57 protein-coding genes and 1 pseudogene (2 of these 58 cut by a window edge) are annotated in these 55,398 nt (G+C 61.7%); 31 read left to right on the top strand and 27 right to left on the bottom strand.

Annotation, left to right across the window (positions count from 1 at the left end; translation table 11 throughout):
- Positions 1-1,212: the 5' portion of a pyoverdine-tailoring dipeptidase-like protein PvdM gene (gene pvdM, locus EXW71_RS22340; RefSeq protein ID WP_134659602.1), read on the bottom strand. 138 nt of this gene lie to the left of the window's left edge; only the first 1,212 of its 1,350 coding nucleotides appear in the window; its start codon is at positions 1,210-1,212; its stop codon lies beyond the left edge, outside the window.
- Positions 1,213-1,354: 142 nt separating this feature from the next.
- On the opposite strand from pvdM, the gene EXW71_RS22335 reads away from it, so the two are divergent.
- Entirely contained in the window at positions 1,355-2,983 is a 1,629-nt protein-coding gene (locus tag EXW71_RS22335) for a PvdJ/PvdD/PvdP-like protein (protein WP_134659604.1), read from the top strand.
- A gap of 17 nt (positions 2,984-3,000) precedes the next feature.
- Here the strand turns inward: EXW71_RS22335 and EXW71_RS22330 are convergent, their stop codons facing one another.
- Complete coding sequence (locus EXW71_RS22330; protein ID WP_123718076.1) at positions 3,001-3,543, bottom strand: thioesterase family protein; 543 nt, start codon at positions 3,541-3,543, stop codon at positions 3,001-3,003.
- Positions 3,544-3,650: 107 nt separating this feature from the next.
- Here EXW71_RS22330 and EXW71_RS22325 point away from each other — a divergent pair, with 107 nt between their 5' ends.
- Positions 3,651-4,610, top strand: a complete 960-nt coding sequence (locus EXW71_RS22325) for a GlxA family transcriptional regulator (protein ID WP_134659606.1) — start codon at positions 3,651-3,653, stop codon at positions 4,608-4,610.
- Position 4,611: 1 nt separating this feature from the next.
- On the opposite strand, the gene EXW71_RS22320 is transcribed toward EXW71_RS22325, so the two are convergent.
- The gene (locus EXW71_RS22320) at positions 4,612-5,475 is read right to left on the bottom strand and encodes a LysR family transcriptional regulator (protein WP_134659608.1); all 864 of its coding nucleotides are present in this window, start codon (positions 5,473-5,475) and stop codon (positions 4,612-4,614) included.
- Positions 5,476-5,576: 101 nt separating this feature from the next.
- Between EXW71_RS22320 and EXW71_RS22315 the strand changes: the two genes are divergently transcribed.
- Positions 5,577-6,575: a quinone oxidoreductase gene (locus EXW71_RS22315; RefSeq protein ID WP_134659610.1), complete on the top strand. Its 999-nt coding sequence runs from the start codon at positions 5,577-5,579 to the stop codon at positions 6,573-6,575.
- A 62-nt stretch (positions 6,576-6,637) separates the two neighbouring features.
- Here EXW71_RS22315 and EXW71_RS22310 read toward each other — a convergent pair whose 3' ends face one another.
- From EXW71_RS22310 to EXW71_RS22300, 3 genes are all read right to left on the bottom strand, one after another.
- Entirely contained in the window at positions 6,638-7,024 is a 387-nt protein-coding gene (locus EXW71_RS22310; RefSeq protein WP_134659612.1) for a hypothetical protein, read from the bottom strand.
- Between the two features lie 144 nt (positions 7,025-7,168).
- Positions 7,169-7,891: a pirin family protein gene (locus EXW71_RS22305; RefSeq protein WP_123718079.1), complete on the bottom strand. Its 723-nt coding sequence runs from the start codon at positions 7,889-7,891 to the stop codon at positions 7,169-7,171.
- 82 nt (positions 7,892-7,973) lie between these two features.
- Positions 7,974-8,405 carry a helix-turn-helix domain-containing protein gene (locus EXW71_RS22300; protein ID WP_134659614.1) on the bottom strand — a complete coding sequence of 144 codons (432 nt, stop codon included), beginning with the start codon at positions 8,403-8,405 and terminating at the stop codon, positions 7,974-7,976.
- A gap of 169 nt (positions 8,406-8,574) precedes the next feature.
- Between EXW71_RS22300 and EXW71_RS22295 the strand changes: the two genes are divergently transcribed.
- The 3 genes from EXW71_RS22295 to ycaC are packed head-to-tail and all read left to right on the top strand — an operon-like array spanning position 8,575 to position 11,648.
- A complete protein-coding gene (locus EXW71_RS22295) occupies positions 8,575-9,165 on the top strand; it encodes an antibiotic biosynthesis monooxygenase (RefSeq protein WP_123718081.1) in 591 nt (196 codons plus the stop codon).
- The gene (locus EXW71_RS22290) at positions 9,162-11,000 is read left to right on the top strand and encodes an amidohydrolase (protein ID WP_134659616.1); all 1,839 of its coding nucleotides are present in this window, start codon (positions 9,162-9,164) and stop codon (positions 10,998-11,000) included. Before EXW71_RS22295 ends, EXW71_RS22290 begins: the two co-directional genes overlap by 4 nt.
- 30 nt (positions 11,001-11,030) lie before the next feature.
- Positions 11,031-11,648 (top strand): isochorismate family cysteine hydrolase YcaC, encoded by a 618-nt coding sequence (ycaC, locus tag EXW71_RS22285; protein WP_134659618.1) that lies wholly within the window; start codon positions 11,031-11,033, stop codon positions 11,646-11,648.
- Between the two features lie 343 nt (positions 11,649-11,991).
- Here the strand turns inward: ycaC and EXW71_RS29465 are convergent.
- Positions 11,992-12,117 (bottom strand): annotated as a pseudogene (locus EXW71_RS29465) (hypothetical protein); the annotation flags it as partial.
- 279 nt (positions 12,118-12,396) lie between these two features.
- Between EXW71_RS29465 and EXW71_RS22280 the strand changes: the two are divergent.
- Positions 12,397-13,284: a LysR family transcriptional regulator gene (locus EXW71_RS22280; RefSeq protein ID WP_134660911.1), complete on the top strand. Its 888-nt coding sequence runs from the start codon at positions 12,397-12,399 to the stop codon at positions 13,282-13,284.
- Here the strand turns inward: EXW71_RS22280 and EXW71_RS22275 are convergent.
- The 4 genes from EXW71_RS22275 to EXW71_RS22260 are packed head-to-tail and all read right to left on the bottom strand — an operon-like array spanning position 13,281 to position 17,799.
- Positions 13,281-14,225: a D-isomer specific 2-hydroxyacid dehydrogenase family protein gene (locus EXW71_RS22275; RefSeq protein ID WP_134660910.1), complete on the bottom strand. Its 945-nt coding sequence runs from the start codon at positions 14,223-14,225 to the stop codon at positions 13,281-13,283. The two genes, EXW71_RS22280 and EXW71_RS22275, sit on opposite strands and share 4 nt — an antisense overlap.
- On the bottom strand, positions 14,222-15,400 hold the full coding sequence (locus EXW71_RS22270) for an acyl-CoA dehydrogenase family protein (protein ID WP_134660909.1): 1,179 nt from the start codon (positions 15,398-15,400) through the stop codon (positions 14,222-14,224). Before EXW71_RS22270 ends, EXW71_RS22275 begins: the two co-directional genes overlap by 4 nt.
- Before the next feature lie 54 nt (positions 15,401-15,454).
- Complete coding sequence (locus EXW71_RS22265; RefSeq protein WP_134660908.1) at positions 15,455-16,810, bottom strand: LLM class flavin-dependent oxidoreductase; 1,356 nt, start codon at positions 16,808-16,810, stop codon at positions 15,455-15,457.
- A gap of 14 nt (positions 16,811-16,824) precedes the next feature.
- Positions 16,825-17,799 carry an ABC transporter substrate-binding protein gene (locus tag EXW71_RS22260; RefSeq protein ID WP_134660907.1) on the bottom strand — a complete coding sequence of 325 codons (975 nt, stop codon included), beginning with the start codon at positions 17,797-17,799 and terminating at the stop codon, positions 16,825-16,827.
- 274 nt (positions 17,800-18,073) lie between these two features.
- On the opposite strand from EXW71_RS22260, the gene EXW71_RS22255 reads away from it, so the two are divergent.
- Entirely contained in the window at positions 18,074-18,451 is a 378-nt protein-coding gene (locus EXW71_RS22255) for a cytochrome c (RefSeq protein ID WP_256657121.1), read from the top strand.
- Between the two features lie 8 nt (positions 18,452-18,459).
- On the opposite strand, the gene EXW71_RS22250 is transcribed toward EXW71_RS22255, so the two are convergent.
- Positions 18,460-20,043: a rhodanese-related sulfurtransferase gene (locus EXW71_RS22250; RefSeq protein ID WP_134660906.1), complete on the bottom strand. Its 1,584-nt coding sequence runs from the start codon at positions 20,041-20,043 to the stop codon at positions 18,460-18,462.
- A complete protein-coding gene (locus EXW71_RS22245) occupies positions 20,040-20,651 on the bottom strand; it encodes a cysteine dioxygenase (protein WP_134660905.1) in 612 nt (203 codons plus the stop codon). The genes EXW71_RS22250 and EXW71_RS22245 overlap by 4 nt, the downstream gene beginning before the upstream one ends.
- Before the next feature lie 227 nt (positions 20,652-20,878).
- Here EXW71_RS22245 and EXW71_RS22240 point away from each other — a divergent pair, with 227 nt between their 5' ends.
- Together EXW71_RS22240 and EXW71_RS22235 are read left to right on the top strand one after the other, a co-directional pair.
- Entirely contained in the window at positions 20,879-21,784 is a 906-nt protein-coding gene (locus EXW71_RS22240; protein ID WP_123718091.1) for a LysR family transcriptional regulator, read from the top strand.
- Positions 21,785-21,890: 106 nt separating this feature from the next.
- Positions 21,891-22,685: a class II aldolase/adducin family protein gene (locus EXW71_RS22235; RefSeq protein WP_123718092.1), complete on the top strand. Its 795-nt coding sequence runs from the start codon at positions 21,891-21,893 to the stop codon at positions 22,683-22,685.
- A 63-nt stretch (positions 22,686-22,748) separates the two neighbouring features.
- Here EXW71_RS22235 and EXW71_RS22230 read toward each other — a convergent pair whose 3' ends face one another.
- Positions 22,749-23,825 (bottom strand): LLM class flavin-dependent oxidoreductase, encoded by a 1,077-nt coding sequence (locus tag EXW71_RS22230; RefSeq protein ID WP_134660904.1) that lies wholly within the window; start codon positions 23,823-23,825, stop codon positions 22,749-22,751.
- A gap of 166 nt (positions 23,826-23,991) precedes the next feature.
- Complete coding sequence (locus EXW71_RS22225; RefSeq protein ID WP_134660903.1) at positions 23,992-24,855, bottom strand: helix-turn-helix domain-containing protein; 864 nt, start codon at positions 24,853-24,855, stop codon at positions 23,992-23,994.
- 123 nt (positions 24,856-24,978) lie between these two features.
- On the opposite strand from EXW71_RS22225, the gene EXW71_RS22220 reads away from it, so the two are divergent.
- Complete coding sequence (locus tag EXW71_RS22220; RefSeq protein ID WP_134660902.1) at positions 24,979-25,389, top strand: hypothetical protein; 411 nt, start codon at positions 24,979-24,981, stop codon at positions 25,387-25,389.
- A 110-nt stretch (positions 25,390-25,499) separates the two neighbouring features.
- Positions 25,500-26,408 carry a glutaminase B gene (gene glsB / locus EXW71_RS22215; RefSeq protein ID WP_123718095.1) on the top strand — a complete coding sequence of 303 codons (909 nt, stop codon included), beginning with the start codon at positions 25,500-25,502 and terminating at the stop codon, positions 26,406-26,408.
- A 33-nt stretch (positions 26,409-26,441) separates the two neighbouring features.
- On the opposite strand, the gene EXW71_RS22210 is transcribed toward glsB, so the two are convergent.
- The 6 genes from EXW71_RS22210 to EXW71_RS22185 all read right to left on the bottom strand — a co-directional run bounded on the left by EXW71_RS22210 (position 26,442) and on the right by EXW71_RS22185 (position 31,168).
- Positions 26,442-26,942 (bottom strand): signal peptidase II, encoded by a 501-nt coding sequence (locus tag EXW71_RS22210; RefSeq protein WP_134660901.1) that lies wholly within the window; start codon positions 26,940-26,942, stop codon positions 26,442-26,444.
- A gap of 70 nt (positions 26,943-27,012) precedes the next feature.
- Complete coding sequence (locus EXW71_RS22205) at positions 27,013-27,348, bottom strand: DUF6124 family protein (protein ID WP_167659679.1); 336 nt, start codon at positions 27,346-27,348, stop codon at positions 27,013-27,015.
- A 358-nt stretch (positions 27,349-27,706) separates the two neighbouring features.
- On the bottom strand, positions 27,707-28,975 hold the full coding sequence (locus EXW71_RS22200) for an FAD-binding oxidoreductase (protein ID WP_134660900.1): 1,269 nt from the start codon (positions 28,973-28,975) through the stop codon (positions 27,707-27,709).
- A complete protein-coding gene (locus tag EXW71_RS22195) occupies positions 28,972-29,724 on the bottom strand; it encodes an amino acid ABC transporter ATP-binding protein (protein WP_123718098.1) in 753 nt (250 codons plus the stop codon). The genes EXW71_RS22200 and EXW71_RS22195 overlap by 4 nt, the downstream gene beginning before the upstream one ends.
- Positions 29,721-30,389, bottom strand: a complete 669-nt coding sequence (locus EXW71_RS22190) for an amino acid ABC transporter permease (protein ID WP_034106261.1) — start codon at positions 30,387-30,389, stop codon at positions 29,721-29,723. The genes EXW71_RS22195 and EXW71_RS22190 overlap by 4 nt, the downstream gene beginning before the upstream one ends.
- Positions 30,386-31,168 carry an ABC transporter substrate-binding protein gene (locus EXW71_RS22185; RefSeq protein ID WP_134660899.1) on the bottom strand — a complete coding sequence of 261 codons (783 nt, stop codon included), beginning with the start codon at positions 31,166-31,168 and terminating at the stop codon, positions 30,386-30,388. Before EXW71_RS22185 ends, EXW71_RS22190 begins: the two co-directional genes overlap by 4 nt.
- A 215-nt stretch (positions 31,169-31,383) precedes the next feature.
- Between EXW71_RS22185 and EXW71_RS22180 the strand changes: the two genes are divergently transcribed.
- A complete protein-coding gene (locus EXW71_RS22180) occupies positions 31,384-32,163 on the top strand; it encodes an IclR family transcriptional regulator (protein ID WP_134660917.1) in 780 nt (259 codons plus the stop codon).
- Positions 32,164-32,538: 375 nt separating this feature from the next.
- On the opposite strand, the gene EXW71_RS22175 is transcribed toward EXW71_RS22180, so the two are convergent.
- Both EXW71_RS22175 and EXW71_RS22170 read right to left on the bottom strand, forming a co-directional pair.
- A complete protein-coding gene (locus EXW71_RS22175; RefSeq protein ID WP_134660898.1) occupies positions 32,539-33,783 on the bottom strand; it encodes a saccharopine dehydrogenase family protein in 1,245 nt (414 codons plus the stop codon).
- A 28-nt stretch (positions 33,784-33,811) separates the two neighbouring features.
- Positions 33,812-34,909 carry a carboxynorspermidine decarboxylase gene (locus EXW71_RS22170; RefSeq protein WP_123718101.1) on the bottom strand — a complete coding sequence of 366 codons (1,098 nt, stop codon included), beginning with the start codon at positions 34,907-34,909 and terminating at the stop codon, positions 33,812-33,814.
- Positions 34,910-35,095: 186 nt separating this feature from the next.
- Between EXW71_RS22170 and EXW71_RS22165 the strand changes: the two genes are divergently transcribed.
- The 15 genes from EXW71_RS22165 (at position 35,096) to EXW71_RS22095 (ending at position 50,434) form a co-directional block, all read left to right on the top strand.
- Positions 35,096-35,779, top strand: coding sequence for a DUF2268 domain-containing putative Zn-dependent protease (locus EXW71_RS22165; RefSeq protein ID WP_134660897.1), 684 nt, complete (start codon positions 35,096-35,098; stop codon positions 35,777-35,779).
- Positions 35,780-35,860: 81 nt separating this feature from the next.
- The gene (locus EXW71_RS22160) at positions 35,861-36,880 is read left to right on the top strand and encodes a LacI family DNA-binding transcriptional regulator (RefSeq protein WP_134660896.1); all 1,020 of its coding nucleotides are present in this window, start codon (positions 35,861-35,863) and stop codon (positions 36,878-36,880) included.
- The gene (locus tag EXW71_RS22155; protein WP_134660895.1) at positions 36,864-37,868 is read left to right on the top strand and encodes an ABC transporter substrate-binding protein; all 1,005 of its coding nucleotides are present in this window, start codon (positions 36,864-36,866) and stop codon (positions 37,866-37,868) included. The genes EXW71_RS22160 and EXW71_RS22155 overlap by 17 nt, the downstream gene beginning before the upstream one ends.
- Positions 37,869-38,681 carry an iron ABC transporter permease gene (locus tag EXW71_RS22150; RefSeq protein ID WP_123718104.1) on the top strand — a complete coding sequence of 271 codons (813 nt, stop codon included), beginning with the start codon at positions 37,869-37,871 and terminating at the stop codon, positions 38,679-38,681. It begins immediately after the preceding gene.
- Complete coding sequence (locus tag EXW71_RS22145; protein ID WP_134660894.1) at positions 38,678-39,472, top strand: ABC transporter permease; 795 nt, start codon at positions 38,678-38,680, stop codon at positions 39,470-39,472. Before EXW71_RS22150 ends, EXW71_RS22145 begins: the two co-directional genes overlap by 4 nt.
- Positions 39,469-40,500, top strand: coding sequence for an ABC transporter ATP-binding protein (locus EXW71_RS22140; protein WP_134660893.1), 1,032 nt, complete (start codon positions 39,469-39,471; stop codon positions 40,498-40,500). Before EXW71_RS22145 ends, EXW71_RS22140 begins: the two co-directional genes overlap by 4 nt.
- 9 nt (positions 40,501-40,509) lie before the next feature.
- Entirely contained in the window at positions 40,510-41,343 is an 834-nt protein-coding gene (locus tag EXW71_RS22135; protein WP_134660892.1) for a phosphodiesterase, read from the top strand.
- Between the two features lie 137 nt (positions 41,344-41,480).
- Positions 41,481-42,800: an OprD family porin gene (locus tag EXW71_RS22130; protein WP_134660891.1), complete on the top strand. Its 1,320-nt coding sequence runs from the start codon at positions 41,481-41,483 to the stop codon at positions 42,798-42,800.
- A gap of 150 nt (positions 42,801-42,950) precedes the next feature.
- Positions 42,951-43,559, top strand: a complete 609-nt coding sequence (locus tag EXW71_RS22125; RefSeq protein WP_134660890.1) for a LysE family translocator — start codon at positions 42,951-42,953, stop codon at positions 43,557-43,559.
- A 97-nt stretch (positions 43,560-43,656) separates the two neighbouring features.
- Positions 43,657-45,945 carry a 5-methyltetrahydropteroyltriglutamate--homocysteine S-methyltransferase gene (metE, locus tag EXW71_RS22120; protein WP_134660889.1) on the top strand — a complete coding sequence of 763 codons (2,289 nt, stop codon included), beginning with the start codon at positions 43,657-43,659 and terminating at the stop codon, positions 45,943-45,945.
- Positions 45,946-46,075: 130 nt separating this feature from the next.
- A complete protein-coding gene (locus EXW71_RS22115; protein WP_134660888.1) occupies positions 46,076-46,624 on the top strand; it encodes a DUF924 family protein in 549 nt (182 codons plus the stop codon).
- Between the two features lie 95 nt (positions 46,625-46,719).
- Positions 46,720-47,352 (top strand): glutathione transferase, encoded by a 633-nt coding sequence (yfcF, locus tag EXW71_RS22110; protein ID WP_134660887.1) that lies wholly within the window; start codon positions 46,720-46,722, stop codon positions 47,350-47,352.
- Positions 47,353-47,462: 110 nt separating this feature from the next.
- Positions 47,463-48,194, top strand: coding sequence for a GntR family transcriptional regulator (locus tag EXW71_RS22105; RefSeq protein WP_123718113.1), 732 nt, complete (start codon positions 47,463-47,465; stop codon positions 48,192-48,194).
- A 98-nt stretch (positions 48,195-48,292) separates the two neighbouring features.
- On the top strand, positions 48,293-49,573 hold the full coding sequence (locus EXW71_RS22100) for an MFS transporter (RefSeq protein WP_123718114.1): 1,281 nt from the start codon (positions 48,293-48,295) through the stop codon (positions 49,571-49,573).
- 27 nt (positions 49,574-49,600) lie between these two features.
- Positions 49,601-50,434, top strand: coding sequence for an amidohydrolase (locus EXW71_RS22095; RefSeq protein WP_134660886.1), 834 nt, complete (start codon positions 49,601-49,603; stop codon positions 50,432-50,434).
- On the opposite strand, the gene EXW71_RS22090 is transcribed toward EXW71_RS22095, so the two are convergent.
- The gene (locus EXW71_RS22090) at positions 50,411-50,674 is read right to left on the bottom strand and encodes a hypothetical protein (RefSeq protein WP_123718116.1); all 264 of its coding nucleotides are present in this window, start codon (positions 50,672-50,674) and stop codon (positions 50,411-50,413) included. The genes EXW71_RS22095 and EXW71_RS22090 overlap by 24 nt on opposite strands.
- A gap of 144 nt (positions 50,675-50,818) precedes the next feature.
- On the opposite strand from EXW71_RS22090, the gene EXW71_RS22085 reads away from it, so the two are divergent.
- Together EXW71_RS22085 and EXW71_RS22080 are read left to right on the top strand one after the other, a co-directional pair.
- A complete protein-coding gene (locus tag EXW71_RS22085; RefSeq protein ID WP_123718117.1) occupies positions 50,819-51,463 on the top strand; it encodes an ATPase in 645 nt (214 codons plus the stop codon).
- 34 nt (positions 51,464-51,497) lie between these two features.
- A complete protein-coding gene (locus EXW71_RS22080; protein ID WP_123718118.1) occupies positions 51,498-51,839 on the top strand; it encodes a hypothetical protein in 342 nt (113 codons plus the stop codon).
- Positions 51,840-51,953: 114 nt separating this feature from the next.
- Here EXW71_RS22080 and EXW71_RS22075 read toward each other — a convergent pair whose 3' ends face one another.
- Together EXW71_RS22075 and EXW71_RS22070 are read right to left on the bottom strand one after the other, a co-directional pair.
- The gene (locus tag EXW71_RS22075) at positions 51,954-52,709 is read right to left on the bottom strand and encodes a creatininase family protein (RefSeq protein ID WP_134660885.1); all 756 of its coding nucleotides are present in this window, start codon (positions 52,707-52,709) and stop codon (positions 51,954-51,956) included.
- A gap of 30 nt (positions 52,710-52,739) precedes the next feature.
- Positions 52,740-53,453 carry a murein L,D-transpeptidase catalytic domain family protein gene (locus EXW71_RS22070; RefSeq protein ID WP_134660884.1) on the bottom strand — a complete coding sequence of 238 codons (714 nt, stop codon included), beginning with the start codon at positions 53,451-53,453 and terminating at the stop codon, positions 52,740-52,742.
- A gap of 41 nt (positions 53,454-53,494) precedes the next feature.
- Here EXW71_RS22070 and EXW71_RS22065 point away from each other — a divergent pair, with 41 nt between their 5' ends.
- Complete coding sequence (locus tag EXW71_RS22065) at positions 53,495-55,081, top strand: murein L,D-transpeptidase (protein WP_134660883.1); 1,587 nt, start codon at positions 53,495-53,497, stop codon at positions 55,079-55,081.
- 24 nt (positions 55,082-55,105) lie between these two features.
- Here the strand turns inward: EXW71_RS22065 and EXW71_RS22060 are convergent, their stop codons facing one another.
- Positions 55,106-55,398, bottom strand: partial view of a HAMP domain-containing sensor histidine kinase gene (locus tag EXW71_RS22060; RefSeq protein ID WP_123718122.1) — the final stretch only. It continues 1,099 nt past the right edge of the window; 293 of the gene's 1,392 nt are visible here — the last part of the coding sequence; the start codon falls outside the window, past its right edge; the stop codon is at positions 55,106-55,108.

The following is a 55,398-nucleotide window of genomic DNA, read 5'->3' as shown; positions in this document are numbered from 1 at the left end:
GACGTTCTCCCAGCCCTGAATGCCGCCGCCGTCGTTGAAGTCCGAAGCGATGCCGACGTGATCGATACCGATCTTGCGCACGGTGTAGTCGATGGCATCGCCCAGGTCCTTGAGGGTGGCCTTGGGCTCTTCGTCGAGGATGGCGTACAGCGCGCTGGCGTATTGGCCGAAGCGCTGCTCCGGCCAGGCGGCAATGATCGCGTCGCCGGGCATCAAGGCCATGGCCAGGTTGGGCAGGGGGGGCAGGTCGAAGCGTGCGCGCAGGGCGTTGAGCTTGTCCTGGGTCGGCTGGCTCAGCGGGCGCAGATAGGCGGAAAACCCTACGATCTGCACCACGCCGCCGCTGTTCTTGATCAGTTGCAGCTCTTTGTCGCTGAGGTTGCGCGGGATATCCACGAACGCGCGCGGTGCCGAGTGGGAGGCCACCATCGGCGTACGGCTCAACTGCGCTACTTGCTCCAGGGCCTTGGTCGACATCTGCGACACATCAATGATCACGCCGAGGTCATTCAGGCGATGCACGGCTTGCTGGCCGATTGCCGACAGCCCATCGAGTGCGTCCACCGAGTCATTGAAGAACGGCAATGGGCGCGATGAGTCGGACCAGTCGTTGTTGCCCACGTAGCTGAAGCCAAACATGCGCATGCCGCGTGCGACCCACAGGTCCAGCTGGTTCAGATCGTTACCCAGCGGATAGGCGTTGAGCATGCTGATGAAAATCGCGAACTTGCCTTCGCCATGCAGGCGACGGAAATCGTCCGGGGTATAGGCGATGCCGACCTGGTTGGGGAAATCGCGCACCATGCCGGAGATGATCTTGTAACGCACCTCCTGCTCGTGGCGGGCTTCCTCGACAAAGCCTTCAGTCGGTTTATGCGGCGCGTTCGGGCCGTTCCAGATCTCCGGCCAGCCGAAGACCGTCAGTGCCGCCCCGGACAAACGCCCGCGTGCCGCCTTGGCCAGGTCGAACTGGCCTGCGCCGTCCTTGTCGGCCTCGTTGCCGGCGGTGCCGAAATCCAGGGGCAGGGTGATGTGGCTGTCGAATGACAACAGGCGGTCCTGCATCTCATTGGCCTGCTTGATCACCTCCAGCGGGTAACCGGCATTGCCCTTGAACCAGTGATCCCAGGCCAGGAAACCGGCCCCGGCGCCGATGGCCAGTGCCAACGGCAGGCCGATGTACAGCGCCTTTTTCGAACGTGGTTTTGTCATTGCCATCTCAGTCAGTTGAGGCCTTTGCTATCAGGGAGGAACGAGCGATGACGAGAGAAATTTAGGTGGCGGCGACACGGCGGTAAATTTACCCGGGCTGCAAACGTTCTAGCTCTGATTAAGCCGTTTCCTAAGGTAGACAATGACGATCTCTCGACGTGGGTTCATCGCAGGCCTGGCGCTGACCGGCGCGGCCGTGCCGGCGGCCTTTTATGCCCATCGTGAGTTGACGCGGGAAGAAGAATTCCCCATCACCCCCGGCGAAGCCACGGTCGACCTGGCCGACACCCAGGGCCAGCACCTGGCGAACACGTTGCGCGGCGTATGGAACCTGCACCTGGAAGGGCAGGACGCCGGCCTCAAGGGCCTGCCTGTGCAAGGTTTGGCATTGCTGCTGGACATCGCTCCCCGTGGCCGTGGCCTGCGCGGTTACCTCGATACCCTTGATAACCTGCGCGCCGAGGGCGAGCCGCGCTACCGCGTGCTGGGTGATTTAGTGACGGGCGAGGGCGCCTTGCTCTACTGGCGCCTGATCGACCGTGACTCACCCTCGGGCGTGCCCGCCTATGAATTCAAGATGACCCTCGATGAAGTCTGGGCCGACTTCGGCAACGCCGGCAGCGGCACCTTGTCCGGGCAGATCCTCGACCTCAATCGCCCGTTGGCGTTGACCGAACGCGACAACCGTTTTGTCGCCCACAAACAGCTGTTCCCCGAAGCCCGCCAGCGCATCGGCCTCAACCCCACTCTGCTGGCCTGGCTGATCTCGCCCGAGCACCGCCTGTTTCACCAGCTGTGGCACGCCACCCGTGACCAGTGGCACAAACTTTCCGAAGAGAAGCGTGACGCCCTGCGTGGCATCGGCTGGCAGCCCGGCCCGCGTGGTCAGGAGCGTGATGCGCGAGGCAAGCGCAAGGACCGCAACGGCTCGGGCATCGACTTCTTCTTCATGCACCGCCATATGCTCGGCACTGCACGCTCCATGCAGGACCTGCCATCCTGGCCGCAATTCCCCGAACCGCAACCGGCGCTGGAGCGTGATCGCCTAGGCTTTGTGCGTTACTTCGACAACCACGACGGCTTCGCGCTGCCACCGGCCTGGTCGGCCCCGGACGATGCCGACTACACCCAGTGGGTCGGCGATATCAAGGCGGCCGAGACTTACCACAGCAACTTCCAGGTGTGGGAATCCCAATACCGCGACCCACGCTACCTGGCTAAGTTGACCCTGGGCCAGTTGGGCTCGGAAATGGAACTGGGCCTGCATGACTGGCTGCACATGCGCTGGGCCTCGGTGCCGCGTGACCCGTCCAACGGCGCCCCGGTGCCATTCGCCCGCGATCCCTCGGACTTTGCCGCCCGCTGGTATGCGCCCGAAAACGACTTCCTCGGCGACCCGTTCTCCTCCCACGTCAACCCGGTGTTCTGGCATTTTCACGGCTGGATCGACGACCGCATCGAAGACTGGTTCCGCGCCCACGAGCGCTTCCACCCAGGCGAGGTCAGCCGCCTGGAAGTCAACGGTGTGGCCTGGTTTGCAGCGGGTCGTTGGGTCGAAGTCGACGACCCATGGCTGGGCCCCGATACCCATGGGTGCAGCACCACGCCGGGCCTGCAGATGGGCCGCTCAATGGAGATGGACCCGGAAACCATGAAACTGGCCCTGCGCATCACCTTCGGCGCCGATGAAGAGCTGCTCAAGGGCTTGTTCAAGCGCGTGCCGCAGCGGCCATGGTATGCGCGGCATTTGAAGGTCAAAAAGGGGGCGTGACTCGGTGGGCCGATAACTCAAACCTGCTCTTCCCCCCGCAACTGCACACTCATGGCGTCACAACTGGCTGCCCAGTCGCTCAGCCACTGCGGCATCGGTGGTGAGGTCTCGTCCAGGCCCAGTTCGCGCAGGAAATCCGCCGGGGGCAGGGTGCCCTTGGCGCTGCGGAACAGCCCGCGCATCACCACCACGCCGATTACCCGGCCCTTGCTGACGAAGCGGTGCTCCATCAGGCTCCACTTGTGGTCCCAGCCGAGCATGCGGGTGTGCACCTCGAACACTTCGAACAGCTTCAACTCGCGGCGGAACTTGCCCCAGGTATCGCCTACGATCGGCAAGGCTTTTTTGCGCAGGGCCACGCGAAAGGCGCCGGTGCGCAGTACAAAATCCATGCGCGCCACGTCGGCCAGGGAAAAATACCGGCCATTGGTGACATGGCGGTTGATGTCCAGGTCCAGCGGCCACACCCGCATGCGCACCACCGTGGTGTCCAGGCCGTGGGCGGGGTTGCGCCATGGGCGGCGGCACAACATGCGGAACAAGCGAAACCAGAGATTCATAAAAACGCCAGACAGTTGATCGGAGCGCGCACTGTAAAGGCGTCGAATCGGCTAAGGTAGGTGCGCAAATGACTTTTTACATGCGAAAAGCGCAAGAAGACTCCTAAATGCACATCACCTTGCTCCTGGCCGAGCAGTGCTCCGCCGCCAGCGCCACCCTGGTCCTGGAAATGCTCAATGCCGCCAACCTGTTTGCCGAGGCGCCACCCTTTGAGATCGTGGTCGCGTCGCTCGACGGCCAGCCTGTGGATGCCTGGGGCGGGCAGCGTTTGCAGGTGGACCGTTCGCTGGCGCAAGTGGCCCAAACCGACCTGGTATTGATCCCGGGGTTTCTCTTTACCTTGAAAGACGCTTTGCCGGCGTTTCCCAGCTACAGCCCCTGGCTACGTGAACAGCATGCCCGTGGTGCGGTGCTCGCTTCGATGTGCACGGCCGCCTTTCTGCTGGCCGAAACCGGCCTGTTGCACGACGTGCGCGCCACCACCCACTGGGCGTTCGCCGAGCTGTTCCGGCGCCGCTACGCCACGGTGCGCCTGGATGATGCGCAGATCCTGTGCGAAGAAAACCGCATCATCACCTGTGGCGGCGCCAGTGCGGCCATGGACCTGGTGCTGCACCTGATCCGCCGTTTCGGTTCGCCGGAGCTGGCCCATACGTGCAGCCGATACCTGCTGATCGACACGGTGCGCACCGAACAATCGGTGTATGCCATGTGGTCGCTGCCCAAGAACCATGGCGACGGTGAGATTCTGCGGGTACAGCACTGGTTGGAACAGCACTTTGCCCAACCGCTGGTGATCGACGAGGTGGCGCGACGCTTTGGTTTTGGCGTGCGTAATTTCAAGCGGCGCTTCAAGGAGGCTACCGCTCATACACCGATTGCCTATGTGCAGGCCCTGCGCCTGGAGCGGGCCAAGCAGATGCTCGAATCGACGCGCATGACCCTGGAAAGCATCACCTACGCGGTGGGGTATGAAGACAGCAATTCATTTCGCCGCCTGTTCCAGCAACGGGTCGGAATGTTGCCGGCGGCGTATCGCAAGAAATTCCTCGGCGTTACGAGCTGATTCAACGGCGCAATTGCGGCTCGTCTTCGATGCACGCTACCAGAAACTCCATCACCACTTTCACCGACGGTGAGCGGCGCATATCCGGGTACACCGTGAGCCAGATATCGCGCACCGGGCCTTCGCTGGCAGTGGGCAGCCTGACCAGTAACGGGTCGTGGTCGCCCACCAGGGTCGGCAATACCACGGCGCCGACCTGGGCGCGGGCTGCCATTTGCTGGGTAATCAGCTCACTGGCGGCAAACACCACTGGGCGCTGGCCGCGCATTTGATGCATCCACGCCTGTTGGGGCAGGTGGTCGCGGCTACTGTCATAGGCGACGAAACCCCACTGCGAGGCCGGCAATTGTTGGAGTTCGGGCGAGCCATACAGCCCGAAGCGCACCACGCCGACCTTGCGCCGCACCAGCGCGTTCTCGTCGGGACGCACGGTGCGCAGGGCGATATCGGCCTCGCCCTTGTGCAGTGCCGCCACCTGGGTAGACGGCATCAGCACCAGATTCAACTGGGGGTACTGGGCACGCAAACGGGCTATGTGGGGGGCGATGCAGTGGTTGGCGATGGACGGCGGGCAACTGACCCGTACCGTGCCGGCCATTTCGATGGAGGCGACCCGCGACAGGCGCATGACGTCAGTGGCCATTTCGCCCATGCCGGCCGCCAGGTTCGCCAAGGCCAAGCCCTGCGCAGTCAGCGGCCGGCTGCGCGGCAAGCGGTCTACCAGCTTGACGCCCAGGGCTTTTTCAAGCGCATCGACGCGACGCCCGACGGTGGCATGTTCCACCTGCAACTCCCGCGCGGCGGCCGACAGCGACTGGGTGCGTGCCAATACGGTGAAGTAATACAGATCCTGCCAGTCAAACATCGGGTTATTTCCGCGCGGAGGTTGTGAATGGATGGGGAATTTTCAGGCTGATAGCGTCCTTTTACCATGGGCACTTCCTACTGCAAATGGAGTTGTTCCCCATGAAAGCCATCACCCTGCACACCTACGGCGGCCCTGAAGTGGCCCAACTGCGCGATGACGTACCCAAACCTCAGGTCAAGGCGGGGCATGTGTTGGTGCAGGTCGCCTGCGCGGGCATCAACTTCATGGATATCCATACCCGACAGGGCAAATACGCCCGGTCAGTGACCTACCCGGTGCGCCTGCCATGCACACTGGGCATGGAAGGGGCGGGTGTGGTGGTGGAAGTGGGGGCCGACGTCAGCCATTTGCACGTGGGCGACCGCGTGGCGTGGTGTATTGCCTGGGGGGCCTATGCCGAGTACGCCTGTGTGCCTGCCGAAAAAGTCGCGCAGATTCCCACCGCGATCCCTTTCGATCAGGCGGCTGCAGCGATGTTTCAGGGCTGCACCGCCCATTACCTGATTGAGGATGTGGCGCGGCTGAAAGCCGGTGATACCTGCCTGATCCACGCGGCATCAGGCAGCATCGGTCAGTTGCTGGTGCAGATGGCGCGTCGACTCGGCGCGACCGTGTTCACGACCGGTAGCACCGCTGAAAAATCTGCGATTGCCCTGGAGCGGGGGGCCCACCACGCCTTTACCTATGACGGGTTTGCCGAACGTGTCCTGGAGGCCACCGATGGGCGAGGGGTGGACGTGGTGTTTGATTCGCTGGGTAAAACCACCTTGCGCGACAGTTTCAGGGCATGCCGAACGCGCGGGTTGATCGTCAACTACGGCAATGTCTCGGGCTCGCTGACGGATCTTGATCCGATTGAGCTAGGGGAAGCCGGTTCATTGTTTTTGACACGACCGCGGCTGGCCGACCATATGGCCGATGGTCCCACCGTGCAACGACGGGCGAACGCGGTGTTTGCGGCGATGCTGGAGGGCTCGCTGACGGTAGGGATCGAAGGGCATTACACGTTGGAAACGGTCAAGCACGTGCATGAACGCATCGAAGCACGGCAGCAGATCGGAAAGGCAGTGCTGTGGCTGGAGCGCAACCTGCATTAATCGGGGGCGAAAAAAAAACCGGCTGATCAGGCCGGTTTGGGGTTCCCGCCAACAGTGCGGGGCTATGCATTGTTGCTATGCAGACGGTCGGCACCACCTTCTGCCAGGCCACGTTCCTGCAGACGATCCGCGCCACCTTCAGCCAGGCCACGTTCCTGCAGACGATCCGCACCGCCTTCAGCCAGGCCACGTTGTTGCAGACGATCCGCACCACCTTCGGCCAGGCCACGTTGTTGCAGACGATCTGCACCACCTTCGGCCAGGCCACGTTGTTGCAGGCGATCCGCGCCGCCTTCGGCTACACGGCGTTCCAGCAGGCGATCAGAACCGCTTTCAGCTACGCGGCTGTCCATCAGGCGATCTGCACCGCCTTCAGCGACAACAGGGTGAGCGAAAGCATTGGCAGCGAGTACCGAGAAAGCGAGGCTAAGCAAGGTTTGGCGTTTCATGAGTGTGTGCTCCGATAGTGTGTTTGGGTGTTGCCTGGTATGGGTTTGATGTTACGCGTTGGGTTTTTTAAGAGAACTTCATTGAGCTGATGGTGACTATCGATGCCAACGATGGCCCGTTCCAACGGGCCATCGCAGGGCCGGTCATGGCATCTGCGGCAGTTCCTGAGGGCGCAGGTCAAACACCAGCACCTCGGCTTCATTGCCCTGGCTCAGGCGAATCTGGCGCTCATCGCGAATGCGTGCGCCGTCACCTTCCTGCAAGCGCTGCCCGTTGATCTCGACGCTGCCACGTGCCACATGGATGTACACATAGCGGTCCGGTGCCAGATCCAGAGTCGCGCTTTCATCGCCGTTGAACAGGCCGGCATAGACCCGTGCATCCTGGCGCACGTTGAGCGAGCCATTGGCGCCATCCGGCGAGATGATCAACTGCAGGCGCCCACGTTTCTGCGCCTCGCTGAAGTGCTCTTGCTGATAGCGCGGCTTGGCACCGACCACATCCGGCACGATCCAGATTTGCAGGAAGTGCACACCACGGGTCTGGCTATGGTTGAACTCGCTGTGGGCCACGCCGCTGCCGGCGCTCATCAGTTGCACGTCGCCAGGGCGGATCACCGAACCGGTGCCCAGGGTGTCCTTGTGTTCCAGGGCGCCTTCGAGCACGTAGGAGAAAATCTCCATGTCGCGGTGCGGGTGCTGGCCGAAGCCTTTACCGGCGGCGACGCGGTCATCGTTGATCACCAGCAGGTCGGAAAAACCTTGCTCCTGGGGGTTCCAGTAATTGGCGAATGAGAAGGTGTGGAACGACTTCAACCAACCGTGATTGGCGGCGCCGCGTTCCGAGGCTTTGCGAAGGGTCAGCATGGGGGGTTCTCCTCAAAAGAAGCTGGCTGCACGATGCAGGGCTTCGGTGTGAGAAGAAGGTTACTGGTTAGCTTCAGGTTGATTAAGAAGCTGAATTTTGAATGACTGTCCCATTAGAGTTGACGATTGCCCGTTGAACAGCTCGCAGATGATCGCGGTAGCGCAGTTGCAACCTGCGCCAGGTCATTGGGTTTATTCCTTCGCTGCGGCTGAACAGGTGGCAGAAGTGCGCCTGGTCGCAGAACCCGCATTCCTGGCTGATCTGCGTCAGGCTCAGGGCCGTAATGCTGATCAACACCTTGGCCTGCTTGATGCGTTGCTGGCGAATCCATTCCTGGGGCGCTACACCTATAGTGCGCTTGAAGGCCCGGGAGAAATGGCTGCGCGACAGGTCACAGGCGCGAGCCAGTTCCGTCACCTCCAGAGGCCCGGAAAGGTTGGCGAGGATCAATTGCCTGACCCTTTTTTCCCGCTGTGGGCACAGCGTTCCGGGGGCAGCAGCGGGTTGAGCCATGATCGATATCCGTGGTCGATGAGCGCAGGTTGTCACCTACCTTACCGGTGAATGCCCGCCCCGTGTAGAGCGCTGCACGCATCTCTGGCGCAGAGCACATACATCCAATTTTTGCGGGTCGGCGCATTGCACACTGTTGCCATGTTCAAGCACCCGGAGGAAAAGCACGATGGACTCAACAGCGCAAGGCGGGCCGGATGAGGTCGTGACCCTGGTGGTCAAACACCGCGTGAAAAAGGGCCTTGAAGCCGATTACGAAGCCTGGCTGCGACGCATCGTGCGCATTGCCGGTGGGCGGCCGGGCCACCTCGGCGTGGATGTGGTGCGCAGCAAGCAGGACGGATTGGCGCTGTTCACCTGCGTGCTGCGCTATCGCTCGGCCGATGACCTCAAGCATTGGCTGGACTCCCCCGAACGTCAGGACCTCATCAACCAGGCTGCACCGATGCTCGCCGATGGCGACCGGACCGAAGTCGGCGCGGTCAACGAGTTCTGGTTTTCGCCCCTGGCCGATACCGCGGCCAAGCCACCGCGCTGGAAACAGGCGGTCGTCACGTTGTGCGTGATCCTGCCGCTGACCCTGCTGGTGCCGATCATCTGGGGGCCGGTGCTGCGCCTGCATCCGTTGCTCTCCAACTACGTCGTCGCCACGTTTCTAATCACCTTGACCATCGTTTTGCTGGTGGTCTACCTGCTGATGCCGGCGGCCACCCGCCTGTTCGCTCCCTGGCTTGAAGCCTCTGTAAAGGAAACCCTATGAACGCCGATCTGATTTTGTTCAATGGCCAGTTCCACACCGTGGATCGTGAAAACCCGCGGGCTACCGCCGTTGCCATCAGCCAGGGGCGCTTCGTCGCCGTGGGCTCCGATGGAGAAGCCATGGCCCTGCGCGGCAGCGGCACCCAGGTCATCGACCTCAAGGGCCGCACGGTGATCCCGGGTCTCAACGACTCGCACCTGCACCTGATCCGTGGCGGGCTCAATTACAACCTCGAGCTGCGCTGGGAAGGCGTGCCGTCCCTGGCCGATGCCTTGCGCATGCTCAAGGACCAGGCCGACCGCACCCCCACGCCGCAATGGGTACGTGTGGTCGGTGGCTGGAACGAATTCCAGTTCGCCGAAAAACGCATGCCCACCCTGGACGAACTCAACCAGGCCGCGCCGGATACGCCGGTGTTCGTGCTGCACCTGTACGACCGCGCCTTGCTCAACCGCGCTGCATTGCGCGTGGCCGGCTACACCAAAGACACGCCCAACCCACCGGGTGGCGAGATTGTGCGCGACAGCAACGGCAACCCCACCGGGATGCTGGTGGCCCGGCCCAACGCGATGATTCTGTATTCGACCCTGGCCAAGGGCCCGAAACTGCCGTTGGAGTACCAGGTCAACTCCACTCGCCAGTTCATGCGTGAACTCAATCGCCTGGGCCTCACCAGTGCCATTGACGCGGGTGGCGGTTTCCAGAACTACCCCGATGACTACGCAGTGATCGAGCAGTTGGCCAAGGACGAACAGTTGACGGTGCGCATTGCCTACAACCTGTTCACCCAGAAGCCCAAGGAAGAACTCAGCGACTTCAAGAACTGGACCGGCAGCGTCAAGCTGCATCAGGGCGACGATTACCTGCGCCACAACGGCGCCGGCGAGATGCTGGTGTTCTCGGCCGCCGATTTCGAAGACTTCCTCGAGCCGCGCCCGGACCTGCCGCAGACCATGGAGCAGGAACTGGAACCGGTGGTGCGCCACTTGGTTGAACAGCGCTGGCCGTTCCGCCTGCACGCGACCTATAACGAGTCCATCTCGCGCATGCTCGACGTATTCGAGAAGGTCAACCGCGACATTCCGTTCAATGGCCTGCCGTGGTTCTTCGACCATGCCGAAACCATTACGCCGCAGAACATCGAGCGTGTGCGTGCTTTGGGTGGCGGTATTGCGATCCAGGACCGCATGGCGTTCCAGGGCGAATATTTTGTCGAGCGCTACGGCGCCAAGGCTGCCGAAGCCACGCCGCCGATCCAGCGCATGCTCGCCGAAGGCGTACCGGTAGGCGCGGGCACCGATGCCACGCGGGTGTCGAGCTATAACCCGTGGACCTCGCTGTATTGGATGGTCAGCGGCCGCACCGTCGGTGGTCTGGCGCTGCACGCCGAGGGCTTGCCGCGTCTTACCGCGTTGGAACTGTTCACCCATGGCAGTGCCTGGTTCTCGTCCGAGCAAGGCAAGAAGGGGCAGATCAAGGTTGGCCAATTGGCGGACGTGGCTGCGTTGTCTGCGGATTTTTTCAGTGTCGATGAAGAAGCCATCAAGTGGATTGAATCGGTGCTCACCGTAGTCGGCGGCAAGGTGGTGTACGGCGCCGGCGATTTTGAAGATTACGCACCGCCGCGCGTGCCGGTGCTGCCGGACTGGTCACCGGTGGTCAAGGTACCGGGCCACTGGCGCCCGAGCTCACCGTTGCAGGCCCAGGTACACCAATGCAGCGGCCCCTGCGGCGTGCATTCCCACAGCCACGAAAAGGCACGGCTTTCCAGCGTACCGGTCAGCGACTTCCAGGGTTTCTGGGGTGCGTTCGGCTGCTCGTGCTTTGCATTCTGATTACCCAAACCCCCCGTAAGGAGTTGAACCATGGCTAGCCCTCGTTTGAACAAAGATGACGCGGTTGTACTGTTGGTCGATCACCAGACTGGCCTGATCTCCCTGGTGCAGGATTTCTCCCCCAACGAATTCAAGAACAACGTACTGGCCCTGGCCGATGTGGCGAAGTTCTTCAAGCTGCCGACCATCCTCACCACCAGCTTCGAAAGCGGCCCCAACGGCCCGCTGGTTCCAGAACTGAAAGAGCTGTTCCCGGAGGCGCCGTACATCGCCCGTCCTGGCCAGATCAACGCGTGGGATAACGAAGATTTCGTCAAGGCAGTGAAGGCGACCGGCCGCAAGCAGATCATCATCGCCGGCGTGGTGACGGACGTGTGCGTAGCGTTCCCGACCCTGTGCGCGCTGGAAGAAGGCTTTGAGGTGTTCGTGGTCACCGACGCCTCCGGCACCTTCAACGAAACCGTGCAGCAAGCCGCCTGGGCACGCATGACCGCCGCCGGCGCCCAACTGGTGAACTGGTTCGCCGTGGCCTGCGAGCTGCAGCGTGACTGGCGCAACGACATGGAGGGCCTGGCCAACCTGCTGTCGCCGCGCATCCCTAACTACCGCAACCTGATGAACAGCTACTCGGCCTTCACTGCCAAGTAACCTGCTCTGAACGTTACAGGTAAACCCTGTGGAAGGGGGCTTGCTCCCTAATGCCAGTCAGTCAAGAAGGAGAAAGGCTAAAAAGTAACCTGTGGCGAGGGAGCTTGCTCCCGTTGGACTGCGCAGCAGTCCCATTCTTTGTAAACAAAGAGCGGGGCCGCTTTGCGGCCCAACGGGAGCAAGCTCCCTCGCCACAGATACGGCGTTCACCCTTAACTGACTGGTATTAGTCACTGATCCGGTTTTTTTGCGCCGTGTTTGTGCGCGCATAAAAAAACGCCCGATGAACGCATGGCGCTCATCGGGCGTTTGTTCGATCACTCAGGGCGAGCAAGACTTTACATCAGAAGCCCCAGCGGGTGCTGACCATCACGTTGCGCGGCTCACCGTAGGCCGCCGAGTTGTAGAAGCCCACGTTGGTTTAGTAAGACTTGTCGAAAATGTTGTTGACGTTGACGGTTGCCGAAAGCAAACCGGATCACTGATCCTAATGCCAGTCAGTCAAGAAGTAGAAAGGCTAAAAAAGTAACCTGTGGCGAGGGAGCTTGCACCCGTTGGACTGCGCAGCAGTCCCATGCTGTGTAAACAAAGAGCGGGGCCGCTGCGCGGCCCAACGGGAGCAAGCTCCCTCGTCACACATACAGCGTTCACCCTTAACTGACTGGCATTAGCCTTGCTCCCACATTTTATTTGTGGTGTTGCGACAGACTCGTTATAAAACCGTTTAAACGTCCACCGAGAAGCGACAATGAACCCCTTCGAAGACATGCGTCTGTTCTGTCAGGTCATGGAGTCCGGCAGTTTCACCGCTGCCGCCGAGCAATTGGGCCTGTCCAAGCAATTTGTCAGTCGCCGCCTGATACAGCTCGAAGACCGCCTGGGCGTGCGTCTGCTCAACCGCTCTACCCGCCGCCTCGACGTTACGCCACTGGGCCAGAGTTACTATGAATCGGCCTTGCGCCTGCTGGGTGAAGTCGAGCAGGTGGAGCAGGGCATTGCCGGCCAGAACAGCGAACCGCGCGGCACCATTCGTCTCAGTGCGCCATTGTCATTTGCGATGGCGCATCTGGGGTGCCTGCTGCCGTTGTTCCTGAAACGGTACCCTCACGTCTCGGTGGAAGTCGACCTGAGCGACCGTCCCGTGGACCTGATCGGCGAGGGCTATGACCTCGTATTGCGCATCGGCACGCTGGAAGACTCCACCTTGATCGCTCGGCGCATCGCCAGCATCCAGCGCGTGTACTGCGCCAGTCCCGATTATCTGGCCCTGCGCGGTACGCCGCTCAAGCCCGAAGACCTGGCCACCCACGACTGCCTGCCCTACGGCCATGGGCGTCAGGTGCAATGGCGCTTCCAGACCAAGGGCAAGTTGCAGTCGCTGAATGTCAGCGGACGCATGCGCGTCAATAACGGCGAGCTGCTGCGCGACACGGCGATCGCCGGCATGGGCGTCACCTACCTGCCGACCTTTATCGTCGCCGATGCCTTGAAAGACGGGCGCCTGGTGACGTTGTTGGACGAGTACGCCCCCGATGCCCTGACCCTGTCGGCGGTATACCCGCAGCACCGGCAAAGTTCGCGGCCGGTGCAGGCGCTGGTGGAGTTTCTACGGGAGCGCCTCGCCGGCGGTTGTTAGTTGGCGCGGTTGTGCAGCGTTTGCTTGCCCAGGTAACGCTCCAGATTGGCCAGGAATGCATCGGCAATCTCATGTTGGCTGCGGGTGGAAATCGCCGAAGTATGCGGCGACAAACGTACGCGCGGATGGCTGTACAGCGGATGTCCATCCGGCAGCGGTTCGGGCTCCGTTACGTCGAGGGAGGCCAGGCTGAGCCGGCCGTTATCCAGGGCCTGCAGTAATGCCTCCTGATCGACCAAACCACCGCGTGCGATGTTGATCAGGTGCAACCCCGGCTTGGCGCTGTCCAGCACCTCGGCGTTGACGATATGCCGCGTCGCCTCGGTAAGTGGCGCCGCCAGCACCAGGTGGTCGGCCCGCGCAAACAGGTCATGGATATCCTTCGCCGCTGTCACGCCTTCAATTTCAAACGGCGCCGCGCTTTGGCGCAGTGCTACCACGTTGATACCCAGTGCCCGGGCCTTGTGCGCCAGGCTTTTGCCAATGGCACCAAAGCCGAGAATGCCCAGGGTGGTGCCCTTGAGTGGGCGCAGTGCGGTGAACTGCCATTGAGCGTCCTTCACCCAGATGTCCGGCAACTGTTTGGCCGCAGCAAAGATCGCCGCCAGAGCGAACTCGGCGAGGTTATCGGCGGCGCTTCCCCGTGAGGTGGTCACCGGCGGGCCGTTGAACAGCCACTGTGGGTAGAAGTCGATACCCGACGACACCAGATGCACCCACTGGGCGCCGTAAGGCCAGCCGGGCGGTGGAGTGTCCGGCGCAGTGTAGCCGCGTACGTTGATCGGACGCAGGAGCAGGACAGTGGCCTGGGGCGGCAGGTCGCTGGGCACGCCGACCGGGACGCCGATGACCTCGGCTTCGAGGTGCAAAGACGCCAGGCGTTCGCGGATCACGGCGTTGAAGTCTTCATCCAGCTGGCTGGCGATAGTCACTTGACTCATGTGCGTTCCTTCTGGCGTTGGGCGAAGACGGCTTTGCCGACACCTTGCAATACGGCGTCGTTCTGCGGGGTATGGACGCGGCTGCACAGTACGTCCCGATAGTGCCGTTGCAGCGGGCTGTGACGCGACAGGCCGGGATTGCCCGACGCTTCGATGGCCAGTTCCACCGCACGGATCGCGTTGTGGGTCACCAGGTATTTCAGTTGCGCAGCGTTGGCGGCCGGGGTGTGGCCTTCGGCGGCGGCGTCCAGCAGGCTGCGGTTGGCGAAGAGCAGGGTGTCGATATGCCCGACGGTTTCCTGGAAGCGAGGCAGGGTGGCCAACGCGGCGCCGAGGTTGGACGGCTGGCGTTCTTCCAGCCAGCTCACCAGCCAGTCCCGTGCGGCTTGGGCTACGGCGTCATACACCGAGGAGAGCAGCACGGCCATCCACAGGAAGCCTTCGGCATCCAGCTCCGGCTGTGGCGCGCTCCAGGGACTGACGCTGACCGCGTGGTCCAGCGGCACCAGCACGTTGTCGAACACCACTTCGTGGCTGCAGGTGGCGCGCATGCCCAGATGGTCCCACGTGTCGATGATGCTCACACCCGGGCTGTTTCTCGACACCAGCCAGGTGCCTACCAACGGGTCGGCGTCGTCACTGCGCGCCCATACGCTGAACCAGCTCAAGCCATGGCTGCCGGTGGAATAGATCTTGCGCCCGCTGATGCGCCAGCCTTCAGCGGTGCGCACCGCGGTAGTGGCCGGCAGGCCGCCACGGGCCGGCGTGCCCAGGTCGGGCTCGACACGCAGGGCGTTGATCAGCGCGCCGTTCTGCACAGCGTCTTCAGCCACTTGCACGCGCAGGTGCTGGGGCCAGGTTTTGCTGTCTTGCAGGCGGGTGTGTTGCAGGTATTGCATCACCAGAATCAGCGCGGTGGAGGGCTCGCCCTTGGCAATCGCGCTGATCGCCTTGCGCGCCTGAGGCAGGCTGGCGCCGCCGCCCCCGAGTATTTTGGGCACGGTGAGGGCGATCAGGCCGTGCTCATGCAACCGCTTGAAATTGGCGTGGGGGAAGTCGCCGCTTTCATCAAACACATGCGCGGTGGCGGCCAGCTCGGCGCTGAGGCGTTCGAGCAGGGCGTCGAACTGCGCGACTTCCACGGAGCGCAAGGACGGCTGGGGAGATGACGTCATGATCAGTGTACTCGGTCAATGTGGGAGGGGGTTTACTCCCACAGGGGAGAATGTTCAAGCCAGCGCCTTCAACGGGGCTTCAACCTCGCTGTAACGGTTGGCCGGCACTTCCAGTCCCAGGTTGTCGCGCAACGTATGGCCGCTGTACTCGGTACGGAACAACCCGCGCTGTTGCAGCACCGGCACGACCCATTCGGTGAAGTACTGCAAGCCGTCCGGCAGTACCGAATTGATGATGAAACCATCGCTGGCGCCGGCCTCGAACCAGGTCTGGAGCGCATCGGCGACCTGTTCCGGGGTGCCGACAAAGTCGCGCTTGGGCCGCGAGAAGCGCAGCGCCACTTCGCGCAGGGTCAGGCCCTCGTCCCTGGCCAATTGCTTGATCCGATCGGAGCCGCCTTTCTGGCTGTTGGACCCCAGGTCGCCGAGTTCCGGAAAGGGGGCGTCCAGCGGGTATCGGCTGAAGTCGTGGTCGTTGAAAGGGCGGCCGAGGGCAACGATGGCGTCTTCCACGGTGACCAGATCGACGGCCTGCTGATAGCGACTCTCCACTTCAGCGGCATCACGGCCGACGATCGGGCGGATGCCCGGCAAAATCGACAGGCTGTCCGGGTCACGGCCAAAGCCTTTGGCACGACGCTTCAGGTCCTGGGTGTAGGCCAGACCCTCTTCGATGCTCTCCACATGTACAAAAATCGCGTCGGCATTCTGTGCGGCGAAGTTGCGTCCGTCTTCCGACGTGCCCGCCTGGAAAATCACCGGTTGGCCCTGATCCGAGCGGGCGATGTTCAGCGGGCCTTTGACCGAGAAAAACTCGCCCTTGTGGTTCAGCGCGTGCAACTTGCCTGGGGTGAAAAACTCGCCGCTCTGTTTGTCATAGGCAAAGGCGTCATCTTCCCAGGAGTCCCACAGGCCCTTGACCACATTGAGGTGTTCCTTGGCAATGCGGTAGCGCACGGCATGGGGTGGATGCTCGGCTTTGCCGAAGTTATCGGCGGTGCCGCTGAGCCACGAAGTGACCACGTTCCAGCCGGCGCGGCCGCCGCTGATATGGTCCAGGGAGGCAAACTGGCGCGCCACCTGGTACGGCTCGGTGTAGCTGACGGTCACCGTCGCCACCAAACCGATATGGGTGGTCACTGCCGCGAGCGCCGAGAGGATGGTCAGCGGCTCGAAACGGTTGAGGTAATGCGGGCTGGACTTGGCATGAATGTGCAGGCTGTCGGCGATGAACACAAAGTCGAACTTGGCGCCTTCAGCTAACGCGGTCTGCTGCTTGTAGAAGCCGAAGTTGGTGCTGGCATCGGGTTGCGCCTGCGGGTGGCGCCATTCGCCCCAGCCGTGGCCGACACCATGGACCATGGCGCCCAGCTTCAAATGGCGTGGCTTCAATTGACCTGGCTTGCTCATGTGCTGCTCCTGGCTTATCGCGATGCTTGGGATGAGGGGAAACGCGTGGCGTTGAAACTTCTGTCGAAACCCTGGGACACGTCGATGCGTTTGGGTAGCAGGCCTTCTTTTTGATAGGTGTCGGCTGTGGCTTGCAGGCCGCTGACCACCGAGTCGTCGATGGCGACCGGGCTCAGGTGCGTGTCTTTGGCCACTTCCATATGCACGGCCAACGGCAGGCCGGTGATCCTGGCCTGGGCGGCGGCATATTCATTAGGGTGCGCGTTGGCCCAGGCATAGGCACGGTCGACGCGAGCGACAAAGTCATCCAATTGCACGCGTTTGTCGGCGATAGCCTGGCTGGTGGCCGCGAAGTAGAGGTGATTGCTCAGCAGCTGATTGCCACTGACCAGCACACGTGCCTGGCTTTGGGAGGTGACCACCGTGGTGTAAGGGTCCCAGGTGGCCCAGGCATCGACCGTACCGTTATCCAGCACCAGGCGCGACTCACTGGGCAGCAGGAAAATGAACTGCACGTCCTGCGTGGTCAGGCCGGCACCGGCCAGGGCCTTGATTGCCAGGTAATGGCCGATGGAACCGCGCCCGGTGACGATCTTCTTGCCCTTGAGGTCGGCCACCGTCTTGATCGGCGAGTCCTTGGGCACCAGCAGGGCGGTGGTGTTACGCCCTTCGGCGTGGATGATGCTGACCACCTTGAGCGACGCGCCGGCACCCAGGGCGAACACATACGGCGCATCGCCGAGGGCACCGACATCGACCGCACCGGCATTCAGCGCTTCGCCCAAAGGCGAGGCGGAGGGGAACTCCGACCATTGGATGGCGTAGGGCACATTGCGCGTTTCGCCGGAGGCTTCCAGCAGTGCCTTGATCGTGGATTTCTGGTTGGCGACGCGCAGCGGTTGCAGGTCGGCGGCGTGAGCGGTGCCAGCCAGGCCAAGCGTCAAGGCGGCACCCAGCAGCAGGCGTTTGAAGGCGATGGTCAGGACCATGGGATGCAGGCTCCAGGCAAATCAGAATAGGGGTTGGCTACCTCCGCCTGGAGAAGGGGTCGGTGATGACTTAACGTTATTCCCATAAAAACCTGCTGTGAAGTTCTTTTTGGTTATAAGTTAATTATTAAAAAAAATGATTATTGTGTTTTTAAATATTCAATAAATGCATTTATTGAGGATGGGCAGGTTGAGGGCAAACCTTGCACGCGAAGGTGTCTCAAAGGAGAATCCGAGTCCCGCAGGGACTTCAACGACAAGGACATCGACAAGCTTGAACAGGATATTCATCGCTTCGCTGGGCGTTTTGGCGCTGGTGCACACATCACTCTCCTTTGCGGAGAATGCCAACGGCAAGCAGCTCTATTTCCAGAGATGCGCCATGTGCCATGGAGCCGATATCAAGGGCACGGGGCCATTGGCCCACAAAAGCAGCCCGCCCACGCCCGATCTCACCACCGCCGCGTTCAAAAAACGCCTCAGTGATTACCCAGGCGTGATCGTGTCATCGGTCATCCTTCGCCCCAATGGCGACCTGATTCCCAGGACATTGCGAGAGAACGGCGTAAAGATTGCGCCGTTCGCCTGGGGCGTGAAGGATTTTCGCGATTTGAACCAATACATGACGCAGGTGATTGCAAAAGCCCGGTGATATCGGGTTCAGATCACATAGAACCCATGGGTACCGTCGCGAGCCAATTGCGCCACCAGGCCGAACTCCCAATCCAGGTACGCCTGCATGGCTTCCCTGGGGTTGTCGGTGCCTTCATACGGTCGGCGATAGCGGTCGATGCGCGGTGAGGCTAGGCGGGTTTCACCGTCTTCCAGCGGCAGTTGTGCATTGATCCAGCCCGCCGTGCCGCCCTGCAGCAGGAACACCTGCTTGCCGGTGATGGCTTCGACTTCGGCGACGGCCAGGCGCGCCAGTTGGCTGCTGCCGCAGGTCAATACGTAGCGTTGGGCACTTGGTACCTTGGCCAGGGCCTGGGGCAATTGCGCGCGCAGGGCCCACCATGCACCGGGTATATGGCGTTTGACGTAGTTGGCGCTGGCGGTGAAATCCAGCACCACCGTGTCGCCATGGTCCAGCCAGTCGGCGAGGGTGTGGGGGCTGATCAACTCGGCCTGCGGCGGTGCCGGGACCGGCGCGACCCAAGCGCCTTTTTCGCTGAAATCCGCAGGTTGCGCATCATCCAGTACATGCACTTCCCAGCCCAGTTGAGCGAGCCAGGATGCAGACATGTTGGCGCGCACCCCATCGTCATCCACCAGCACCAGCCGAGCCCCGCGTACGCTGGCGACATGGTCGGTTTCCTGCACCAATTGGCCGCCTGGCGTAGAGCGCGCGCCCGGCAAATGACCGGCTTCAAATTCCTCCGGGGTGCGCACATCGAACAGGTAGGTGGTGCGCGTGGGCTCCTGCTGCCAATGCTGCAGGTCAGCCTTGCCGGCACGGCCGACGCGGGCCTTGTCGGCGACGCGCCGCGCATCCTGGGCCGCTGCCTGGCGATGTGCTTCCGAGGTCGGTGCAAAGCGGCGCGACTGGCCATGGGCAAGCTTCTGCCCGGCCAAGGTCCAGCCGATGGTGCCATTGCGCAGGGCTGACACGGGGTTGGCCACGCCGGCATTGATCAGTGACTGGGTGCCGATGATGCTGCGAGTGCGCCCGGCACAGTTGACGATGATGCGGGTGGCGGGATCGGGGGCCAATTCACGGACACGCAACACCAGCTCGGCGCCGGGCACGCTGATACCGGTGGGGATGCTCATGGTCTGGTATTCATCGAAGCGGCGGGCGTCGAGCACCACCACATCGGCCTGGCTGTCGAGCAGGGCCTGCACGTCTTCGGCGGCCAGGGACGGCGTGTGGCGCTGGCTTTCCACCAGCTCGCCAAAGGCTTTGCTCGGCACGTTCACATCGATAAACAGCTCGCCACCGGCACGGCGCCAACCGTCGAGGCCGCCGTCGAGCAGGCTGACCCGGGTGTAGCCCAGCGCGACCAGGCGCTCGGCGGCGCGGGCAGCCAGGCCTTCGCCGTTGTCGTAGACGGTGACCGGGGTGTCGCGCCGTGGAATACGCGCGTACACCTCCAGCTCCAGTTTGGACAACGGGATATTCGCGGCGAACAACGGGTGGGCTTCGGCAAACGGCGCTTCTTCGCGCACGTCGATCAGGGCGACTTCTTCATGGTCCAGCAGGGCCTGGCGGATCTGGGCGAAGCTTGCGGTCGATACGGTGCTCATAGGGCAGGACTCTTTTCTTTGGACAAATCCCAGATGTTCGGGAGGAAGGCATTGGAGTAACCGGAGATAAACAGCTTCTCGCTGCCGTCAGGCTGGTATACCGCGCGGCGCACGGCACCGATGTTGGCGCCGTACACATGAATGCTGATCGACACCTGGTCGCTGTGGGCGTTACTGACTTGATGAATATCGCCGACCTTGGGCGACACCGCTTCGACCTGGCCCGGCAACAGTTGCACCGGCTTGCCTTCGGCCACCAGGCTGCCGTCGGGCGCGCGCTCAAACCCCTGGGAAAATTCAGAACCGCGCAACATACCGATCAGCCCCCACACCCGGTGGTCATGAATCGGTGTACGTTGCCCCGGCCCCCATACAAAGCTGACGATGCTGAAGCGCTGGCGTGAGTCGGCATGCAACAAAAACTGCTGATAATGCTCGGGGTCGGGCTGGGCGAATTCGTCGGGGAGCCAATCGTCATGGCTGACCAATTGCGCCAGCAGCTTGCCGCCACGGTGCAGCAAGTCGCCTTCGCGAGGATGACCGTCGATCAGTTCCGCCAGGGCGCCTATGAAGGCTCTGAGTCTTTCGGGGTGCTTGGCCTGGGTCATGACAATTCCATCGGGTATTTTTGATAGGAGCCGCAAGGCAGGTTTATCTAAGCATAATGTTTATTCTTAATATGCTATTTTTTAATGATTAGCTTATACCTGAACGTAATTTAGAACCGGTCTGCATAGCGTTAGACGTTATTGATCACAGCCTGGACTATCCAGGCAGCGCGCCTGCAACTATGCTTCCCACACATCTTAATGACGCTTCTCTATGTGCGGCCCAAATGAAAATTGACGATATCGATGCCTTTGTCGAAGTGATTCGTTGCCAGTCCATCAGCCATGCCGCCGAGTCGTTGCAACTGACCCAGCCGGCCATCACCCGCCGTGTGCAGAACTTTGAGCAGGCGCTGGGCGTGGAGTTGTTCGACCGCAACACCAAGCCCCTCAAGCCTACGCTGATTGGCACCCGGGTTTATGAACAATGCCGGCTGATCCTGCGCGAGATGGATGCCTTGCGCGAGCTGGTCGCCACCGACGCGCCGCCCACCGGTGTATTGCGCCTGGGCGTGCCGCAGACCATTGGCGACGTGGTGCTGCTGGACGCGCTCAAGCAACTGCGCAGCGAATACCCCGACCTGCGTGCCCAGGTCGCCACCGGCTGGGGCAGTCAACTGGTCGGCAAGATCGAACGTGGCGAACTGGATGCGGCGGCGGCGCTGTTTCCGGCGGGCAAGATCTTCCCCGATAACATCATCGGCGAGTCCATCGGCAAGATGGAATTGGTGGTGGTGTGTGCCAAGGCCCAACTGCCGAAAAAACCGAGCAAGCTGTCGGACGTGTACCAGAGCGGCTGGATTCTCAATCCCGATGGCTGCGGTTTCCGCGCCGGTCTGCAGCGCACCTTGTCCGACCAGGGCCTGGCGTTGCGGGTCAACCTGGAAACCTTCGGCACCGAGCTGCAATTGGGCCTGGTAGCGGATGGTCTGGGCCTTGGCCTGGTACCGCGACCGCTGTTGGAGCGCAGCGCCCACCGCGAGCAACTGGCGGTGATGCCACTCAAGGACTTCAAGCCGGTGATGGACTTGTGGCTGATCTATCCGCACTTCCTCGGCAACCTGCAGGGGCCGGTGGATGCGTTCGGCAAGTGGGTGGCGGCCTCGTTGCAGAAGATTCGAGAGGCTGCTTGATATGAAAAAAAATAATAATTAGCTTAGATTAAAATGTGCTTTTTATTATTTTTCGGCATCCCCTAGGCTGCCTGGAAGTCCTTAAGGCCATCCAGGAAGTTTTGCCATGAGCAGTGTTACCTCTATCGCCAGCGTGTCCAACACGGTTCGCCAACGCGTGACTCCAGAAGAGTGGGAGGTACGCGTCAAGTTGGCCGCGGCCTATCGACTGGCGGCGCTGTACAAGTGGACCGACCACATCTACACCCATTTCTCCGCCCGCGTGCCGGGGCCAGACGAACATTTCCTGATCAACGCCTTCGGTTTGCTGTTCGACGAAATCAGTGCGTCCAACCTGGTGAAGGTCGACCTCGACGGCACCATCGTCGATGACCCGACCGGCCTGGGAATCAACTACGCAGGTTATGTGATCCACAGCGCCATTCACGGTGCGCGCCACGACCTGCAAGCGGTACTGCACACCCACACCCGCGACGGCATTGCGGTGTCGGCGCAGAAGGACGGCTTACTGCCGATCTCCCAGCATTCCATTGGTTTCTCCGGGCGCGTGGCGTACCACGGGTATGAAGGCGTGGCGCTGGACCTGGATGAGCGGGAGCGGCTGGTGGCGGACCTGGGCGACAAAAGTGTGATGATCTTGCGTAATCATGGGCTGTTGACGGCAGGCGTGAGTGTTGAGCATGCGTTCCAGCAACTGCATGGGTTGGAACGCGCCTGCAATATCCAGATCGCGGCGCAGGCGGCGGGGAATGTGGAGCTGATCTTCCCGCCGGCAGAGGTGGTGGCCAAGGTTGAGAAGCAGGCCGAAGTGTTCAAGGCCGGTGACGGCCCGGGCGTGGCACGGCATTGGAATGCGCTGATCCGGCAGTTGGAACGTACCGACAGCGACTACAAGAACTGATTCTGAACGCACTGAATATCAGCGGGCGGGAAGGGCGAGGCCCTCCCGCCCGGGTTGGGTGTCTTACGCGACTTGCTGAGTTCGTTGCGCGATCAACTGGCGGGTAAGGGGGATCAAGCGCTTGCCGTAGTCAATGGCATCATTGAGTGGGTCAAACCCACGGATCAGGAACGTGGTGATGCCTAAATCGTAGTAGTCCAGCAAGGCCTCGGCGACCTGTTCAGGTGTGCCCACCAATGACGTCGAATTGCCCTGCGCGCCCAGTAACCCGGCGATCCCGGTCCACAGGCGCTTGTCCAGTCGCGCCCCTTGTGCCGCCGCTGCCAGTAACCGGCGGGAGCCTTCGTTCGGCGGTTCGCGGCGCACAAAGCCATTCTGTTCGGCCAGCGCCGTGGCCTGTTGCAGGATGGTTTCGGCACGAGCCCAGGCGGCCTCTTCGGTCTCGGCGAGGATCGGCCGCAGCGACAGACTGAAGCGAATCGTACGCCCGTGCCTGGCCGCTTCCGCACGCACCCGGGTCACGGTTTCGCGTACCTGCTCGTAGGTTTCACCCCACAGCGCATACACGTCGGCATGTTTGCCCGCCACCGCGATCGCCGCCGCCGAGGAACCGCCAAAATACAACGGAATATGCGGCTGCTGCGGCGACTTCACTGAGGAGTGCGCGCCTTCTACCTGATAGTAGGTGCCGGCGAAATCAAAGGGTTTTTCGCTGGTCCATTCCTGGCGCACCACACTCAGGTATTCGTCGGTACGCGCGTAGCGTTCGTCCTTGCCTATATAGCTGCCGTCGGCACGCAGTTCACGGTCGTCGCCGCCGGTGATGATATGCACGGCGGTGCGTCCGCCGTTGAATACATCCAGGGTGGCGAATTGGCGAGCAGCCAGTGTGGGTTGGGCAAAGCCTGGGCGATGGGCAATCAGGAACTGCAACTTCTGTGTGACGCTGGCGGCATGGGAGGCAATCAGCGTGCTGTCCGGGCTGTTGGAATGGAAGGCCACCAGGGCGCGGTCGAAACCGGCCTCCTCGTGGGCGCGGGCCACGGTTTCCACATACTCCGGTTGCAGCACCGGGCCGCTGCGTGGGTGGATCTCGGAGGCGTGATGGCCGCCGATGTAGCCGATGAATTCGATACTCATGGTCATTCCTTTTGGGGTTGGGGTTAAGCACCTCCTCCAGGCAAGGGGTCGGTTATCCGGGTCAAAAGTAGGGCCGGCGGCGAGCCTTGTAAAATGCCGATTGGTTCTAACCTAATCATTAAAAAATAGAATTACTGTTTGGTGGATATATCAGTAATTTGCATTTTTATGGGAGGCAGGCCGGCGCGTCAGTCATCGCAATGCTCGCCTGGTCGGCATTGTCGGCGGCGCCCGTGCGGTCGGCCAGGTAGCGTGCCGGTGGCTGGCCCACCGCCTTGCGGAACATTGTGATAAAGCCGCTGGCGTTTTCGTAACCCAGGTCCAGCGCCACCCTTTGCACACTGTCGCCCTTGGCCAGGCGTTGCAGAGACAGAATGACATGCAGTTGCCGGCGCCAGCGGCCGAAACTCAAGCCCAGTTCCTCCAGCAGCAATCGCGTCATGCTGCGTTCGCTCATGCCGATGCGCACGGCCCATTGGCCGAGGCTGGCTTTGTCGGCGGGGTCAGCCAGCAGGCTGTCGGCCAGGCGGCGCAGCCTCGGGTCCTGTGGCATGGGCAGGTGCAGGGCTTCGATGGGGGCTTCGGTCAGCTCATCGAGCAACGTATTGATCAGGCGTCCCTCTGCACCGTCGACGTCGTACAGCGGCGGGAAACTCACCGCCTTGCTGATCAGCTCGTGCAACAGCCGCGACACCGCCAGGGTGCAGCACTGCGCAGGCAAGGCCCGGGCCGCGTCGGGGTCGATCAGCAAGCAATAGACCTGCGCCTCCCCGGACCCGCGTGCCGCATGGGAGATGCCGCCGGGAATCCACAGTGCGCACTGCGGCGGCACGATCCAGATACCGGCCTGGGTCTCGCAGTGGATGACCCCGCGCAAGGTGTACATCAACTGGCCTTTGCGGTGCGAGTGCTGCTGATGTTCCCAGTTGGTCGACGTGCTGCTGGCGCCCACGCCCACCACGGCGCGGGGGAGCAGGTCGGCGTCCCTGGCCATTGCGGGGTCGTGCATGTCAAGGCGGTGGTGATTCATGGCAGGCATCGCACGTTGGCTGGATTGCGAAATAGTTTGGCTATTCTGTGCAATGCCGTCCAGTGCCTGGCCCCTTATAGTGAGAGTCACTCTCATTAAGAAGAGTCATAAAGGAGCCATGCCATGCGACTCGACAGTTCAACGTTCCCCATCGTCAAAATCGTCTTCGATGCCCCCAACGACAGCGGGCCGGAGGATGCCTTCCTGATCTTCGAGGGCCTGCTGGCCCGCCGCCGACCCTTCTTGCTGCTGCACGACAAAGCGGTGGACGAGAACAACTACGAGCACTCCCACGAAGAGCGCAAGCACGCGTCCATCTGGATGAAGAAAAACAAACCGGCGCTGCAGGCGTTCGTCAAAGGCATGATCCAGGTGGAACCCTGCGCGGCCAAGCGCCTGGCGCTCAAACCGTTTACCGCGACATTCGGCAAGGCGTGGGGTTATCCGTTGCTGGTGGTGGAGTCCACGGACCGGGCCTGGGCGCTGGCGCGGGATGTGCTGGATGAAGAGGTGTCGGATGTGGCGCATTTCTGACGACGTGCCCGCTTGCCTGTGGTGTGGGGGGAAGCTCCCTCGCCACAGGCATTTCAGGTATCCTCCGCGCCCCGCTATCACCGATTCAAAGAAAGATGACAGGACAAGACATGCAGGCGCTGCTGGAGTCGATCCTCGACGAAGTTCGTCCACTGATCGGGCTCGGCAAAGTCGCCGACTACATCCCAGCGTTGGCCGATGTGCCCGCCAACCAACTCGGCATCGCGGTATACGGCAACGACGGCTCGGCGTACTGCGCCGGTGATGCCGACACCCTGTTCTCGGTGCAGAGTATTTCCAAGGTCTTCAGCCTGGTCCAAGCCATCGACCACGGCGGCGAAACCATCTGGGAGCGCCTGGGCCATGAGCCTTCCGGGCAACCGTTCAACTCCCTGGTGCAGCTGGAATTCGAACGCGGCCGCCCGCGCAACCCGTTCATTAATGCCGGCGCGCTGGTGATCTGCGACATCAACCAATCGCGCTTTGCCGTGCCGATTCTATCGATGCGCGACTTCGTACGGCGCCTGTCGGGCAACCCGCAGATCCTGGTCAACAGCGTCGTCGCCGAATCCGAAGCCCAGCATGGCGCACGCAATGCGGCCATGGCCTATCTGATGAAATCCTTCGGCAACTTCCACAACGACGTGGACGCAGTGCTGCACAGCTACTTCAACTATTGCGCGTTGCAGATGAGCTGCCTCGACCTGGCCAAGGCGTTCAGCTTCCTCGCCAACGAAGGCACCAGTGCTCACAGCGGTGAACAGGTGCTGACCGCACGCCAGACCAAGCAGGTCAACTCGATCATGGCCACCAGTGGGCTGTATGACGAAGCGGGCAACTTCGCCTATCGCGTGGGGCTGCCAGGCAAGAGCGGGGTAGGCGGCGGGATTGTCGCGGTGGTGCCCGGGCAGTTTACGGTGTGCGTATGGTCGCCGGAGTTGAACGCGGCGGGGAATTCGCTGGCGGGGATGAAGGCGTTGGAGTTGTTGAGTGAGCGGATTGGGTGGTCGGTGTTTTGAGGCCGTTCCCAGGCGTGGAAACGGCCTTGAATCTCAGGCCCTGCGTGTGACGAGCAAGTCCATCATCAAATATAAGGCCCCAGCGGTAATCGCGATATCCGCAATATTGAACACCCCGGTATGCGTCGGCCCAACGTTCAACACCATGTAGTCAACGACATGGCCGTCTCGAAATACACGGTCGATCAAGTTGGCGATACCGCCCAGGGCGATGGCGTAAAGCGGCAAGACTTTACGCAAGGGCTGGTTCCAGTTGGACAGCGACCACCACATCGCCCAGGCCACTACGATGGCCACGCCGGCGATAAAGATCAGTTGCTTGAGCTGTGGTGGCAGCGCAGCGCCCAAGCTGAGGAATGCGCCTGGGTTCAGGCTCAGTTCCAAGGCAAGGTTGAACGGGGTGGAGCCGATTTTGAAACTCTGGGTTTGCAGCGAAACCAGGGCCAGTAGTTTTACCAACTGGTCCACGGCAACAAAGGCAATGCCGACGAGGAGGGCGAAGGTGCGGCCTCGCAGTAGGGGCGATGTGCTCAAGCGGTACTTCCTGTTCCGAGTCTGTCGAGAGGGCGCCCGAAGATAGCTCAGGCGCCTCGCGCCGTCTATGTCAGGCTGGCGGGTGAGTTTCGTCCAGCGCCTTGTCCACCAGCAGTTGTACGCCTTCGAGCATCCGACAGATGCCCAGCGCCACATTGCGTTGCGCCCCTTCGATGTCAAAGGCCAGGTGAGTGGCGATGTCGGTGATGCAGGACAAATCCTGGGAGGCGTTGACCAGCAGGGTTTCAGTGTCTAGATCGGCGCGCACACTAAAAAGGCCTGCGCTGGCTTCGGGTGTTGGTTTTCTGGGATTGAGGTAGTGATTGATCGCGCTGTAGGCCACTTCGTGGAGGGTGCTGGTATCGAAGTCTTGATGGCCTGGTGGATTGGGGCTGTCTTTAATCATGGTCAAATCTCTTTGGGAATTGAGCTGCCAAGATTCGCGGTCAAGCGAGAGAGGGTGGCAGCTATACGCGGGTTGACCGACCGGTCCCAAAGTAGCCCGGCATACCCGAAGGTATCCCGCGTACAGCTGCCGCGACACGATACAGCAGGTGCAAAAAAAACGCCTGGATCGATGTTGATGCAGATGCACTTTGGGTTCGGACGGTCAAATCCGGTCGCCGAATTGGCAGCGACGGCGCAGAGGTTAGCCAGCGAAGTTCCGAGCGACAACCTGAAACCCTTGTGGGAAAAGTCCCGGAAGTCATTGCTAAATGCGACCCCTGTGGCGAGCGGATCAAGCTCGCCACAGGGGGCGCATGTCAGCTGATGTTGAGTCGGTCCAGCAGGCTGTACCACGCAACACCCGCCCCAATGTAAAACCGCTGCAACCCATGCATCGGCAAGCGCTGCAACGGTGTCACCGGGTAGGCGAACTCCGCCTGGCTGTCACACAACTTGCCCGCCAGTTGCTGCCCCAGGCTGGTACACAGCGCGATCCCACGGCCATTGCAGCCCAGCGCCAAGGTCAGCCCCGGTGCGGGCTGGTGCACATGGGGCAGAAAGTCGCGCGTGATCGCGATACGCCCGGCCCAGCGATACTCGAATTCCAGTGGCCCCAACTGCGGAAACAGCAACGCCAGCGAGCGCTCCAGGTGGGCGAAATCGGTAGGCGAAGTGGGGTCGTTGAACAGCCCGCGGCCGCCCATCAGCAAGCGCCCATGACTGTCTTTGCGAAAGTACAGCAGCAGCCTTTGCGCCGTGGAGGCGGTTTCCTGGCCCGGCAAGATGCTGTCCGCCGCACGTCCACTCAAGGGCTTGGTGGCGACGATAAAACTGTTTGCCGCGAGGATGCTCTGCGCCATGCCCGGCCACAGGTTGCCGCTGTAGCCGTTGGTGGCCAGCACGACTTGATCGGCCATTACCCGTGCACCCGAAGCCGTCTGCAATTGCCAGCCCGCTCCCTGGCGCTGCAAGCCGGTCACCGCGCTCTGCCCATGAATCCGCGCACCCGCCGCCAACGCCGCGCCCACCAATCCACGGGCGTACGCCAGCGGTTGAATGGCCCCGGCACGCCCATCCAGCCAGCCGCCGGCAAATGCGTCACTGCCCATGCGTGAAGCCACCGCCGATGCATCCAGGCGCTGTACCGGAACGCCACGCCTGGCCCACTGATCCGCCCGCGCGTGTAGCCCGGCCACGCCTTTTTCCGTGTAGGAGACCTGCATCCACCCCTTGCGCACGGGCGCGCAATCGATGCGATGCCGTTCGATCAACCTGAACACCAGGTCCGCTGAATTCGACACGGTCGAAATCAGTGGTTCGGCGCGCTCCGGTCCGAACATCTGCACCAGTTGCTCCGGGTCGTACTTGAGCGTCGGATTGACCTGCCCACCATTGCGCCCAGAGGCACCCCAGCCGGGCTCATTGGCTTCCAGCACGCACACACTGACACCACGCTCGGCCAAATGCAGCGCGGTCGACAAGCCTGTATAGCCGGCACCGACAATCGCCACATCCACCTTCAGCGACTCGCTCAACGCAGGTGTCGGCACTATCGACGGCGCGGTCGCTGACCACAATGACTTCATGACAGGCTCCGCGTAGCGCCGGTGGGGTGCAGCACCCGCCGCAGGAAATCCTGAGTGCGTGGATGTTGTGGATTGCCCAGCACCTGTTCGGCCGCGCCGCTTTCGACGATGTAGCCGCCATGCAGGAAGCACACGCGGTCGGCCACTTCGCGTGCAAAGCCCATCTCGTGGGTGACCACGATCATGGTCATGCCTTCGTCGGCGAGCGTGCGCATCACCGCCAATACGTCACCGACCAGTTCCGGGTCGAGGGCCGAGGTGGGTTCGTCGAACAGCATGGCTTCGGGTTTCATCGCCAGTGCGCGGGCGATGGCCACACGTTGTTGCTGGCCGCCTGAGAGTTGTTCCGGGTAAGCGTCGGCCTTGGCGCTCAGGCCGACTTTTTCCAGCAGCACCAGGGCTTCTTCGCGAGCCTGCCTGGGTGGCTCGCCTTTGACGTACACCGGGCCTTCCATTACGTTTTCCAGCACGGTGCGATGGGGGAACAGGTTGAAACGCTGGAACACCATGCCCATGCGGCTGCGCAGGGTGTGCACGGTCTTGCTGCCGCGCTGCACGGTTTCGCCGAATACAGTGATGTGCCCGCCGTCGTAGGCTTCCAGCGCATTGATGCAGCGCAACAGGGTGGACTTGCCCGAGCCCGAGGGGCCAATCAGGCACACCACCTCGCCTTTCATCACGTCGAGGTCGACGCCGTGCAGCACGCGGTGGCTGCCGTAGTGTTTTTGCAGTTGGCGAATCTCGATCATGCTTTTTTCCTCCGGCCCAGGTGCTGTTCCATACGGCGCAGGCCATACACCAGCGGCAGGCTCATCAGCAGGTAGAGCAGGGCGACCAGGGTGTAGACGGTCATGTTCTGGAAGGTCGACGAAGCAATCAGCTGGCCCTGGCGGGTCATTTCGGCGACGGTGATGGTGGAGACCAGGGACGAGTCCTTGAGCATCATTACCAGGGTGTTGCCATAGGGCGGCAGGGCGATGCGAAACGCTTGCGGCAGGATCACCCGGCGCATCATCAGCGCCGAACGCATGCCGAGGGCTTCGGCGGCTTCACGCTGGCCTTGTTCGACGGCAATGATGCCGGTGCGGAAATTCTCGGCCTGGTACGCCGAGTAGGCGATGCCCATGCCGATCACGCCGGCATAAAACGCGGTGAGGTGCACGCCCATGTCCGGCAGTACAAAGTAGATGTAGAACAGTTGCACGATGATCGGCAGGCCACGGATCACATTGATGATCGTACTCGCCGTCCACGACAGCGCGCGGATCGGCGACAGCTTGAGCAACGCCAGCACCAGGCCGATGGCGCTGCTGAGCAGGAACGACAACACGGTGATCTGGATCGTCACCCAGGCGCCTTGCAGCAGGATCGGCAGGAAGTCCTGGGCGTTTTGCAGGAACTCGGCCGGGTTCATGGGCGCACCTGGGTATCGAGTCCCCACTTCTTGAGAATGCTGTCGAGGGTGCCATCCGCCTTGATGCTGGCGATGGCGGTGTTCAGGCGCTCAAGGGTTTGCGCATCGCCCTTGCGCACCACCAGGCACACTTCGCCGACGTTGGTGGGCGTGTAGTCAGGGGCAAGTTTCACGCCTTTGAACAACTTCTGGCGGATCTGGTAGGCCACCACCGGCTGGTCACCTACGGCGGCCTTGATGCGCCCCAGCGACAGGTCGCGGACCATCTCGCCGATGGAGTCGTAGGTGCGGATCTCCTTGAAGATCCCCAGCTTGTTCAACTGGTCGTAGAAGATCGTACCGGCCTGCACGCCGACGACCTGGCCCTTGAGGGGCGTGAGGTCGGGGTAGGCGGCATTGTCATCGGCATTGATGATCAGGCCCTCACCGTAGGCATACACCGGGGCGCTGAAATCGACGACCTTGGTGCGCTCTTCGGTCTTGAGCATGCCGGCGGAAATGAAGTCGAGCTTTCCGGAAGTGAGGGAGGGAATCAGCGCAGCGAAGTTGGTCTGCTCGATCTGGCTGGTAAAGCCGCCGGCCTTGCCCACCGCCTCGGCCACATCGACCATCACGCCCTGGATGCTGTTGCTCTTGATGTCGAGGAAGGTAAACGGCGAACCACTGGCCGTTGCACCGACTTTGTATGAGGACGCACTTTCTGCGTGCACGCTGCTGACGCAGAGCGTGGCGCAGAGGCCGAAGGCAAGGCGGCGAAACAAGGGCGAAAGACTGTTCATCGGGTTACTCCAGAAGGAAAACGGAAAGTCAGTACCGCGAGCGGCTGCCGATGAAATCGCAAGCTCTGTGCCATTTCGATTGTTAAAAATCGTATATCGCTACATAAAATCGACAAAATGAACATTTCGTATCGATATGCGATATTAAATGGTCTTTTTTTGTGATTTAAGGTAGAAGCAGTGCCATGCCTGATCGACCTGACCGCGAGCCCGCCATGTCCGAAGAACGCAACAGTCTGCACAACCAATCCCTGGAAAAAGGCCTGTCGGTGCTCAAGGCATTCAGCGCCCAGCGCCGCAGCATGAGCCTTGCAGAGGTGGCCGAGGCTGCCGGCATGACCAAAAGCTCGGCCCAGCGCATGGTGTTTACCCTCGAAAGCCTGGGTTACCTTCGGAAACACTCCCGCACCCGGCATTACCAACTCACACCGCGGGTGCTGGAGTTGGGCTTCAGTTACCTGGATGCGCATTCGTTGATCGAAGTGGCCAACCCGTTTCTGTCGGAGTTGACGCGGCTGACCGGCGAGACGTCGTGCCTCACCGAGCCTGCCGGGTACGACATGACCTATATCGCGCGTTTCGTCAGCGCGGGCTTCGTGCCCGTGCATATGCCGATCGGCTCGCGGGTGCCGATGTATTGCACGGCGTCGGGGCGCGCGTATTTAAGCGCGTTGCCGCAGGAGGAAGCGTTGGTGTTGATCGAGAACAGCCAGCGCATCGCGCACACCAGCCAGACATTGACGGAGGTCGACAGGATTTTGGAGTCGTTGCAGCAAGTGCGCGAGCAGGGCTATGCGGTGAATGGCCAGGAGTTGTTCCTGGGCGACATGACTATCGGTGCGCCGGTGCTGGGCGCCAATGGCCGGCCGGTGGCGGCGGTGCACGTGGTGGCGCCGACCAGTCGGTGGAGCAGGGCGGATGCGGAGAAGCAACTGGCGCCGGCGCTGTTGCAATGTTCGAGGGCGCTGAGCAATTCGGCGCGGAACCTGGAATAACCAACCACCCTCTGTAGGAGCGAGCTTGCTCGCGAAAAACCAACAGGCGCCGCATGCATCCAGAATGCCCGCGTCATCGTTGACGTTCTTCGCGAGCAAGCTCGCTCCTGCAGTTGAGGGCTTCGGCACAAACAAAAATGCGCCCCTGGGGTAATGCCCGTCAGTTAAGAAGTAGAAAGGCGACAAAGTAACCCGTGGCGAGGGAGCTTGCTCCCGTTGGACTGCGCAGCAGTCCCATGCTTTGTAAACAAAGAACGGGGCCGCTTCGCGGCCCAGCGGGAGCAAGCTCCCTCGCCACAGGTACGGCGTTCATCCTTAACTGACTGGCATTAGCCCCTGGTGGCGCATTTTTTTGTTCGGTCAGCTATCGCCTATTCAGGCAGTCGCATCCCAAGCCCGATCACCGTTCTCGTCCTTGATCCGAGTCGGCAGGCCCATCACGTCCAGCGCTTTCAGGAACGGCTCAGCCGGCAGTTCCTCGACGTTGGCCATGTGTTTCACATCCCATTCGCCACGGGCCACCAGCAGGGCCGCAGCCACTGGAGGAACGCCGGCGGTGTAGGAGATGCCCTGGCTGTCGGTCTCGGCGAAGGCTTCTTCATGGCACGCCACGTTGTAGATGAACATCTCGTGGGGCTGGCCATTTTTGGTGCCTTTGACCAGGTCGCCGATGCAGGTCTTGCCGGTGTAGCCCGGCGCGAGCGACGACGGGTCGGGCAGCACGGCCTTGACCACTTTCAACGGCACCACTTCCACGCCTTCGGCGGTGGTGACCGGCTTTTCGGAAAGCAGGCCAAGGTTTTTCAGTACGGTGAACACGTTGATGTAGTGTTCGCCGAAGCTCATCCAGAAGCGCACGTTGGGTACGTCGAGGTTTTTCGACAGCGAGTGCACTTCATCGTGGCCGGTCAGGTACAGGTTCTGCGGGCCAACGACGGGCAGGTCGTCCGTGCGTTTGACTTCGAACATGGTGTTGCTGGTCCACTGGCTGTTCTGCCAGCTCCACACCTGTCCGGTGAACTCACGGAAGTTGATTTCCGGGTCGAAATTGGTGGCGAAGTATTTGCCATGGGAGCCGGCATTGACATCGAGAATGTCGATCGAATCAATGCGGTCAAAATGCTGTTGCTGCGCCAGCGCGGCATACGCGTTGACGACACCTGGGTCGAAGCCCACGCCAAGGATGGCCGTGATGTTCTTCTGTTTGCACTCTTCCAGGTGGTTCCATTCGTAGTTGCCGTACCACGGCGGGGTCTCGCAGACCTTGCCCGGCTCTTCGTGGATGGCGGTGTCGAGGTAGGCAACGCCCGTGTCGATGCAGGCACGCAGTACCGACATGTTGAGGAACGCGGAACCTACGTTGATGACGATCTGCGATTGTGTCTCGCGGATCAGGGCCTTGGTCGCTTCCACGTCCAGGGCGTTCAGTGCGAAGGCTTGGATGTCGGCGGGAACCTTGAGGCTACCCTTGGCCTTGACGCTGTCGATGATGGCCTGGCATTTGGAGATGTTGCGCGACGCGATAGCAATACGACCGAGTTCGTCGTTGTGCTGCGCGCACTTGTGGGCCACCACCTTGGCGACACCTCCTGCACCAATGATAAGAACGTTCTTTTTCAATTGCTTTATCTCTCCTTTATCCGCCAGCTTACGAAAGGCTGGACAGGTAGTCGTCGTAACCAAATTCACGAACCACTTCGACGGTACCGTCGAGTTGTTTCACTACGATGGACGGCATTTTCAGGCCGTTGAACCAGTTTTTCTTGACCATGGTGTAGCCTGCGGTGTCGATGAACGACAGCCGATCGCCGATGGCTAGCGGACGATCAAATTGATACTCGCCGAAGATGTCGCCGGCCAGGCAGGATTTGCCGCACACCATGTAGGTGTGTTCACCCTCGCTCGGCGCCAGCTTGGCGTTGAGGCGATAGATCAGCAGGTCCAGCAGGTGGGCTTCGATGGAGCTGTCTACCACGGCCAGGTTTTTGCCGTTGTAGAGGGTGTCGAGCACGGTGACTTCCAGGGAGGCGCTGTTGGTGATCGCCGCTTCCCCCGGTTCCAGGTAGACCTGCACGCCGTACTTTTCGGAGAACGCCTTCAAGCGTGCGCAGAATGCGTCCAGCGCGTAGCCTTCACCGGTGAAATGGATGCCGCCGCCGAGGCTGACCCACTTGACCTTGTGCAGCAGCTCGCCGAAGCGTTCTTCGATCACGCCCAGCATTTTGTCGAACAGGCTGAAGTCGCCGTTCTCGCAATTGTTGTGGAACATGAAGCCGCTGATCTGCTCGATCACGCCTTCGATCTTCACCGGGTCCCACTCGCCCAGGCGGCTGAACGGGCGTGCCGGGTCGGCCAGCAGGTAGTCGGAGCTGCTGACCTGAGGGTTGACGCGCAGGCCGCGGGTCTTGCCTTCGCTGCGTTCAGCAAAGCGCTGCAGTTGGCTGATGGAGTTGAAGATGATCTTGTCGCAGTTATCCAGCATCTCTTCGATTTCATCGTCAGCCCAAGCCACGCTGTAGGCGTGCGCCTCGCCTTCGAACTTCTGGCGACCGAGCTTCAGCTCATACAGCGACGACGATGTGGTGCCATCCATGTATTGCTGCATCAGGTCGAACACCGACCAGGTGGCGAAGCACTTGAGGGCCAGCAACGCCTTGGCGCCGGACTGCTCGCGCACGTAAGCAATCTTCTGCATGTTGACCAGAAGCTTCTGTTTATCGATGAGGTAGTACGGCGTTTTGATCATTTTTGAGAGCCTGCGGCGGTGCCTGCCAAAAAAGGACACGCATTGTGCCCGCACTTGGATCAGATCGAAAGGTTAGTCAGCGCAATTTGCCGCGCACTTTTGCACGTTACGCTGGTTGTATGACCGTCTATCGCTATCATGGTCCGCCTGGACAAGTGGTCCTGGCGTTATCGACGGGAGGTCATGATGGATGCATGGACGTTGCACTGGCTGGAGGCATCTGGCTCTCTGGCAGCATTTCACCAGGTATTGAATGAAGAGTTCGAGGTGGCCTACCGCGCGATTGCCCGCTGGATGCCGCCGCCACGACTGGATGTGCTTATTCAGCGATTGCCCGGTGAAACCCTCGCCGAACTCGGCTTGGTCGGGCGGGCGTATCGCAGCACGATGTTCTCCCTGACCCTGGACCCCGACAATCCGAATTTTGCCGCGAGCCTCAAAGACGGGGCCGTGCATCGGCATATCGTTCACGAGGTGCATCATTGCCTGCGCATGGCGGGGCCAGGGTACGGGTGGACGCTGGGTGAAGCGCTGATCAGCGAAGGGCTGGCCGGGCAGTTTGTACGGCACGTGCTGGGCAGCGAGCCGGAGCCATGGGAGCGGGCGCATGACCTTGAAACCCTGCAAGCCGCGCCGATAAGCCTGGGTGAGCTTGAAGCGACTTACTACGATCACAGTGCATGGTTTTTTGGCACGGGAGACAAGCCCAGGTGGCTGGGGTATGCGCTGGGTTATCAGATGGTCGGGCGATGGCTGGCGATAACGGGAGTGCCTGACGCAACAGATTGGGTCAACGTGCCTGCAAAAGACATTATCAAGCTGGCGCTTGATGAGGGATTGCTGCGCAACGCCCTGCAATCGTTGCCATAAAACCGTCATCTGCCCACCACCTTCCTGCCATATTCCCCCGTTACTGTCCTCGCCAATGAGATCGATCTCAAGCGAGTGACAATGACTGACCTGAAAGACGTAGCAAGGCTGGCTGGCGTATCACGTGCGACTGCCGCGCGCACTTTTGCTTCTCCCGACCAAGTGCGGCCGGCCACCCGTGAACAGGTGTTCGCCGCCGCCCGCGAGCTGGGGTTTCGCCCCAATCGGCTGGGCCGCCAACTGCGCCTGCAAACCACCCAACTGATCGGCGTGGTGGTGCCCAACCTGCTCAACCCGGTGTTCGCCGAACAGTTCCAGGCCATGGAGCGTGCGGCGCGGCTGCGCGGTTACAGCCTGTTGTTGGCGACCACCGATTACAGCAGCGAACGTGAAAGCATTGTGGTGGAAGAGCTGTTGCGCCAGCGCGTCGACGGCCTGGTACTGACCGTCACCGATGCCGAAAGCAACGTGGTGCTCAGCAGCCTGAATACCGAGAAAACCCCGTTCGTGCTGGCCTACCACCAGCCGGGCAATCCCAATTACAGCGCGGTGTCGGTGGACAACCGCGCGGGCATGGCCATGGCCACCCGCTATTTGCTCGATGCCGGCCACCGACGCATCAGCATGGTCGCCGGCCCCGCGTTGCAGTCGGACCGCGCTCGCTTGCGTTATGCCGGTTATTGCGACGCGATGAAGGAGTACGGCCTGGACAGCCGCCCGGTGATCGAAATGCCGGCCCATACCCAGGCTGAATTCGCGGCCATCGCGCCGTTTCTGCAAGGCGCAGATGCGCCCAGCGCACTGGTGTGTTCCAACGACTTCCTGGCCATCAGCCTGATCGCCGAGCTACGCCGCAATGCCTGGAATGTGCCCGGGCAGTTGTCGGTCATGGGCTTTGACGGCATTGCCCTCGGCACCCAGATGCACCCGACCCTGTGCAGCGTGGTGCAGCCCATCGCGCTGCTGGCCAGCACCGTGATCGACCAATTGTTGGCGCAGATTGCAGGCCTTGCCCCGACGTCCCATTGCCTGCCTTGCCATATCCGGCCGGGCGAAAGCACTCAACCCCATGAGGAGATCCTTGATGCGCACACTGCGTAAAACCCTGGCCGCCGTGCTGCTGTTCGGCACCGCCAGCCTGGCCCAGGCCGCCGACACCGCGATTTGCTACAACTGCCCGCCGGACTGGGCCGATTGGGGCACCCAGCTCCAAGCCATCGCCGCCAGCACCGGTGTACAGGTGCCGCTGGACAACAAGAACTCCGGGCAGTCCCTGGCGCAACTGGTGGCCGAAAAAGCCGCGCCGGTGGCTGACGTTGTGTACTACGGCGTGACATTCGGCCTGCAGGCGCTAAAAGCCAACGTGGTCGACACCTACAAACCCAAGGCCTGGGACCAGATCCCAGCGGGTCTCAAGGACCCGGCCGGTCACTGGTTCGCGATCCACTCCGGCACCTTGGGCATCATGGTCAACGTCGATGCACTCGGTGGCCTGCCGGTCCCGCAAAGCTGGGCCGACCTGCTCAAGCCGCAATACAAAGGCATGGTCGGTTACCTCGACCCTTCCAGCGCTTTTGTCGGCTACGTATCGGCTGTCGCGATCAACCGCGCCATGGGCGGCGACCTGGACAACTTCGCCCCGGCCATCGACTACTTCCAGAAACTGGCGAAAAACGCCCCCATCGTGCCCAAGCAGACCGCCTATGCGCGGGTGTTGTCCGGCGAGCTGCCGATCCTGGTGGACTACGACTTCAACGCCTACCGCGCCCGCTACAAGGACAAGGCCAATGTCGCTTTCGTGATTCCCCAGGAAGGCAGCATCAGCGTGCCCTATGTCATGAGCCTGGTCGCCAACGCACCGCACCGTGCCAATGCCGAAAAGGTCCTCGATTTTGTGCTGTCGGACGAAGGCCAGGCACTCTGGGCCAAGGCTTACCTGCGCCCGGTGCGTGCGATGAAAATGCCCGCCGATGTCGCCGCGCAGTTCCTGCCCGACAGCGACTATGCCCGTGCCGGGGTGGTGGACTATGAAAAAATGGCCGCTGTGCAGGAAGCCTTCGCCGCCCGTTATTTGAACGAGGTCAAGTAAGTGACGGCGAAACATACGACCTGGGCCCTCGCGCCTGCCTTCGCGGTACTGCTCGCGTTCTGGCTGCTGCCGCTGGCGCACTTGATAGTGCTCGGCGCCGAGAGCCGTGACAGCAACGGCAGCGGTTACTGGCAGGTGCTCAGCAGTGCGCAGTATCTGGGAAGCCTTGGCCAAACCCTGGTCCTGGCGGTGGTGGTGACAGGGGCCGCGCTGGTGATCGGTGGCATCAGCGGCGTATTCCTGGCCCGCCAGCAATTCTTCGGGCGTTCGGCGCTGGTCGCGTTGCTCACCTTTCCGTTGGCGTTTCCCGGCGTGGTCGTGGGTTTCCTGGTAATCCTGTTGGCCGGGCGCCAGGGGCTGTTCGCGGCCCTGGGCCTGCAACTGGCCGGTGAGCGTTGGATTTTTGCCTACTCGTTGGCGGGGCTGTTCGTGGGCTACCTGTACTTCTCGATCCCACGCGTGATCCTTACCGTGATGGCTGCGTGCGAAAGCCTCGACCGCAGCCTGGAAGAAGCGGCGCACTCGCTGGGCGCCGGGCATTGGCGCGTGGTGTGCGATGTGATCGTACCTGGCCTGGCGCCCGCGTTGGCGTCCTGTGGGGCGATCTGTTTCGCCACGTCCATGGGCGCTTTCGGTACGGCTTTCACCTTGGGCACACGACTCAATGTCACCCCGGTGGCGATCTACAACGTATTTACCAACTACGCCAACTTCGCCGTCGCCGCTGCGCTGTCGGTGGTGCTCGGCGCGGTGACCTGGGCGGTGTTGCTGCTCACGCGACGCCTGGTGAAAAACTCGGGGACTGTGCTGTGAAGCGTTCATCGCTGTTTGTGCTGCAACTGCTGTTCACCCTGCTGGTGTGCGCCTTCATGCTGGTGCCGGTGCTGATGTCGTTGCTGGCAGGTCTGACTCGCAATTTCTTCGTGGGCCTGTCCAGTGGCCTGACTTTCGATTGGTTGGTCCAGGTGTGGCAGGCCTATTCGCCCACGGTGTGGCTGTCGCTGCAACTGGCCCTGGCCTGCGCGGTAGCTGTCTGCGTAATTGGCGTACCCGCGGCCTACGCACTGGTGCGCATGAACAACCGCTTCAGCCGCGCCTTTGAAGAGCTGATGGTGCTGCCGGTGGCCATGCCGGGGTTGGCCAGTGCATTGGCCTTGCTGCTGACCTACGGCGAGTTTGGCCGCTTTCGCAGCAGCTGGTTGTTCATTTTGGTCGGCCACGTGCTGTTCACCTTGCCGTTCCTGGTACGCCCGGTGATGGCGGTGATGCAGCGCCAGCAACTGCCGGTGCTGGAGGAGGCCGCCGCCAGCCTTGGCGCGGGGCCGTTCAAGCGTTTTTTCAGCGTGCTGGTACCCAATTGCCGGGCGGGGATTCTGGCGGGTGTGTTGATGGTGGTCACCCTGTCCCTGGGTGAGTTCAACCTGACCTGGATGCTCCACACCCCGATGACCAAGACCTTGCCCGTGGGCCTGGCCGACAGCTACGCCTCGGCGCGCCTGGAAATTGCCAGCGCCTACACCCTTATCTTTTTGCTGATGATCGTGCCGCTGTTGATTGCGTTGCAGGCCATCAGCGCTCGTTTGTCCCGTGGAGAGCGTCGATGACCGCTATCACTATTGGCCTGCAAGGCTGTCGCAAGGCGTTTGCCGACGGCACCGTGGCCGTGCATGACTTGAACCTGACCGTCGAGGGCGGCGAAACCCTGGCGATCCTCGGGCCTTCGGGCTGTGGCAAGACCACCACGCTGCGCCTGATCGCCGGGCTGGAGCGCCCGGATGTGGGCCAGGTGTTTTTTGGTGACCGGGATGTCACGCGCCTGCCCATCGAGCGTCGCGATGTGGGCATGGTGTTCCAGAACTATGCGCTGTTTCCCAACCTGGATGTGGCCGGCAATATCGTCTACGGCTTGAAGATTCGTGGCATGTCGGCGCCCGAACGCAACAAGCGCTGCGAGGAGCTGCTGGAGTTGGTGGGTTTGCAGCACCACGGTAAACGCAGCATCCACGAACTCTCGGGCGGTCAGCGCCAGCGCGTGGCACTGGCCCGCGCCCTGGCACCCCGCCCGAAGGTGCTGCTGCTGGATGAACCATTGGCTGCACTCGACGCGCAATTGCGTGAGCGCCTGCGCAGTGAACTGAATGAGCTGCTGCGTGGCCTCGGTATCACCAGCGTATTCGTCACCCATGATCAGGGTGAAGCGATGGCCCTGGGCGACCGCATTCTGGTGATGGAGCACGGCCGCGTCGCTCAATTGGCCAGCCCTCGCGACATCTACCAGAAACCGGCCAACGCCTTCGTCGCCGGGTTTGTCGGCAATCTCAACGCCTTCTCGGTGCTTGAGCAATCGCCTCACGGCCTCAAGGTGTGCGGCGGTGAACTGCCATGGCAAGCGGCCGACCAGCCCGCCACGGTGTACTGCCGCCCCGAACACCTGCGGGTGATGGAGGGGGAAGGGCACTTGCACGGCCACGTGGTGGCGCAGTTTTTCCAAGGCGCGCAAAGCCGCCTGCTGGTGGAAGTAGGCGGCCCGCAACCGCTGCTGGTCGACAGCAGCGATAACCAGCTGTATGCCGTTGGCGCGCCGATTGCCCTGGCGATCGCGCCGCACATGTTGTTCACCCTGAATGCTTGAGAACTTATTTTGAATCGTCCGTTTCTAGTCGCGCAGATCAGCGACCTGCACCTCAAAGCCGGCCAGCGCCTCACCTACGGCGTGGTCGATACCCTGTGCGCGCTTCGCCGCGCCGTCGACCACTTGAATGCCAGTCACCCACGGCCCGATATCGTGGTGGTCAGCGGCGACCTGGTGGACTTCGGTCGCGCCGATGAGTACGCCGTGCTGCGCCCCGAACTCGCGCGCCTGCACATGCCGTGCTACCTGGTGCCCGGCAATCATGATTGCCGTGGGCCGCTGCTGGACGCGTTCCGCGACCACGCCTACCTGCCGGAGACGGCGGACGGCCCGTTGGACTGGGTGGTGGATGAGCACCCGCTGCGTTTGATCGGGCTTGACTCCACGATTCCCGGTGGCCATGGCGGCCAGTTGCTGGACAGTCAGTTGCAATGGCTCGACGCACAGTTGTCGTTACGCCCCGACGCGCCGACGTTGCTGATCCTGCATCATCCGCCGTTTATCAGCGGCATCGGCCATATGGACCGTGAACCCTTCATCAACGCCGCCGCCCTGGAGCAACTTGTCGCGCGCCACCGGCAAGTGGAACGCCTGTTGTGCGGGCATTTGCATCGTCCGATGCAGCGGCGTTTCGGCGGCAGCCTCAGTTGTGTATGCCCCGGCACATCCCACCAGATCGTGCTGGACTTGCAAGACGCCGCGCCTGCGCATTTCAACCTGGAGCCGGCGGGTTACCTGTTGCATCGCTGGGATGCGCAACAGGGTTTGATCAGCCATAACGGCGTGTTCGGTGAATACCCGGGACCGTATCCGTTCTATGACGCCCATGGATTGATTGACTGAGGTTTTACGGAGGTTAACTCGCTCAACTAAGCACTAAACGTTCGTTAGCGCACCGGCCAACTTCCCGTGTGGTCGTGTGCATCCTGCTGCCTGTTTTTTGTGCCCGGAACTTGGATTCCGCGCCGGAGTTCGTCCTGATGAAAGCCACTTTGAATGTATTAAGCGTATTGACCGGCGGCCTCGGTCTGGCCCTGAGCCCCTTGGCCTCGGCTGACTTCTTGAGTGACAGCAAGGCCAACCTGGGCTTGCGCAACTTCTACTTCAACAACGACAACCGTAGCGGAACTGCCGCGCCGTCGAAGACCGAAGAATGGGGCCAGGCGTTTATCCTCAACTACCAGTCGGGCTTTACCGACGGCACGGTCGGCTTTGGCCTGGATGCGGTCGGCATGCTCGGTGTGACCCTCGACAGTGGCGCCGGCCGTCACGTCGGCAGCTCAATGATCCCCAACGATGACGGCAAGGCCGCCGACAACTGGGCGCGTGGTGGTGCGACGGCCAAGGCGCGTTTTGCCAAGACCGAAGCGCGCTACGGTTACCTGCGCCCAAACCTGCCGATCCTGGTCAGTAACGATGGTCGCCTGTTGCCGCAGTCCTTCGAAGGCGGGCAAATCACCAGCAAGGACATCGACAACCTGACCCTCGTCGGCGGTCAACTGCAACACACCACCGGCCGGGGCTCCAGCGACCGCAGCGGCCTGGCAGCGGCGGGCGGCACCCGGGAAAGTAACAAATTCAACTATGCCGGTGCCGACTACCAAGTGACCAAGGACCTGATGGTCCAGTACTACTACGCCAACCTCGAAGACTATTACCAGCAGCACTTCGCCGGGCTTATCCATGTGTTGCCGCTGGGCGACTATGGCTCGTTGAAGACGGACCTGCGCTACTTCAAGACCACGTCCGACGGCAAGAACAGCAGCGCCGCCGGCCGTGCCGAGGGCTACAAGTTCGGCGGCTATACCAAAAACGGCAGCGGTGAAATCGACAACAACACCTGGAGTGCGGCGTTCATCTATTCCCTGGGCCCGCACGCGATCACCGCCGGTTACCAGCAGGTGTCAGACGATAGCAACTTTGCCCAACTCAACCAGGGTGGCCTGGTGAATAAAGGGGAGGGCGGTTCCAGTTTGTACCTCTACACCGACCGCACCGTGCAGACATTCATCCAGGCGGGCGAGCGTACGGCGTTTGCGCAATATGCCTATGACTTTGCCGCGCTGGGTGTGCCGGGCTTGAAGGCCTCGGTCATGTACTTGAAGGGTGACCATATCCTCACTGCCAGCGGCAACGATGCCAGCGAGTGGGAGCGGGATATTTCCCTGGATTACGTGGTGCAGAGCGGCACATTCAAGAACGTCGGGTTCGGCTGGCGTAACGGTGTATCACGCAGTGACGTGGCCAGGGACCAGGATCAGAACCGGTTGTTTGTGAGCTATTCGATTCCATTGATGTAAGGCTTCACACCGCACCAAGCTGTGCGGGTTCGTGGCAGTGAGCGGGGCAAACCCGCTCACTGCCAGTGGTGCATGCCGACCACAAACGTACAAGAGCCATTCCCACCTGCCGCCGTAGACTCGCTGCATGCTCTCTACTGCAGGTTCCCCATGGACATCTTCCTCTACGCCTTCAGCGTCATGTACAGCCCCGGCCCGGTCAATTTCATGGGCCTCAACGCCGGGCTCACCGGCCAGTTCCGGCGCTCTACCGGGTTCTTCGCGGGTGTGGGCTGCGCGATGCTGGTGTTGTTCGTGCTGTTTGGCTACACCGGCGAAGCGATCATTTCCCACGCGGCGTTGCCGTACATTTCCCTGGTGGGCGGTGTGTACACCCTGTACCTCGCTTATCAGGTGTTCACGGCGCGCACGGTGGTGGATGAAGCCGTTTCATCGGCACCGGCCAGAACCCTGACCTTCTGGAATGGCCTGGTGATCCAGCTGCTCAACCCCAAGGGCATCATGGCGGTATTGCCTATCACCAGCGTGATGCTGCCGGCGGCGCATATCACCGGAATGTCGATTGCCGTCGTTTCAGCCGCGCTCGCCTTTGGCGCATTCGGCGCGCCTTGGATTTACGCGGCGCTCGGGGCTTTGTTGGGGCGGCGGATCAATGGCTCGTCGGCATTCACGCTGTTCAATCGCTGCATGGGCGTGGCGCTGGCGGTATGCGCCTATTTCATGTTCCAGGCGTTCTATAGCCATGCGGTCGCAACATGAGTAAATCTTGTGATCATCTGGAATAATATGAGTTTGTCTCACTATCGCTGTTTGCCGACAATGCCTGCCATAAATAACGGCATTGGAGTTGTAGGTCATGGCAGTCGCTCATTCCTTGGGTTTTCCGCGCATTGGACGCGATCGTGAACTGAAAAAAGCGCAGGAAGCGTTCTGGAAGGGCGAGCTTGACGAAGCCGGCCTGCGCGCTGTTGGCCAGGAGCTGCGCCAGGCCCACTGGGCATTGCAACAGCAGGCCGGTATCGAATTGCTGCCCGCCGGCGACTTCGCCTGGTACGACCAGGTGCTGACCCACTCGCTGATGTTCGGTGTGATCCCGGAGCGGTTCCGCCCAGCCGATGGCAAAGCCACTCTGCAAACCCTGTTCGGCATGGCCCGTGGCGTGAGTGACAGCTGCTGTGGCGGCGCCCATGCCCAGGAGATGACCAAGTGGTTCGACACCAACTACCACTATCTCGTCCCCGAATTCAGTGCTGACCAGCAATTCCACCTGGGTTGGGACCAACTGTTCGAAGAAGTGCAGGAAGCCCGCGACCTGGGCCACAACGTCAAGCCGGTGGTGATCGGCCCACTGACTTACCTCTGGCTGGGCAAGGCCAAGGGCGGCGACTTCGACAAACTCGAGCTGCTCGACCGCCTGCTGCCGCTGTATGGCCAGATCTTCCAGCGCCTGGCCGAGCAGGGGGTTGAGTGGGTACAGATCGACGAGCCGATCCTGGTGCTCGACCTGCCGCAGGCATGGAAAAACGCCTTTGAGCGCGCCTACAACCTGATCCAGCGCGACCCGCTGAAAAAACTCGTGGCGACCTACTTCGGTGGCCTGGAAGAGAACCTGGGCCTGGCCGCCAACCTGCCGGTCGACGGCCTGCATATCGACCTGGTGCGTGCGCCCGAACAGTACCCGACCATCCTCGACCGCTTGCCGGCTTATAAGGTGTTGTCCCTGGGTGTAGTCAATGGCCGTAACGTCTGGCGCTGTGACTTGGAAAGTGCGCTGGCGACCTTGAAGCACGCTCATGAGCGGTTGGGGGACCGCCTGTGGGTTGCGCCGTCCTGCTCGTTGTTGCACAGCCCGGTTGATGTGGGCCGTGAAGACAAATTGGATGCCGAGTTGAAAAGCTGGCTGGCCTTTGCCGCACAGAAGTGCGCTGAAGTGGCCGTACTGGCTCAAGCGGTTGACCAGCCTGAAGCACCTGGCGTACTGGCGGCATTGGCCGAAAGCCGCGCCGTGCAAGCGGCCCGTGCGGCATCGCCGCGCATTCACAAACCCGCTGTGCAGGCTCGTGTGGCGGCCATCACCGCCAATGACAGCCGGCGCCAGTCGTTGTTTGCCCAGCGTATCGAGAAACAACGCGCCGGCCTGAACCTGCCGCTGTTTCCGACCACCACCATCGGTTCGTTTCCGCAAACCGCTTCGATCCGCCTGGCGCGCCAGTCGTACAAGGCCGGCAAGTTGAGTGAAGCCGAATACGTCGAGGCCATGCACAGCGAAATCAAACACGCCGTGGAAGTCCAGGAAAACCTCGGGCTGGACGTGCTGGTACACGGTGAAGCCGAACGCAACGACATGGTCGAGTACTTCGCCGAACAGTTGGATGGCTACGTATTCACCCGCTTTGGCTGGGTGCAGAGCTACGGCTCGCGCTGCGTGAAACCGGCGGTGATCTTCGGTGACCTGAGTCGCCCGAAGGCCATGACCGTGGAGTGGATCCGCTACGCCCAGGGCCTCACCAGCAAGGTGATGAAGGGCATGTTGACGGGCCCGGTGACCATGCTGATGTGGTCATTCCCGCGCGAAGACGTGAGCCGCGAAGTTCAGGCCCGCCAACTGGCCCTGGCCATTCGCGACGAAGTGCTGGACCTGGAAGCGGCCGGCATCAAGATCGTACAAATCGACGAAGCCGCCTTCCGTGAAGGCTTGCCGTTGCGCCAGGCGCAGTGGCAGCACTACCTGGATTGGGCCACTGAAGTGTTCCGCCTGTGCGCCAGCGGTGTGCGTGACGAAACCCAGATCCACACCCACATGTGCTACAGCGAGTTCAACGATGTGATCGAGTCCATTGCCGCCATGGATGCCGACGTGATCACCATCGAAACCTCGCGCTCGGACATGGAGTTGCTGGACGCCTTCGAAGCCTTCGCTTACCCGAACGAAATCGGCCCGGGCGTCTACGATATCCACTCGCCACGGGTGCCGGATGCCTCGGAAATGGCTAACCTGCTGCGCAAGGCCGCCAGGCGGATTCCCGCCGAGCGCCTGTGGGTCAACCCTGATTGCGGCCTGAAAACCCGCGGCTGGCCGGAGACCGAAGCAGCGTTGATTCATATGGTCACTGCGGCGCGTCAACTGCGGGCTGAGCTGGCGTGACCTGAGCGCCTTGGCTTAAAGGCCGACCACGACGCTCGAGGCGTCGCGGTCGGCTTTTTTGCGTTGCACGACGTATCTTTGCTGTTAGGGTCAACCAATGAAATCTGTAGGTTTGCCAGGGAGAGAAGTGATGAGCACGCATATGCAGCCGGCTGAAGCGGTCGTTGAGTTCTGGAAAAACGCCGGGCCCAAGCGCTGGTTCGCCAAGGACGATGCGTTTGACGCAGCCTTTCGCGAGCGCTTCCACGAGACCCATATGCAGGCCGCCCGCCGCGAGTTGGAAGGCTGGCTGGAATCGGCGGAGGGCGCGCTCGCCTTGCTGATTCTGCTGGATCAATACCCGCGCAATGCTTTTCGCGGCACTGCGCATATGTTCGCCACCGACCCACTGGCGCGGTTGTACGCGAAGCGCATGCTGGACGCCGGCTTGGATCAGCACATCGAGCTGGCATTGCGTGCATTCTGCTACCTGCCATTGGAGCATTCCGAAGACCCGGCGGATCAGCAGCGTTCCTTGATCCTGAATCAGCAGTTGGATGCCAATACGTATTATTGGGCCAAAGAGCACGCCGAGATTATCGAACGGTTCGGGCGTTTTCCTCATCGTAATGCGCTGTTGGCCCGAGAGACCACGGATGAAGAACGCGCCTTTTTGGACAAAGGCGGCTTTGCCGGTTAACCGGTATTCCGTGGAGGAATGGCCCCATAAAAACAGCGCATTGTCTTTCTCGCCGCACATCTCGTAGCGTGGTGCTCCCTTCATGGAGAATCGTTATGAGCCAGCGTCCGTTGCGCCTGTATGTGGATCATTTGTATACCAGCCCCTACGCGATGTCGGTGTTCGTCACCCTGCGGGAAAAAGGCCTGGCGTTCGACACCGTCACCCTGGATTTGGACGCCGCGCAGAACCAGGCCGCCGACTTCACCCAACTGTCCCTGACCCAGCGTGTGCCGACCCTGGTGGAAGGCGATTTTGCGTTGTCGGAGTCTTCGGCAATCACTGAGTACCTGGAAGAGGCTTACCCCGAAACGCCGGTCTACCCCGTTGATCCCAAACAGCGGGCGAGGGCGCGCCAGGTGCAGGCGTGGTTGCGCAGTGACCTGCTGCCGATCCGCCAGGAGCGTTCGACGATGGTGGTGTTCTACGGGCACAAGATGTCGCCATTGTCCCCCGTCGCCGAAGCGGCGGCGCGCAAACTGATCAGCGCAGCCCAGGCGCTGTTGGCGGGCAACCCGGCCTATCTGTTCGGCGAGTGGTCGATCGCGGATGTGGACCTGGCGGTGATGCTCAATCGCCTGATTCTCAACGGTGACAGCGTGCCCGCCGAGCTGGTGGAATACGCGCAGCGCCAGTGGCAGCGGCCTTCCGTACAGGCGTGGGTGCAGCAGCAACGCTCGGCGCCGTAACGACCATTCATCCTCCACGTGCGGTGGCGCGCTTGACAGGCGTCACCCAGCGGACAAATACTCGCGCCATATTCATATATATGACTAAATAACAAAGTGAATGTGGCCTGATGAATACGTTGTCCAGCGATGCCCGTCTGCCGCTCTACCAACGTCTGCGCGACCACTTGGTCGAGCAGATCGCCAATAATCGCTGGCGCCCCGGCGAAGCGATTCCCACTGAAGCCGTGCTGTCCGCCGAGTACGAACTTTCCACTGGCACGGTGCGCAAGGCCGTGGACGCATTGGTGAGCGAAGGCATTCTTGAGCGCCAACAGGGCCGCGGCACCTTTGTGCGCCGCCCGCAATTCCAGTCTTCCCTGTTTCGTTTCTTCCGTTTCCAAGGCCCGTCGGGCGAGCGTCAGGTACCGGAAAGCCGCATCATCACCGTCGAGTCCCTGGCCGCACCGTCGGCGGTCAGCGAGGCGCTGGGCCTGGCTCCCGAAGCCCAGGTGATCCGCATCCTGCGTACCCGTTTGTTTGACGTGCAGCCGCTGCTGGCCGAAGAGATCTGGCTACCGCGCACGCGCTTCCAGGCGTTGCTGGATATCGATTTGTCGCAGCAAGGCCCGTTGCTTTATCCGGTGTATGAAAGCGTCTGTGGGCAGGTGGTGGCCTCGGCCGAGGAAACCCTGACCGCCGAATCGGTCAACGCGGTGTACGCGCGACTGCTGCAGGTGCCGGTCAACAGCCCGGTGGTGGTGATCGAGCGTCTCGCCCGCGATTACGCGGGCCAACCTCTGGAGTGGCGACGATCCCGCGGGCACGCCGAGCACTTCCGCTACCGCGTGGACATTCGCTGACCCGACACCCGCACCTTTAACTGTTTGCCCAACACTGGCCCGGCTGCGGCACGGTTCGCGCCCGGCTGCCTCGCGTTTGACCTATAAGGATAAAAATCATGTTCAGTTGGTATCGCCAAGTCACTCCTCGGGAGCGCAAAACGTTCTGGGCCTGCTTCGGTGGATGGTCCCTCGACGCGCTGGAAGTACAGATGTTCGGCCTGGCGATCCCGGCACTCATCGCCGCCTTCGCCTTGACCAAGGGCGATGCTGGTTTGATCAGCGGCGTCACGCTGGTGACCTCGGCCATCGGTGGCTGGGTCGGCGGTACGTTGTCCGACCGTTATGGGCGGGTGCGTACCTTGCAGTGGATGATCCTGTGGTTCTCGTTCTTCACCTTTTTGTCAGCGTTCGTCACGGGCTTTCACCAGTTGCTGGTCGTCAAGGCGCTGCAAGGCTTCGGTATTGGCGGTGAGTGGGCGGCGGGTGCGGTATTGATGGCCGAGACCATCAACCCGAAGTACCGCGGTAAGGTCATGGGCACCGTGCAGAGCGCCTGGGCCGTGGGCTGGGGCGCGGCGGTCGGGGTGTTTGCGCTGATCTATTCGTTCGTGCCGCAGGACATGGCCTGGCGCGTGATGTTTGTGGTGGGCCTGCTGCCGTCGTTCCTGATTATCTGGGTGCGGCGCAACGTTGAAGAACCCGACAGCTTCAAGCGCCTGCAAAAAGAGCAGGCGATTGCGCCGAGTTTCTTCAAGTCGCTGGCCGGCATCTTTCGCCCTGAGCTGATTCGCGTCACGTTGTTCGGCGGCCTGTTGGGTCTGGGTGCCCACGGCGGTTACCACGCGGTCATGACCTGGCTGCCGACCTTCCTCAAGACCGAGCGCAACCTGTCGGTACTCAACTCCGGCGGCTACCTGGCGGTGATCATCTTTGCCTTCTGGTGCGGCTGCATCGCGAGCGGGTGGCTGATCGACCGCATCGGCCGGCGCAAGAATATCGTGCTGTTCGCGCTGTGCTGCGTGATCACCGTGCAGGCCTATGTATTCCTGCCGTTGACCAATACGCAGATGCTGTTCCTCGGCTTCCCGCTGGGCTTTTTTGCCGCCGGTATCCCGGCCAGCCTCGGGGCATTGTTCAACGAGCTGTACCCGGCGGATGTACGCGGTGCCGGGGTGGGCTTTTGCTATAACTTCGGGCGCGTGTTGTCGGCGGTGTTTCCCTTCCTGGTGGGGCATATGAGCGATTCCATGTCCCTCGGCTCGGCCATCGGCATTGATGCCGGGATTGCCTACGGCGTCGCGGTGATCGCCGCGCTGTGCCTGCCCGAAACCCGTGGCCGCACGCTGGAAACAGTGTCCGCCGATAACGCCGTGACCGGCCAACGCGCCCAGGCGTGATCCTTTTACTCTTGAAAGACGAAACCCATGCTTGATAACTGCTCCATCACCGCAATCGATGCGCACGCGCATGTGTTCAGCCGCAGGCTGGCCATGGCCGGCGAGCGTCGCTACACCCCTGGCTACGACGCCACGCTGGCCGATTACCTCGGCCAGTTGCACGCCAACGGACTGAGCCACGGCGTGCTGGTGCAACCCAGCTTTCTGGGCACCGACAACAGCTACCTGCTGGCCGCCTTACAGCAGGCACCCGATCGGTTGCGCGGCGTGGTGGTGGTGGAGCGCGATATCCCGCGCGACGCTCTGCACGCCATGGCCCGCTCGGGTGTCGTAGGCGTGCGGCTGAACCTGGTGGGCCGGGCGCTGCCGGATTTTGCCGAGCCCGGCTGGAAGGGGTTCTTCGAGCACATCGTTGAACTTGGCTGGCACGTGGAATTGCACCGCGAGGTGGACGACCTGCCGCAACTGGTGGGGCAACTGCTGCCGTTCGGGGTGAAGCTAGTGATCGATCATTTCGGGCGCCCCGACGCGCGACTGGGCGTCGGGCAGCGCGGCTTCAGCGAGTTGCTGGAGCTCGGGCCAGGCGGCCGGCTGTGGCTGAAGGTCTCGGGTATCTATCGTCTGGCCGGCAACCCGGCACAGAACCTCGGGTTTGCCCGCCAGGCCATGCCGTTGCTGCAACAGAGCTTCGGCCTGCAGCGGCTGGTATGGGGCAGTGACTGGCCGCACACCCAGCACGAAGCGTCCATCGGGTATGCCGCAGTGATTGAGCAGCGCCAGGCCCTGGACTGGTCGGCGCAGGTCGAGCAGGCCCTGCTGATCGATACGCCCCGCCGGTTATTCGGCTTCCACCACGCGTAGCCAGTCCTCTTCCACACGGCGGTCCAGGTCTTCCCAGTCCGCCATGCCCAGGACCCGCATGGTATTCAACCCCCGCAGGTAACCCCGCAGTTGCTGGGCGCTGGCGCTGATTTGATCGGCGTCCGCCGCGTCGTCCTGCAGCACGTTTTCATAGTCGACCAGGTAATCGGCGACCCGCTCGCGAAACTCCGGCAATACGGCTTCGCGGATGCGGTCGAAGGTTTTCTGGTGGGGCTTCATGGCGTGGTCCTTATAAGTTTTATTGAAAGCGGGCTGCGCAACACTATCGGTTCAAATGATAGTCACCATCAAGGATCGCAAGTTCTGTTTTTGCTGGAAAGATGGAGAATTGCACCATCGAGACGCTGCTCAAGGAAACGCGCGATGAGGACGATAATCCAGCTGGGTTTGATGATGTTGATGCTTGGTTCGGTGGTCATGACCACCCCGGCCATTGCCGATGAACTGCGTACGGGCCATTTGCTGCCACTCGTGGGTAGCGTAGACTCCCTGGCGCGCGCGCAGTCGGTGGGGGTGTTGTACAGCGAAAACACCCGCGACAACCTCCGTTACCTTGAACGCTACCACGCCATGGCCATGAACGGCGCCAAGGATGCACTTGACGGGCGTATCCGCGAGGCATTCGTCAACAGCTCCGATCCGGAACTGGCCATCGATTGGTTGATGAGTTCGTTGCAGGGCACTTTTTTGTCCGTCACGGTCTATAGCAGCCTGGATGAGCTGGTGCAGGCGCATCCGGACGTGGTGGTGATGCTCGATACCCATAACCAACTGCTGACCCCGCGCAACGACCTGGTAGAAGCCAGGTTTACCGCACGGTTCTACGATGCGAACTTGCAATACATCGCCAAGGCCGAAGGCTCGGTGCACAAGCAGGTGTCATCCGTGTGGGTGCATGACAAGGCGGCGCCCGAGATTGCCGCGCAGATCGAGCAGCAGCGCGATGTACAGCAAGATGCCTTGAGACAGTTTGACGCGTCGCTCAAGGCGTTGGTCCGAGCGGGTTGATGTGAACTTTTTTCAGTTATTTTCAGGAATTTTTATGCGCTCTTTTTTCGTCCCGGCCCTGGCCTTTGCTTCTTTGGTACTGACCGGCTGTGTTTCCGCCCCCAATGCTCCGACCTTGACCCTGCAAACCAGCAAGACCCCCGAAGGTTATGTGCAGTGCGTATTGCCCAAGCTTGAAAAGCACGGGATCACTTCCACGGTGACGCAGAACTCGCGCCACGCCAAGGTGCTGTTGACCAGCAAGATCGCCGCTGATGATGTGCTGGAAGCCTACAAGTCCCAGGACGGCACCAAAGTGTTCCTGTATGAGCGCAAGCCGCTGGCGTCCGCTATCACGCCGTCGCGCATTGAGCAGGCGGCCAAAGACTGCCAGTAATCGCCACCTGCAGGAGCGGGCTGGCTAGCGAAGAACGGCAACGATGACGCGTGTTTCCTGATTGAACGCGGCACCTTGAGTTTTTCGCGAGCCAGCTCGCTGCTACATGAAGTCTTAATTGCCTGAAATTTTCGCTTCGCTGCTGAAACTGTCGACCGCCCTGACCAAGCCTTTGGCCGCCAACATCACCAACTCACCGCCTTTTTCCACCGTCGCCAGCGCCGGGTCCGAGCCCATGCGCCCATCGGGGAAGCGTGCGCGGAAGTCCAGTGCCTCGCGGATCGGCCCGGTGTTGGCAATTTTGGGTGAATAATCGGCTGACTTGATCGACTCCGGATACGCCCACTGCGTCACCGCGATTTCCGACGGCGTGGCATGGCTGCCATGGCCCACCGGAAATTGGCGCTGCGCCAGTTCGCTGACGCCTTCCAGATCCCACCAGTTCACCAGCTTCAGCGCGAACCCGGCCTCGCGACGGGCATAGCTGGCTTCAGCGTACAGCTCGGAAAACGCGGCTTCGATGGTGGCGATGTTGCCGCCGTGGCCGTTCAGAAACAGGATCTTCTCGAAGCCATGCCCGGCCAGCGAGCGCACCCAGTCGCCAATCGCGGCGATAAAGGTGGAAGGGCGCAGGGAAATGGTGCCGGGAAAGCCCAAGTGGTGCTGGGCCATGCCGATATTGAAGGTCGGGGCAATCAGGATGTCGGCGTTCCGCTGCGCCTCATGGGCGATGATCTCAGGGCACATCCAGTCCGTGCCCAAGAGGCCGGTGGGGCCATGCTGTTCATTGGAACCAATGGGGACCACCACCGTGCGGCTGCGCTCCAGAAACTGCCCGATCTCGATCCAGGTTGACTTATGTAGAAGCATGCGGCGCTCTCTTTTATCTGTGGGGACAGGCTATCCGCCACGGATTGTACGACTACTGGCCACCTGTTGGGGTTTGCAATTGAGGTAAGTCGAGGACTTCAGCCAACGCTGGTCCGGGTACCAGGAAAACATGAATTGCCCATCCTTGAGCTTGTCCACCACCTGGCGCGCCACTTGCGGGCGTACGGCCGGGCAACCCTGGCTGCGACCGATGCGGCCTTCGCGTTTGCTCCACGCCGGGTTGACGTAGTCGGCGGCATGAATCACCAGCGCACGGTCGCGGGCCTGGTCGTTGAAACCGGGCTCCAGGCCGTCCATGCGCAACGAGTAGCCGTGGGTGCCCAGGTAACTTTCCTGGGTGCGGAACAGCCCCAGGCTGGACTGGTGGCTGCCTTCGAGGTTGGAGAACTGAGTGGCGAAGTTCTCCCCGGAGTTCGCACCATGGGCCACCAGGTCGCGCAGCACGAGGGTTTTCTTGCGCAAATCGAAGATCCACAGTCGACGAGCGGTCGAGGGCTGGGAGTAGTCAATAACCGCCAGGCGATCGGAGCGTTCTTCACCATTATTGACCGCACACTGCACGGCGTTCAGGGCGCTTTTCAATACGGTGGGATTGAGTTCTGGAGCCGAGCGCGCCAGGCTGTTATACAAGGAGGGAGGATTGCCATTGGCGGCGAGCGCAGCCTGGCCCGATGCGGCCAGGCTTATGGCAGCCAGGCCGAGGCGGCAGATAAAAGTCAGCATCTACAGTACATCCCCCCACACTGTGGATTGGAGCAAAGTCATTGTTCAAAAAACACGCATGTTACTTGAGCATTTGCCTGCTCGTTGCACCACTGGTCGCAACAGCCGAGGCGTTGCCGGCAGACGCGGTGCCCGTGGTTTCACCCAGCCCGATCCAAATGGCCCTGGCGCAACTGCCCAGCGCCTGCCCTGACCTGGCTCCCCATATCGACCCCGCGGCGCTGGCGCGACTGCAAGCGTTCTACCAGCAGCAGGGTGACGCCGCGTTGTGGGCCACGGGCGAGCGCCGCCCAGCGTTGCAGGCCCAGTTGCAACTGCTGGCCGACGATGGCCTGGACCCTACCCACTATAGCCTGCCTGCGGTAGACGCCACGGCCAACGTGCTGTGCAGTGATATCGACACCAGCCGCCAGTACCTGCAAGCCCTGCAGGACCTGCATTACGGTCGCCTGCAGCAATCGCGTTACGAGCCGCTCTGGCATTCCCAGCCGCCCCTCCATGACCCTGACGCCCAGGTGCTGGCGTTTGCCGCGACAGGCCTGCAAGACATGGCGCAAGGGTTCGACCAGGCCCGCCCCGGCGCCGACTTGTATCGCAGCCTGCGCAATGCCTACGCGACCGCGCGCCTGCAGCCTTTGCCCCACTGGGACCCGGTTGGCAACGGCCCCTTGCTGCGCCCCGGCATGGACGATCCGCGCGTGCCGGAACTGGCGCGCCGCTTGTTCAGCGGCGGTTATCTGGCCAAGGCGCCGACTGGCACCGGCCGGCAATACCGTGACGAACTGGTCAAGGCAGTGAAGGCTTTCCAGCAAAGCCACTCGTTGCAAGCGGATGGCGTGATAGGGGCGGGCACCGTGGCCGAACTCAACATCAGCCCGGCCATGCGTCGCGACCAACTGCGCATCAACCTGGAGCGTTTCCGCTGGCTGGCCCAGGACCTGGAGCCGGAGGGGGTGGTGGTCAATGTCGCGGCGGCGCAATTGAGCGTTTACCAAAGTGGCATCCCCGTGTGGCAGACGCGTTTGCAAGTGGGCCGTGCCGAACGCCAGACGCCGCTGCTGAAATCACGCATCACCCGGTTGACCCTCAACCCCACCTGGACCATCCCGCCGACCATCATGCGCGAGGATAAACTCCCGGCCATCCGCCTCAACCCCGAATACCTGCGCCAGCAAAACCTGCAAGTGCTCGACGCCGAAGGTCATCCGCTGGCGCCGGAGCAAATCGACTGGGCCCGCCCCGGCAATATCCTGCTGCGCCAGGACGCCGGTCCGCGCAACCCGCTGGGCAAGATCGTGATGCGCTTCCCCAACCCGTACTCGGTGTACCTGCACGACACGCCCAGCCAGCCGTTGTTTACCAAAGGCCCGCGGGCGTTCAGTTCCGGGTGTGTGCGGGTGGAGCAACCGTTGTTATTGCGCGACCTGTTGGTGAGCCCGGCCGAACGTACGCGCACCGATGAGTTGCTGGCCACCGGCGTGACCCATGAGTTCAGGCTGGCCACGCCGGTGCCGGTGCTGCTGGGCTATTGGACGGTGGAAGTGGATCGCCAGGGTGGGTTGGTGTACGCGCCCGATATCTATGGGCGCGACCCAGTGTTGATCAAGGCGATGGGGGCTGTGCTCTAGGACGCGCCCGGCCCCTGGGTACCGTTACTCGGGCATCAATTGCTGGCGGCACTCCAGCACCAGCCGGGCGCCGCCCAGCTCACTGGTGCCGACCTCCAGCTTGAAGCCATGCAGGTTGATGATCGCTGCGACGATCGAGAGACCCAAGCCGAAGCCGCCTTGCTGATCGCTTTCATCCACCCGATAGAAGCGCTGGAACACCGACTTGCGCTCGTCCACCGGGATGCCGGGGCCCGAGTCGAGCACTTCGATGCGCGTGCTGCCCATGTCACTGGCTGCGCGCAGGATGACCTTACCCCCGGCAGGGGTGAACTTGA

It is taken from the genome of Pseudomonas sp. BCA17 (assembly GCF_004519405.1).
In the GTDB taxonomy this organism is placed as follows: Bacteria; Pseudomonadota; Gammaproteobacteria; order Pseudomonadales; family Pseudomonadaceae; genus Aquipseudomonas.
The sequence above is the reverse complement of the archived record's forward strand: the minus strand, read 5'-3'. Positions and strand labels throughout refer to the sequence as shown.

Excerpts from the sequence above, each read along its gene's own strand:
- EXW71_RS22250 (WP_134660906.1), bottom strand. The coding sequence starts at position 20,043 with ATGAGCACCGTATCGACCGCAAGCTTCGCCCAGATCCGCCAGGCCCTG.
- EXW71_RS22200 (WP_134660900.1), bottom strand. The coding sequence starts at position 28,975 with ATGAAGTCATTGTGGTCAGCGACCGCGCCGTCGATAGTGCCGACACCT.
- yfcF (WP_134660887.1), top strand. The coding sequence starts at position 46,720 with ATGAGCCAGCGTCCGTTGCGCCTGTATGTGGATCATTTGTATACCAGC.
- EXW71_RS22330 (WP_123718076.1), bottom strand. The coding sequence starts at position 3,543 with ATGAATCTCTGGTTTCGCTTGTTCCGCATGTTGTGCCGCCGCCCATGG.
- EXW71_RS22140 (WP_134660893.1), top strand. The coding sequence starts at position 39,469 with ATGACCGCTATCACTATTGGCCTGCAAGGCTGTCGCAAGGCGTTTGCC.
- EXW71_RS22100 (WP_123718114.1), top strand. The coding sequence starts at position 48,293 with ATGTTCAGTTGGTATCGCCAAGTCACTCCTCGGGAGCGCAAAACGTTC.
- EXW71_RS22165 (WP_134660897.1), top strand. The coding sequence starts at position 35,096 with ATGGATGCATGGACGTTGCACTGGCTGGAGGCATCTGGCTCTCTGGCA.
- EXW71_RS22220 (WP_134660902.1), top strand. The coding sequence starts at position 24,979 with ATGCGACTCGACAGTTCAACGTTCCCCATCGTCAAAATCGTCTTCGAT.
- EXW71_RS22080 (WP_123718118.1), top strand. The coding sequence starts at position 51,498 with ATGCGCTCTTTTTTCGTCCCGGCCCTGGCCTTTGCTTCTTTGGTACTG.
- EXW71_RS22170 (WP_123718101.1), bottom strand. The coding sequence starts at position 34,909 with ATGATCAAAACGCCGTACTACCTCATCGATAAACAGAAGCTTCTGGTC.
- EXW71_RS22265 (WP_134660908.1), bottom strand. The coding sequence starts at position 16,810 with ATGAGCAAGCCAGGTCAATTGAAGCCACGCCATTTGAAGCTGGGCGCC.
- EXW71_RS22295 (WP_123718081.1), top strand. The coding sequence starts at position 8,575 with ATGGACTCAACAGCGCAAGGCGGGCCGGATGAGGTCGTGACCCTGGTG.
- EXW71_RS22275 (WP_134660910.1), bottom strand. The coding sequence starts at position 14,225 with ATGAGTCAAGTGACTATCGCCAGCCAGCTGGATGAAGACTTCAACGCC.
- EXW71_RS22335 (WP_134659604.1), top strand. The coding sequence starts at position 1,355 with ATGACGATCTCTCGACGTGGGTTCATCGCAGGCCTGGCGCTGACCGGC.
- EXW71_RS22190 (WP_034106261.1), bottom strand. The coding sequence starts at position 30,389 with ATGAACCCGGCCGAGTTCCTGCAAAACGCCCAGGACTTCCTGCCGATC.
- EXW71_RS22245 (WP_134660905.1), bottom strand. The coding sequence starts at position 20,651 with ATGACCCAGGCCAAGCACCCCGAAAGACTCAGAGCCTTCATAGGCGCC.
- EXW71_RS22300 (WP_134659614.1), bottom strand. The coding sequence starts at position 8,405 with ATGGCTCAACCCGCTGCTGCCCCCGGAACGCTGTGCCCACAGCGGGAA.
- EXW71_RS22180 (WP_134660917.1), top strand. The coding sequence starts at position 31,384 with ATGTCCGAAGAACGCAACAGTCTGCACAACCAATCCCTGGAAAAAGGC.
- EXW71_RS22160 (WP_134660896.1), top strand. The coding sequence starts at position 35,861 with ATGACTGACCTGAAAGACGTAGCAAGGCTGGCTGGCGTATCACGTGCG.
- EXW71_RS22230 (WP_134660904.1), bottom strand. The coding sequence starts at position 23,825 with ATGAGTATCGAATTCATCGGCTACATCGGCGGCCATCACGCCTCCGAG.
- EXW71_RS22095 (WP_134660886.1), top strand. The coding sequence starts at position 49,601 with ATGCTTGATAACTGCTCCATCACCGCAATCGATGCGCACGCGCATGTG.
- EXW71_RS22195 (WP_123718098.1), bottom strand. The coding sequence starts at position 29,724 with ATGATCGAGATTCGCCAACTGCAAAAACACTACGGCAGCCACCGCGTG.
- EXW71_RS22280 (WP_134660911.1), top strand. The coding sequence starts at position 12,397 with ATGAACCCCTTCGAAGACATGCGTCTGTTCTGTCAGGTCATGGAGTCC.
- EXW71_RS22070 (WP_134660884.1), bottom strand. The coding sequence starts at position 53,453 with ATGCTGACTTTTATCTGCCGCCTCGGCCTGGCTGCCATAAGCCTGGCC.
- glsB (WP_123718095.1), top strand. The coding sequence starts at position 25,500 with ATGCAGGCGCTGCTGGAGTCGATCCTCGACGAAGTTCGTCCACTGATC.
- EXW71_RS22090 (WP_123718116.1), bottom strand. The coding sequence starts at position 50,674 with ATGAAGCCCCACCAGAAAACCTTCGACCGCATCCGCGAAGCCGTATTG.
- EXW71_RS22235 (WP_123718092.1), top strand. The coding sequence starts at position 21,891 with ATGAGCAGTGTTACCTCTATCGCCAGCGTGTCCAACACGGTTCGCCAA.
- EXW71_RS22225 (WP_134660903.1), bottom strand. The coding sequence starts at position 24,855 with ATGAATCACCACCGCCTTGACATGCACGACCCCGCAATGGCCAGGGAC.
- EXW71_RS22105 (WP_123718113.1), top strand. The coding sequence starts at position 47,463 with ATGAATACGTTGTCCAGCGATGCCCGTCTGCCGCTCTACCAACGTCTG.
- EXW71_RS22310 (WP_134659612.1), bottom strand. The coding sequence starts at position 7,024 with ATGAAACGCCAAACCTTGCTTAGCCTCGCTTTCTCGGTACTCGCTGCC.
- EXW71_RS22115 (WP_134660888.1), top strand. The coding sequence starts at position 46,076 with ATGAGCACGCATATGCAGCCGGCTGAAGCGGTCGTTGAGTTCTGGAAA.
- EXW71_RS22205 (WP_167659679.1), bottom strand. The coding sequence starts at position 27,348 with ATGATTAAAGACAGCCCCAATCCACCAGGCCATCAAGACTTCGATACC.
- EXW71_RS22315 (WP_134659610.1), top strand. The coding sequence starts at position 5,577 with ATGAAAGCCATCACCCTGCACACCTACGGCGGCCCTGAAGTGGCCCAA.
- EXW71_RS22270 (WP_134660909.1), bottom strand. The coding sequence starts at position 15,400 with ATGACGTCATCTCCCCAGCCGTCCTTGCGCTCCGTGGAAGTCGCGCAG.
- EXW71_RS22075 (WP_134660885.1), bottom strand. The coding sequence starts at position 52,709 with ATGCTTCTACATAAGTCAACCTGGATCGAGATCGGGCAGTTTCTGGAG.
- EXW71_RS22290 (WP_134659616.1), top strand. The coding sequence starts at position 9,162 with ATGAACGCCGATCTGATTTTGTTCAATGGCCAGTTCCACACCGTGGAT.
- EXW71_RS22320 (WP_134659608.1), bottom strand. The coding sequence starts at position 5,475 with ATGTTTGACTGGCAGGATCTGTATTACTTCACCGTATTGGCACGCACC.
- EXW71_RS22125 (WP_134660890.1), top strand. The coding sequence starts at position 42,951 with ATGGACATCTTCCTCTACGCCTTCAGCGTCATGTACAGCCCCGGCCCG.
- EXW71_RS22130 (WP_134660891.1), top strand. The coding sequence starts at position 41,481 with ATGAAAGCCACTTTGAATGTATTAAGCGTATTGACCGGCGGCCTCGGT.
- EXW71_RS22085 (WP_123718117.1), top strand. The coding sequence starts at position 50,819 with ATGAGGACGATAATCCAGCTGGGTTTGATGATGTTGATGCTTGGTTCG.
- EXW71_RS22185 (WP_134660899.1), bottom strand. The coding sequence starts at position 31,168 with ATGAACAGTCTTTCGCCCTTGTTTCGCCGCCTTGCCTTCGGCCTCTGC.
- EXW71_RS22325 (WP_134659606.1), top strand. The coding sequence starts at position 3,651 with ATGCACATCACCTTGCTCCTGGCCGAGCAGTGCTCCGCCGCCAGCGCC.
- EXW71_RS22155 (WP_134660895.1), top strand. The coding sequence starts at position 36,864 with ATGCGCACACTGCGTAAAACCCTGGCCGCCGTGCTGCTGTTCGGCACC.
- metE (WP_134660889.1), top strand. The coding sequence starts at position 43,657 with ATGGCAGTCGCTCATTCCTTGGGTTTTCCGCGCATTGGACGCGATCGT.
- ycaC (WP_134659618.1), top strand. The coding sequence starts at position 11,031 with ATGGCTAGCCCTCGTTTGAACAAAGATGACGCGGTTGTACTGTTGGTC.
- EXW71_RS22240 (WP_123718091.1), top strand. The coding sequence starts at position 20,879 with ATGAAAATTGACGATATCGATGCCTTTGTCGAAGTGATTCGTTGCCAG.
- EXW71_RS22305 (WP_123718079.1), bottom strand. The coding sequence starts at position 7,891 with ATGCTGACCCTTCGCAAAGCCTCGGAACGCGGCGCCGCCAATCACGGT.
- EXW71_RS22260 (WP_134660907.1), bottom strand. The coding sequence starts at position 17,799 with ATGGTCCTGACCATCGCCTTCAAACGCCTGCTGCTGGGTGCCGCCTTG.